Here is a 54,272-nt window from a genome sequence, read left to right on the forward strand (position 1 = left end):
GCCACGGGGATCGTCTCGGTGCGAGGGTCGACGAGCCGCCCCCGGTCGGGGTCGAACGGCGCGAGGCCACGGCGCGAGCCGCGCACCGGGCGGCCGACTCGAGCGGGCCACCACCGCCCGGGAGGGCCAGCTGCAGCTCGTGGCCGGTCTGGATGTCGATCGCCCTTCCCGGGGGACGGGCCGCGGCGGCGAGCGACGGAGCGACCCCGGCGAGGGTGAGGTCGAGCGGGTCCGGCATGTGCAGCACCAGTCGCCGTTCCAGCAACCCGGGCAGCCGCCCGGAGAGGACCGCCCGTCCGCCGGTCACGGCGAACCTGACGCCCGCTGCAGGCCCGTCCCGAAGGAGCCGGTGGAGGTCGTCGACAGGTGCACCGTGATCGATGCCGGACAGGGACTCCTCGAGGGACTCCCAGCCGTCCACGAGCACGACGGTTCCTGGAGGCCCTACCTCGTCTCCGTCGACCAGGCGGAGCAGACGGAGCACCAGCCGACGGCTCAGCGCCGGGTTGCCGGAGTCGGTCACCGTGCCGACGTGGGGAAGCTGTGCGAGCGCCGCGCACGGTCCCGGCGCGCCTTGGAGCACGTGGACGTGCACGTCCCGGGCCGCTGCGATCTCGGCCAGTCCGACCGCCAGGGTCACGAGTGCCATGGAGCGACCCGAGCGAGGACCCCCGGCGATGCCGAGGTGCCCGCGCTCCTCGAGGCGCCAGCAGAACGTCTCGCGGCGCTGCTCTGTGGGCACGTCGACCAGGCCCAGCGGTATCCCTCCCGTCCCCGCCGTTGCCTCGATCCCTGACGTGACCCCCGTCGTGATCGCGCCCAGATCGCGCGCGGTCACGACCCCCGGGAGCGGAGGCAGCCAGGGCGGCGTCGACGACTCGAGCCCGAGATGGCGAGCGGCGGCGTTCGCGGCGTCGACCACGACGTGCAGCTCCGTCGGAGGGTCCGAGGCGTCCGTCCGCGGCTCGACCTCTCGCCGGGGGAGGGGCGCCACCAGCTCCCGGACCATGACGCAGGCCGAGGCACCAGCCCCGGGGATCTCCGCCAGCTGGCGACCGAGATAGGCCGTCTGCACGGTGATCAGCCCCCGGTCACCGACGCGCAGGCAGGCTCGCCCGGGAGCCCGCGGGTCCAGAGACGCCGCGTCGGCGGCATCGACGACATCGTCGCTGTCGGCGCGGTCGCGAACCCTCAGAGCGATGCGACAGGCCACGTTGGCGCGCATGTCAGCGGACACGATGCCCGCAGGGCGTTGCGTCGCCAGGACGAGATGGAGGCCCAGGGACCGCCCGAGGGCGGCCACACGAACGAGTCCGTCGATGAACTCGGGGAACTCGTCGGCGAGAGCCTTGAACTCGTCCACGACGATGACGAGCCGTGCCAGGGCTGGGAGCTCACGGCATACGGAAGCAGCGCGGCGGTAGTCGTCGAGGTCTCGTGCGGACGCCTGGGCGAGGAGCCGTTCGCGACGTTTCATCTCGGCGTCGAGAGACGCCAGGGCGCGGGCGGTGAGATGGGCGTCGAGATCGGTGACGAGCCCCACCGTGTGCGGCAGCCGGGCGCACTCGCTGAAGGCCGAACCGCCCTTGTAGTCGACGAGCACGAAGCCGAGCTCATCCGGCCGGTTGGTCACGGCGAGGCCGGTCACCAGGGACTGGAGCAGCTCGGACTTGCCGGAACCCGTGGTGCCGCCCACGAGCACGTGCGGGCCGTCGACGCTCAGGTCGACCGTGACCGGCCCGTCGGACGTGCGTCCCAACAGCGCGACCGGACGCCCGGTGCTGCGCGTCCACGACTCCAYCAGCCCGTCGGGCGTGCCGGGGTCGAGGCCTGCTCCGCGGTGCAGTTCGACGAATGACACCTCCCGAGGCAGGGCGGCGTGCCCGGACTCGGGGGTCGCGTCGACGAACGGTGCCATCGCGCGGCTCACCCCCTCGAGCCAGCCCCGCGAAGGCAGGTCGGGCACGATCCCGGAGAGCGTCCGACCGTCCTCGCGCAGGATCGCCTCCTCTCCCGTGTGGGCGATGTCCAGGGACACCCGCGTCTCGGCGGGCAGCGAGGTGATGTCACGGTCGATGCAGACGAAGACGACTCCTGCGGGTGGGCCGTCCCGGAGCAGGTCTGCCACGCCGGGCAGAGCCCGCATGGTGCTGGCCCCGTCCAGGACGACCAGGAGGTCTGGGGAGGGGCGGCCCGAGACCCTGGCCGCGCCGCCTCGTGCAGCGAGGCGGCCGTCGACGAGCCCCCGCAGAGCAGTGACGTGTCGCAGAACCTCCGCGGCGCCATCGGCTACCCGGGCACCCCCGCATCGTCGTCACGCAGGTGCGGCAGGTGAACGGCCCACTCCCAGTCGACGAGGTGGCGTGCGGTGTCAGCCAGCACGTGGAGCCCCAGCCGGCGGGGCGTGTGCCAGGTCGCAGCCTGGACCACGAGGGCGCCCACGAGCGACAGCGTGTGGTCGCGGCGGCCCGCGATCCCGACGACGCCCGAGGTGGCGAGGTCCACCACCGCAGGGAGCCCCTCGATGGACGGGAACCCTTCAGGCACAAGGCCGCCGACCATGACCGCGGCAGGTTGCGCCGCGGTGCCGACCCGGAGGACGAGGTGGTCATCGTCGTCCGGCCGTCGCTCCCACAGCCGGGTGCCACACCTGCGCACGACAGCTTCGAGCAGGCCCAGGTCCGGGTGCCGCGCGTGTCGAGTCGAGGCATCCGCCACGGTGGCACGGGCAAGATCGGCCCGTGCCTGCTCGAGCTGGGCGGCATGCTCACGCACCAGTCGGCGGTACGACTTCCGGCCCGCACGCCGGTCGCTCCACCACTGTCCGAGGAGCATCACGGGTGACAGCAGGGCGAAGAGGAGGAGCGCCGGCGAGGCCAGGGCTACGGCGAGTCCGGCCGACACCACCAGCGGCGCGAGCGACCCGAGCAGGGGCATCCGGTGGTGGTCCGGGCGTCTCGGGGCCTCTGGGAAGGTCACCTCCGGCGGAGTGCCACCGTCACGGAAGCGCGGCTGCCGGTGGATGTGGACCTCGCCGTCGATGACCTCGTGGTGGCCGCCTCGGACCTCCGGATGTCCCAGGACGACTGTCGTCGACCCCACCGTGAGGTGCCGGCCGGGCTCGAGCCGCGTGCCTTCCTCCGGCAGCGGCAGGCCGTCGAGCCGAGACCGGTTCGTCGGCTCGAGGTCGCGAACGGTGACCCCCTCAGTGGTGACGACCACGACGGCGTGCGAGCGGGAGATGCCCGGGTCGTCGAGGCGCACGTCGGCGGAGGCTGCGCGGCCGACCACGTGCTGGCCCCGGCCGAGGGGGATGACGCGACCCGCGCCGACCCCGCCGACCACACGCAGCTGTACCGCCCCACGATCCGGGCCGGCCGGGGGCGGGTCGTCGGGGCGCGCGATGGTCAGCAGGGCACCACGCAGCAGCGGGGGAGCCCCGAGGACGTCCGAGTCGGCCAGCAGCCGCCGCTCGACCCGGAACCCACACCCGGGGACGCCGGCGATGTCCGCCAGCCGCGACCGGACAGCACCGAAGGGCGTGCCCGAGTCTGCGTCGACGAGCACATGACGGGGGGCGGCGGCCGCGCGCTGCGTGTCGATGACGGTCATGGTCATTTGCACCTGGGTCTCCTTGTCGTGATGTGCCCATGAGACGGCTCACGGCTTCGGCGCCGCGGGCTCTGTGCACACGTGTGGACGGCTTGGCCCGGGGGAGCGGCGAACCGGCTACGGTGCACGGGTCCCGGCCGTGGGGACACGTCGGACACGGCGTGCAGTGCCGCTCGACCCCGGAGCCTGTGGATGACCACAGCGCGGTGATTCGCAGCCCGCCTAGCGTTAGCGAGCCAAGATCGCCGCCCACCGAGCAGGATGTCGGGCGAAGCAACTCACAGGGGTCAGGGGAGACGCATGTCCACTCAGGAAGCGGTGCGCCATGTCGAGGGTGAGGTCCGCGAGCTGATCCGCCGCTCGGGTCTCGACCCGGCGAGCGACACCAAGGCCGTGCGACGTCTGGTGCAGGACGCCGTTCAGGACTACGACGAGCGATCGCTCCACGGCGGCCTGCCGTCACTCGGGGACCAGCGACTCGCGGTCCACTCGATCCTGGCCGTCGTGGCCGGCCACGGCCCGCTCCAGCAGTACTTCGACGACTCCAAGCACCCTATCGGGATATGGAGCGGCCCTGATGTTGCCGGCCCGGCTGGCTTGGGCTTGCGGTCTTTCCTACACCGCGACGGTCCTGGCTCACCCAGTACCTGGCGCCGAGCTGCGGGGGGAGTGGGGAGCGTCCGCGCTGGTGGCCCCGTCGAAGGCGAACCTTCAAGCTCCCTCGAGGACACGCAGACCTCGGGTGGGGGCCGGACGGTTGTGCGTTCGACTCGCCTCCTTGCCCATGGGGCTTCCGGCACGTTTTGTGAAGCGTAGGCCGTGCCGCCCCTGGTTCGGGGGGTCGGTCCGCGGTTCCGGTACGTCGCCGCGACGGTGCCCTGACGTCGGCTCCGCCCCCCGCCGCTGGTCGAGCTGGCCGAGCAAGACGTGTAGCTATTCCGGTTGACCTTTCCCTAGGCAGTCGGCGACAAGTCGGGCTGCCAGCCTTTTTGGCGGATGCGCTCCACCATTTCGCTAACACCTCTTGGAGCGAGCGACGGGAATCGAACCCGTTCCACTAGGGCCGATCCTGAGCGCGGAATCACGTTCCCGCAGGTCAGAGGCCCTTTGGTGCTGCGTCCGGCTGCCAGGATCCGAGCCCGCCTGCGAGTAGACGTGTATAGGTGCGCAGGGAGCGACCTCGACTCTGTCCGTTTCAGACGTATCAGCCACCTCTCGGCGCACTCTGAGGTAGCGTCCAGACGCTCACCCCTCCAGCCTCACAACCCCAGGGAATCACCCATGCCCACACACAAGCGCACGCACGTCGTCGCCGCCTCACTCCTCGGCCTCGGCCTTCTCGCCGGCTGCTCCTCGACGCCGGCCCAGACCGCCTCCGCGCCGCGCTCGCAGACGCCCTCGACAACGACGGCGGCGTCCACGCCTGAGGTGTCGTACTCGCCCACCGAGGAGCCGACCGAGACGCCGACGCCCGAGCCGACCTTCGACGCGAAGCCTGCTGACTTCAAGATCGGCATCAAGATCATGCGCAAGAAGTGCTTCGGCTCGGCTGGCTGCAACGTGACGTATCGGATCGACCCCACCTACATCGGCGACCAGGAGATCCCGGACAGCGGCACGGTCGAGGTGACCTACGCGGTCAAGGGCCTCAGCGACGGAGAGGCGGTGAACAGCTTCACGATCGAGGGCGGTCAGGCCTCCTTCGACAGCGAGGAGGACGGCGAGACCACGACGTCGAGCTCGAAGCTGTCAGCGCGCGCGACCGACGTGTCGTTCCAGCCCTGAGCCAGACCACTGTCGGTGCCGAGGCGTAGCCTCGTCGGCGCCGGCGGGCTCGGACGCCCCACGTCCACCAGAGCCCGCAGGCGATGACAATAGCGTTCCACCCTCCGACGACTGGAGGGTGGGGCGCTTCAGTGTGGCTGGCAGCCGAGCTGGCTGACGCGAGGTCGGGATCTAGCCGAAAGATTGCCTGCAACAGGAGGTGTCCGGGCAAGGGGCGGCGCACACTGACGAGGGTGCGGCCCCGCACACCAGCCCGACACTGGGACGCCCACCATGAAGCTCGCACTCCCGCTCGTCGCCATCGCCGCAGCCACCGCCCTCGGCGCATGCGGCGCCGCATCGCCGCAGAACACGCCGGCCGCCTCGAGCGCGCCCGCCACGCCCGCCACGACCACCACGACGCCAGCCCCGACGCCGACGGTCTGGTCGAAGGCCGAGGAAGGCCAGCGGTATCTCGCGATGATCGCCGAACCGAACAAGGCCGGCGACCGGATCGGCAAGGCCCTGAAGGAAGGAAGCCTCGCCAATGTCCAGGCGCAGTGCAAAGCCATGGCGGACGCCGACGACACCTTCACGCGCCAGCTCGACGCCGGGCTGTGGGACGCCAGCACACGCCGGATCATCGATCAGCTGATCGATGAGCGATCGGCAGACCGTGCGCCACTGCTGGACTGCGCGCACGCTCAGAGCCTCGCTGACGCTCGTATCGCCTTGGCCCAGGCGTTCGTACTCGCGCACGCCGCGCAGCGCCTCCGGGTGCATCTCGGCCTGCCTGGGACGCCTGCGTCCGTTACCACTTGACGCGGTATGCCGCAAGAGTCACGCTCGCCGGATGGGGATTCTTGGCACGCTCCACGTCATCGGTGTGCTCCTTTCTGGCGCGGTGGGGCTGGCAGCTCTGTGCATGTTCGTTCTCGGCGTCGCCATGGTCAGCTTCGCGCTGACGGCGATGATCTTCCAGCCCCTCGGCATCGCGATGCTCGCTCTGGGTGTGGACACGATCCGCAGCGGGCTGCACCCGCGGCCGATGTGGCGTCCCAGCCTGCGCCACCACTGATGGCATAGCGAAAGCCACCCCCCACCCGAAGGTGGGGGCGGCACTCGGAAAGGGGTGGCTCCTATGAGCTCCTACTCGCAGGCGATCCCGTCGCCGTCACGGTCGAGCTTGCGGGAGTACCCCGGCTGGCCAACGTGGAGCGGAGCTGCTCCAGCGGCGCGCACCGCGCTGCAGTTCTTGTAGTAGACCCCGCCGACCGGCTTCGGCGTCGGGACGACGGCCAGGGCCGGAGCCGGCTGACGGGAGGGCGCCGGGGCGGACGTCTTGACCGGCGCAGGGCTTGCGGCCTGTTTCGGCATCACGGCTGTGGACGTGTCAGTGGGGAGCGGCAGTCCAGGGCAGGTGGCCAGCACGCGGGCGATCGCGTCGCGTTCCGGTGCGGTGATCCACAGGTGGTACTTGGCCTTGATGGCGACCTGGCGGGCCACATACGTGCAGCGGAACGACTTGTTCGGCGGGAGCCAGGAGGCGGCGTTGGCGGCGCCCTTCTGCTGATTCAGGTGTCCGTCAGCCGCGAGGAGGACCAGCGGGTCGTTGGCGTAGTCGCGGCGGGTGTCGGCGCTCCACTGCTGCGCGCCGGACTGCCAGGCGTCGGCGAGGGCGACCACGTGGTCGATCTGGACTAGAGAGGAGGTGCCGGCGCCGCGGGCGAAGGAAAGGGCCTGTCCCGAGTAGGGCTCAATGAAGGATCCCGTCAGCACTACGCACCCGTTCGTGCCCGGCTTGAGCGTGGTGTTGCGCAGGTCGCGGCGCAGGATGTCGTTGCGGGTGTCGCACCCGTTGTGGCCGAAGGCGACCGTGACGTCGTCGCTCCACGCCTGGCCGAACTGGTTGCGGGTGTACCCGGTCATCGGGGCGCGGCCCTTGACCGGCAGTGCCGAAAGGACTGCTGCCGCCGTCCCGTTCGCCGGTGCCGGGGCAGCGGTGGCGCTCGATGCGTCGGTCGCCGATTCGGTGGGCGACGCGATCGACGAGTCGCCGGTTGTGTCCGTCGGGGGGACGCTGCTGGCCTCGGCGGCTGGTTCATCCGTGGAGGCGTCAGATGTGGGACCGGTTGCGTCGCTGAGGGTCTCGGCCGCAACCTGCGGCGGTGCAGTCGACCCGCGCTCGTCTCCGGTGGCGGCGCTGGCACCCCATGCGATCAGGCCCACGGCGGAAAGGGCGATAACGCGCTTCGGTGGCCACTTCATGTTCTGGCTCTGCTGCCGTTCCCCTGTCGGGCAGCGGAACCCGTCCCCGCTGCTGCGCCGACAGTGTGCCACCTGACGCCGATTTCGTGTGCGCTACGGCCAGAATCGCCGGGCGTTACAGGGGGAGAGCCCCGCTGCCTCCCCGGGCGATGTGCTCTGACGACGAGAGCCCGAGAAGTCCGATGGGGACGGTGCCGGTTAAGGCCGGACAGCTGTGAATATCAAAGCGGCCGCTCCTGAAGCCGGTGAGGACTCAGTCGCAACGATCGGCGGCCACCGTCACATCGCCACCACGCGAGCGCCCACTGGAGGGAGCAACAAGCGCCCGCGAACATCGACCGCCATGGCATCTCGCCAAGCCAAGCAGAAGCCAGTGGCGCAATGGTCGCCGACGCGGCGCCCCAGCGCGCACGTCGTGGCGCGTTCCCCCAACCGCAAGACACCGCCCCAGCAGCAGCCGGTCTCCAAGCCACGGTGACCTCGTCGGCGACGCGCCCGAGTCGATCCAGCAGGGGTCGGCCCACGGCTCCACGCGGCAGGCCCCGGTCGTGTAGGCGGACGCTCCGGCCCAAGAGCTGTGCGACTACGCGCGCACGGGCCCCGCCGCCCGGAAAGGGAAGCGCTCTCGGCGGCAGTGCGTCGTCAAGGCCCGCAGCTAGCCAGTCCTTAACATCCGCGCGGGCGCGCACACCTCGCCGGCGGCGGGTGTTAGCCGAGACCCTTCTTAAGGCAGTTCCCGCACACGTCCGTCTTGGGATAGCCGCCGTGCCAGCCTCCGCAGACCTTGCACTTGAAGTTCGCGCCCTTTTCGGTGTCTTGGCTTCCCATGCACGGCTCCATTTCTAGTTCGGCCAACCAGCAGGCGGCCGCTGTGGGAAGAACCCTCCACCCTCGCCCACAAAAGGTCAATGAAGCGGCTCGCAAGAGGCTCCTTCTGGTAGCCATCCCAAGCTTCAGGTGCGGCTACGCGGATCGTCTCTAGGAATCAGCCTCGAAACTTAGGCACGGATCATCCGCTTTCCGTCCCTTTGGGATCCAGGCTCGCATAACCTGCAACCTCAGACACGGGGCAAGGCTAGGGCGGCGCGTCCAAAGCCATTGAGATAGTAGCGAGAGGCACATGTCGGGATCGTGGGACGGGGGGACCAGTAGCGGGTCGCCCGGCGGGGGATGGGACACCACCGATCACGCAGTCGCCGGGACAGCGCCCCCTTCTATCAGAGTGTCCGGCGCTCCACTTCACTGGCTGCTCCTAGGAATCGCGGCCGCAACTGCAGGTATCGCCATACCGCTGGCCACAAGGTCCCACCCCTTGGCGATCCTTGGATGGGCGCTCGGAGGAATCACCTCCATTCTCCTCCTAGCAGCCTTCTCCCACTACGACCTCAAACGCCGCAGTGAGGGACTGTCGCGAGACAGCGCTCTCGCCCCATGGCTGCGCCGACTCCTGCTGCTCCTGGCTGCCATCGCGGTCGGCCTCAACGCATGGACAATCTCCGACGCCGTCGCTCGGAGCAGCTGGTGAGCCATCCCACCCGCGGAACAGTATTCGCCGCCCTGCTCGGCATGGTGCTCGCCATCCTCCCGGCAGCGCTGAGCGCCCCAGCAGTGGCCGCGTCAACAAGCTCGGACTCGATTCAGCGGTTTGGTTCCTGCCTGACAGCGGGAGGACAAGGGCACCTCCTCCTCATGCTCGACACCACCCCTTCGCTGCAAACGAGCGACCCCAACGACCAGCGCGTGGCAGCGGCCACGTACCTGGTCCAAGAACTGTCCTCGTTCGTCTCCAACTCGCAAGCCCACCTGGACGTGGCCGTGGGCGGCTTCGCCGACAAGTACCGCCAAAGCCTCGACTGGACCGCCCTGACCGACCGCACCACAGGGCAGGTGCTGGACGCCGTCGCCGAATACCGCAGCCAGAAATCTGGCTTCGAAACCGACTACTGGTCAGCGGTCGACGGCGCCCGCCGAGCACTTGCCGCCCACGCGCATGACGGCGACTGCACCGCCCTGGTGTGGCTTAGCGACGGCATGTACGACCTAACCCACCGCGATACCCCAGCCGAAGAGAACACCTACGGGCTGACCAAGCCGTACGGTCCCAACGTCGAACTGACGAATGACGCCGCTGCAAAAGCAGTGCAGCAAGCCGGCACCACCGACCTCTGCCGCCCAGGCGGCGTAGCCGACGCGCTACGAACCCAAGGAGTCACCACCCTTGCCATCGGGCTCCAAGGCAATCAGCCCCCAGCAGCCTTCGAACTCATGAAAGGCATCGCAACCGGCACAAGAGTTCACGGTTCGCCTTGCGGGGCCCGCGACGGAAGCCACACCGGCGACTTCGTCCTAGCCCAGAACATCGGAGCCCTCTTCTTCGCCTTCGACGAACTCGCCGACCCCGGCCACGCACCAACGAAACAGACCACCCCGATGTGCCAGGGAACGATCTGCCCGCAGGGGACCCACCAGTTCGTCCTCGACCCGTCCATCTCGTCCGTGCGCATCCTCGGCGGCACCGACCTCGCCACCTTCTACGCGGTCCTTCAAGCCCCCGACGGCACCCGCACCCGCATCACACCAGGCCAACCCCCACGCGGCTCCTCAAGCGCCTACGACCTGCGAGGAAGCTGGGCCAGCGGCTCCGTCTTCTCCCTCACCCTGACCCGCAAACGCGACCAAGGCTGGACAGGCGCGTGGCAACTGGCCTTCGTCGACCCCGCCTCCACAGGCAGAGGCACCGCCCGCTCAAACATCAGACTCTACGGAGACCTGCGACCCGCCTGGCTCAACCAAGCCAGCGCCGCACTCACCTCCGGCAACCCGACATCCCTACAGCTGGGATTGACACGCGTCGACAACACGCCCGTCGCGCCCGCAGCGCTCAAGGGCACCATCACCGTCGGGGCAGAACTGGACTACGCCGACGGGACCGTGGTCCCCATCGCCGCGGGACTTCACGCCCCCCAACTGGCGAAGGCCGTCGTGCTCAACCTCAGCGGCGCCCCAGCCGGCAAGGCCAAAGTCCACCTGGCACTCACCCTCACAACCGCGTCCGCCGGGAACGTCCCAGGAACCACGCTAGAGCCTCAAGTCGTCGACTACCCCGTCACAGTGATGCCGCCGCCCAACTACCCGCGGCTCCCCGCAACCGTCGACTTCGGCTCCGGCGAAACCGTCGAGCCAGTCACGGTGGAACTACCGCTGGCCGGACCTGGGTGCGCCTGGCTGCAGAGCAGCGAGACGTCGACCCTGCCCAACGGGGTTGCTGCAGCCCCCGTCACAGCCGAGGCGTCCACTGCCCGCACGTGTCAAACCGGAAAGATCACCCTCACCCTGACCCCCGACCACGTCGGCTCGGGACTAGCCAGCGGGCTCCTACACGTCATGGCGCGGTCTGACCAGACGGCGGCCAAGCCGATGCCGGTGACCGTGCGCTACTCCTACGAAATGCAACGGCCACTGAACCAGAGAGTGCTCTGGCTCATGCTTGTCGGGCTCATGATCCTCGGCCTCACGATCCCGCTGCTCATCCTCCTCTTCGTAAAGTGGATCAGCTCCAAGATCCCTGGCGCCACCCTCACCACCCTTAGCCACTCAGGACAGGTGAGCGGCGGATCATCTTTCCTCAACGGCTGGCGCCCCGATAGCGGACAGCTGCAGCCGCGAGCCCTCGAAACCACCGACCGTCGACGCGTCCAGATGACGTCCCGGACCGTCCTGCGAGCGAAAGTCAACTGGCTCAAGTTGACCGAGCCCGGCTACGTGATCGTCGATAACGCTCCGTTTGTCGCGTCCACGGGATCCAAGCTGCCCTTGGCGGTTCAAGACCAGTGGCTCGCTGTGATCGACCCGGCAGACCCGCACCACGGCCCGGTCGAGGTCATCTTCCTTCTGTCATCAGGAGCCAGACGCCTCGACGATCTCGTGTCGGACGCTCGCGCAAAAGTCCCTGCAGCCATAGCGGAACTGAGGCATGGTCTCGGGGCAGCGCCTCCACCACCCTCAGCCGGTTACGACGAATGGGGAGCCGCAGTCTCACCCAGCCCCAGCCCATCTACCAGCCAGACCGGACCCGACACGTGGTGACCCAGAAGAGGAGACCTCGAAAGTGAAGAAGTACCTGATCGTCGGTGTCGGCGGCTCCGGTGGCGCCACCCTTCGCTATTTAATGGACCAGTTGCGCGAAGACCTGCGCGCCCACGGCATCAAGGACCTTCCGGAGGCGTGGCAGTTCCTGCAAATCGACGTCAACCCCACCCCGGAACGGACACCCGGGCTTGGCAGCATTACCGAGCTCGGCGGCCGGTACGTCTCCGTCAGCTCCGCAGGCAACACCTTCGGCGACGTTCGTCGCACCGTCGAAGCCCGGCTTGCCGAAAGAGGAGCCACTAGCGGGCTCGCCACATGGGAGCCGGGCAGCGAAGCCGACAACGTGCCGGTCACGACCGGTGCCGGACAGTTCCGAGCCATTGGACGAATGCTCACACTCACCCGAGTCAAGGAGATCGAGGCGGCGCTGCAACAGGCCTGGGAGGCGCTCCAGCGCCCCACGGCGTGGGGGAACCTGCCGTCATCCCTGCCCGACCAAGGACCCTTCGACCAAGCCGGCGTCGTCGTACCCATCGTCGTCGGGTCGATCGCCGGCGGATCCGGCGCGTCGATGTTCCTCGACGTCTGCCGGATCCTCGGTCGCGTAGGCTCCATCAACCGCACCTACCTCGGAGCCTTCCTCTTCAGCCCGGACGTCTTCCAATCCCTCGACGCTGGCAAGCGAAAAGGCATCGACGGCAACGCCATCGGCGCCCTCGGTGAACTCATCGCTGCGCAGACAGGAGCCGCGGACAACGCCGACGGCGACCTGCTCCAAGCCCTGGGCCTCCCCGTCGACCGCACCGGGGAACCGCCGTTCGGTCGCGTCTTTCCCATTGGCTCTTTCATCGGCGGAGACGGAGCCCGGTTCGGAGACACCCCCGACGACATCTACCGCGGGCTCGGTCGTGCACTCGCCGCGATCTTGCTGTCAGAGGCGGCCACCTCGCAGTACCTCCAAACCCGGTTCGAGAACCCCCAGCCCCTCGACAACTCCCAGTCGCGCTTCGGCTGGGGAGCCAAGAGCGCTGACATCGCCTGGGCCTCATTCGGCTACGCGAGCCTGAGCCTGGGTCGCGACAGGTATGCAGAGTACGTCGCCCAAAGGCTCGCCCACACCGCCGTGGACAAGCTCGTCGAGGGCTTCCATAACCCGACCAACCCCCTGCCGCCGACGGACCAGCTCGAGCAGCTTGTGGACAGCCAGTGGAGCGTGATCACCGAGCAATTGGGCCTCGCCGTACCGAACGGCTCGGCGCTCGACTGGCTCACGAGGAGCGCGCTGACAGAGAACGACAGAAGGTCCATCGTCACGGCGGCCACCACACCACTCATCCAGTGGACCGACCGCATAGGCCAGATGCCCGCTTTGGACTGGCTCGGCGAAGTGCGTGCCAACCTCATCCACCACGAGCAGACAGCCAAGATGGTCGTCAGCGAGCACATCTACCGGTGGGCCGACGAGTACGCAACATCGCTGGAGAGGCGCACCCAAGCCGAGCTTGTTCGAATCATCAGTCACCCCGCGCAGGGACTGCCATACGCACGCAAGGTCATCGAGCGGCTCCAATCTGACGTGGGCCTACTCGTGGAACGCGTCCGGAATGCACCGGGCGGGTTGCCAGCCCTCAAGGTCTCCGCGGACACGGATGCGGCGGCTGAGGCCCTCAAGAAGACCGCCAGCGCGAACTCAGAACTCCAACGACGAGTGGCCGACGACGTGCGGCAAAGCGCCGAACGGCACCTGCGCGCCGAAGCGGCCCGGTTTCTTTCAGGCATTCTCGCCTCCTACGGCGAGGACGTCCTCGGCGGCCTTCACGCGGCCGTCACAGGCTCCTTGGAAAGCCTTGACAGCGCTCGAAAGTCGACAGCACGGCAGGCCGGCATAGCTCTGCTGCGCTCGACCGCATACCGCGACTGGCCCGAAGACTCAGACTTCGTCCCGCCACGCTTCGATCACGCCGAGAACGAGGTCCTGCTCACCACCTCGGCAGAGTTCCCGGCCAAGTTCCGCGAGCACGTCACGGCCGACGGGCCCTCCTTCCACGCCAACCTAATGGGGATGGTCGAGCAGATCCTCCGCGGTCACTGGGACAACGTCGGCGCCGAACGGGCCGAGTGGCCCGTGATCTGGAGCGAGCGACCATGGCGTGCTGGCGACCTCAAAAAGGACTCCACGGGGCAGCCGACGCCGCCGAGCAAGCCGGTCTACCGGTTGGCGCTCTCAACAGAGGCGATACTCGATCGGGCACTGGCCTACCAAGCCCGCAAGGACCAGCGGTTCGACAAGTTCAGCTCGCAGACGTTCGAGGGGTACCTCAACGAGCCAGGAATCTCCGATCTCGTTCGTGAACAGCGGCGCGCGGACTTCGTGCGGAAGTTCGAGGAGACCACCAAGCAGGCACGGCCCCTGGTTGGAGTGAGCCGCCCGATGATCTCGGCTCTGCACCATGCCGACCTGAAGGTGGAGCTCACCTTCAGCTCCATCCCGCTCACGCCCGGCTCGACCGTCGCGGAGGCTGTCCGGGAGCTCCTGCAGAACAGCGCAGAGGTAGAGCAGCAAACTGTCACCCGCTACGAGGACGCGCTCGCACCCACGAGCTCGAACCCGCGCATCGCCGTGTTCGGCGGCTACCCGGTCTATAACCCGCTCGTCTTCAACTCGTTCCTGCGTCAGCTGCAGGACCGATGGGCGCGAGAGTCCGAGGACGGCAAGCGGGAGCTGTGGCGGTGGAAGCGAGCCCGCCCACTTCCAGCCGCCCTCGCGATGAGCGCAATCGAACAGGTCACGTTGATCAAGGGTTGGTACATCGGCAGAGCCCTCGGCCTCGTGCACCAACCGGCCGACTACCACTCCGAGGAACTGGTCAGCGTGTGGAGCGGTCCACAGGAGTGGGTGGAGTTCACGCCCCGTCTGCTGACCGCCCGTGACCGCTACCGTGACCCGCACGGATTCGACTGGCTCGCCGGTGTCCTAGAAGGGCACACCCTGGCTGTCATCGGCTCAGTGGACGACCCTGAACTGCGGGCACTGCGCCCCTATCAGGCGCTGCGGCATCTCGCCGATGACGGCCCGCAGCCGGCCACGCACGCCACCCCGGTCAGGGGACAACGGCTTCTGGAGGGCTGGCTGCGCACAGGTGTTTGGCCCTCAGGCCTTCAATCGCCCATCGACGCAATCACGTGCGCCACGCCCGACCCCGAATCGCGAGCCAAGGCCGTCATCACCTGGCTGAACAGCGTCCGGCACTGGATCGCAAACCGATGGCTGGAGCCCACAGGCGGCTTTGGCCCCACAGCACGGTACCGCCCCAAGAGCGCCTCTCCCGAGCAGTTGCAGGCCCAGCCGATGTTCTCCGAGATCGCCCTGTCGACCCACGGGGCACTTGACGACCTCATCGCAATGGTCGAGAAGGCACTGGAAAGCGCTATGGCCGGAGGTTCTAACGGTGACGCTCCCCAAATCTGATCTCGTCATCCTCGTCGCCAAGCGGAGAGAGTCGGCGCTCTTCCTCGACGTGCTCCGGGACTGGTCTGCCCAAGGACTGATCGTCGACCTTCTCCTCGTCGACGCCGACGCGCCGGGCGACAGCGAGGGGTCAGCGTGCCTAGCTGTTGAGCACGGCAACGTCGCCGCCGCGGCGCTGCAGGCCAACCTGGCCCGTCGCGCCTCCACCGCCAACGTGCACGTGGTCTGCCTGAGCCAGGTGGACGAGGCGTTCTCCACCGTGGGTCCCATCCAAGGAGGCGCCGTCTGCAGAGAGGTGCGCGACGCCCTTCCCTCCGTGGACCTCACATGGGTGCACGCCATCAGCGTCGTGAAACCGGCGACCTGGCCGCAGATCGAACCCGAGCTCCTCGGGTGGTACGGCTGTCACAACGTGGTACTCGTCCCGGAGAACTCGCGCGCACCGCATGCTGGCGTCGAGACGGTGACGGCCTCGCCCATCAGTCCCGTGCGGCTCACCCAACAAGCCGCAGCGCTCTGCTCCGCCCTCGGGCTGTGGACCGTCGAGCGACGAACCCCGTTCGGTGGGGCACCGCCCTCAGGCGGCCGCCAACTGGTGGCCTTAAGGACCTTCACGCGCCATCTCGACGCTGACGCCGTGACCTCACGCCTCCTGGCGCGGGTCATTGACGTGCAACGGGAGTACCCGGTGCCAACCCTGCAGGGGCGTCCAACGCGTCGCTTCGATGATGAGCCACGAGCCGCCGAGGACATGGCCAAGCGACTGCTGAACAAACACGAGACGAGGGTGCTCGCGCGGCCGCGCCCCCAGACCGCCCAAAGCCCGCAGACAAGGATTCGGCTCACCGCGTTGACCCGGATGTTCCTCCGGTTCTTCTGGATGGCGCTGCGTCGTGCGCCTCAGGACTTCGTCCACTCAGTCATGCACCGAGCGTCCGCCAAGATCGCCGTGGCCGCTCAAAGCGCCTTCCTAGGCCGCGACGGAGCGGCGTACGTCGTGACCGTGAACGGGATCCGCGGCATCAAGGAGAACGGTGAGCTCGCGACGTTCGAGGAGTACGACGGTGCCCTCGAGGCACTGATCAGTCACATCCGAGACGAAGACGTCCCAGGCCCACCGGAACAGCATGACTATGCCGAGTTCTGGAAGGACTTCGTCTCAGGCGCGCTAACGCTGCTCGATGCTGGGGCGCGCAGCGAGGAACTCCGCGCGAAGCAGGTGGGCACCAGCGAGGGCGTGATCACCGACCCACGCCACGTGGCCTACAGGCCATCCGACGTCTTCGCAGTCGCACCGGAAGTGCGAGCTGTGGCGAAGATCGAGCGTGTTTCGCCGTACGACGTCGATGCTGGCCGGCGAGCGCACGACCTTCTAGGGGAGAAAGCCCGAGAGCAGCCGGAGCGTGCCGCGCCACTGATGCTCGCGCAGAACCAGTTACGCGAATGGTTCGAGGTGCGTCGACAGTCATACGTTGGGAAGGTCGGCGAGAGGCTGGCGGACGAGCTGGCCACCGTCCGAGAGGAGGTCCGTGGGTACGTCGCCGCGCTCCAGAGCCTGCGCGAACGCACCGACGTCCCACCCCAGCTCGCCTCACTGCAGAGCTCCTTGGCGAAGGTGCTCATCGTCCACGCCGCCGTCTTTGGCGTTCTGGTCGTGATGACCGTCGCGGCCGCGGCCAGCGACGCGCTGCGTTGGCGTTACGCCAGCCTCATCCTCCTCCTGCTAGTTCTGGCATGGCTCGTCTCCGCTACCGCGATCTTCACGCAGCGCCAACAGGCCCTGTTCCGACTGCGACACCGAATGGAGAGTGATTCCGACCAAGCAGCCGTCCAGAAGGCCCAACTGGCGGAGGCGCTCGAAGATCTTCGGCGCCTGCAACGGCTCTACCGCCAGTACACGGACTGGGGGAGGGCCCTCGGCAGCTTTGTCGAAGCCCCGTGGGGTCACAGCGCCGTCGCTGACGAGGCTGAGATCCTGGTCGGAGAGGGGTACCCGTACAACCACCGTTTCGGTGTCGCCATGCCAGACGAAGCCGTCATCGACGACGTCGTGAACCGCCTACGCCCGCAGGTCTACCCGGTGGGATGGCTGAGCAAAGCATGGGCCGCGTTCCGAACCGACCTGCCCACAATGGGTGCCGACCGACACTGGCTCGAAGAGGACGCCGACCTCATCTTCAGCGACCGTGCGGTGTCACAGACATCCGTGCTTACGCAGTGGAGCCACGCTGTCGCGGAGCGAATCTGGACCGGTGGCGCAGCCGAAGTGCGCCCAGACATCGACGAGGCCCTCAGTCATGGAAGGCAGCTACAAGATCGGCTTCTCAGCCGCGTTCGCTCGCAAGACGGTGGGGGCGCCTCAAAGGTGGAGAGTTATCAAGACTTCGTCCGAGGTCTACAGGAAGTCACCACCGGCCCGGTCGACGGCCGTCGATTCTCGCCAGCCATCTTCTCCGATGTGCCACACAGCTCAAGTCCGTGGAACGTGTCCACCGTCGTGAGCAATCACGCAGGACAAGCCATCCCCTCCACTTTGGTAGTCACCGAAATCTCCCAGAGTTTCGTCGCCGAAGACCTTCGGTTCTCGAACCGAACGCCGACCGGCACGGTGCCGCCAAAAGACTCGACACCATCGCCACAGAACGCCCCGCAGGTCTGAGATGTCGAACGTCTTGTGGTACGAACTAACCTCCGCATGGTCTCAGCCCTCTGGCGGAGCTGCTTTGCGCGACCGCCCCGACACCGTGGAACCCATGACCGCAAAGAACGCGCCGCTCGCCCTCCCAGCAGGAGACCACCCGTGACGTCATCGCAAAAGCGAGTCGACCGTGCCCTGGCGTGGCGGGAAACGCTGCCAGAAGGCCGCCGACCCAGCCGACAAGATGTGGAGATCGCGGCCCGCCTCCACGTCACCCAACTGCCGGTCATGACCCGGATCCTCTGGGAAGACCAACGAGCCCTTGGCCGATGCTTCTCCGAGCTTGCCGCTGTGCTTGACCGCGAGGAAGACTCCCAGCCTTCCCCATCCGAGCGAGCGCCGGCGCAGGCACCGCCCGCTACGCGCTCGACTCGCGCTCCACAACCGGCCGCGGCTCTCATGTCCTGGATCGAGTCGCTGCGTGCGAACGGCGACGATGTGCCGATCGATGAGAAGCTCACCCTAAGACTCACTGGCATCCGCACCGAGGACGAACTGTACCGAATCACAGTCGAGAGCGCCGATCGGCGTCGATGGCGTGAATTCCTCCGACACAACGGCGCAGCGCTGGCCTCTGTGTTGGGGTTAGAGCCAAGCGACTCACCGGGGGCGCYGGCTCCAGCAGCACAGACACAGCGGCGAACCGGCGCGACGTCACCCGACGGGTTCACCGGTGGAAACCAGCCGACAAACCAAATGGCTCCGAACCAGATCACTTTTCCCACCTCCGAAACCGACGGCATTGCCCTCGCGTGGAAGAGCCCCGCTGACGACGCCGAGGTCCTTATCTACCGTGTCGTGGCTCGCCTAGACACCTTCGCGTGGGATCTTGACCTCAGCGACAAGAGCCGCATGGTTGCCACCACCTTCGACACCACCGCCGTCGACCCTCAACCCTTCACCGGCGCAAAGCGCTACTACTCGGTCTTCATGAATACCGGCCCAACAGAGGCAGCCGCCCGGGCTAGCCAACCCGTCCTCTGGGCCGAGGGCGTCGCCATTCAGCCCGTACACGACGCTCAAATTGGAACAACGGGACGTCGCGTATCCGGCCGCTGGACCGTTTCCGCGCAAATCGACCGGGTAGAAGTCCTACGAGTCCCGGTCCAAGACCCGCCTCTTCAAGCCGACGTCTACGACACCGAGTACGTCATCAGCGGCACCCAGCACGGCCAGAACCTCGACGGTTTCACCGACGAGGACGTGCCCTCCGGCCGCTGGGAATACCGGATCTACGCCTGCGCCAGCGCCAACGGCACCATGCAACGTTCGCCGCTCGTGCGCTCCTTCCAGACGATCGCGACCGAACTGCCCGTAGCGAAGGACCTCACGGTCGACGTAGCCGACGAAGACCGCTTCCTCATCTCGTGGCTGCCGCTCACCGACCCAGGGCTGACGGTGCGTATCCACAAGCGCCTAGAGCAGCCACCCGCCGGGGTAAGCGACCGCACCCTGGACGCCGCGGGACTGGAAAGAATCGGTTTTAGCGGCACCGCCATCACAGACCCGGAACGTCTCGTCAACGGTCGTGCCCAAGTTGAATCTCCCTGGCTCCCAGGTGAGGACCGCGTCTACTTCACCGCCGTGACAGCCGCGAAGGGACTCGACCAGTACCGCGTCGGTCAGACAGTCGTGCGCAACCGAGTAGGGGAAGTCCGACACCTTGAGCTAGTCGAGCGCGTCGACGAGCAGTTCCTCACCTTCGCATGGCCCGACGGCGCCGGCGTCGTCAAGGTCTTCCGAAGCAGCCCAGACCTTGCCAGCGATTCAACCGACCTCTCCAAGCTTGTCGAACTGGCCGAACTGACTCCGACTACCCACGCGCAATTCGGAGGCGTCCACCTCAATCTGCTGCCATCCGATGGCGCAGTACTGCACGTCGTCGGGCTCTCATACAACGAAAGTAGGCCGACGCAGGGGCCGCCGGCGAGAGTGCGCTACCACGGCCTTGTCCGTATTCACTATGCGTTCGAGTCCGTGACAAAGCCGGTTCGACAAGGCTGGTTCCGGAAAGTTGACCAAGTGACCGGCAAAAAGCTCGTCGCAACCGCACGAGACAACATCACCGGTTCGCTTCCCTTGGTGCTCGTGCACAACCAAGAGCGACTGCCGCTGCACCAAGATGACGGCCAACGAGTGCCATACGCCCAAACGACTCTTCAACCGGAGGCCCCCCAGGTGCGCATTGAGCTGCCGACCGAGGCGCTGCCTGGTTACCTCCGCCTGTTCCTCGATCTACCCGAACAGGAACAGGAGAAGTACGCCGTTATAGACCCTCCCCTCACCCAGTTGTGGCACGGCTGAGATGACCTGGTTCCAACTCACCTACGCCTCCGCAGAGACCGGCCGTGGCCGTTCCGGCGGATGGGACGTGCAACAAGTGACGCGAGGAACGCCCGCCATGCTCGAGGCACAGATGCGGGCCGGTGTCAGCACGCGACTCGAAACACTCGAGCGGCTAGACGAGTTCCCCACGACCCCGGAGCTCGCCTCGCGAACCAGGCGACTGTCTTTTCGATACGACGATGACGGGGGCAGCGTCTGGTGGCATGCCGTAGAAGCAGGCAAAGACGCCACGGGACGCCCCGGAAATGTCTTCACCCATGCCGTCGCGATGGCCGGCCTGCCGGAGAGGCTCCGTCCGATCGACCTCTGGCGCTCACCCTCGTGGCTGACGCCGTTCGGGCAGACCGAAGTTGCCGCTGCGACACTGCCCGACTCCATGGCCGATGGCCTGCTCCACCGTGACGCCGCCATCGAGCGAGCCTTCGCCCTCCAGGTGGAAACTGAAGCACTGCTGTCGGCAGTGGCCGCATGCCTCGACAGAGGCTGGGCTCTCGTTTTGGCCTCCGGGTCTCAAGACGAGTTCGCGACGTGGCTCTCGGTCGTCTCCCACCTGACGGCCGCTCGTGTGGCCGCCGGCACCTTGGCGTTCAGCACATTCGAACGCGCCTCAAAGCTCCCTCAGGCCTTGGAACACGCCAGAGTCGTCGGCATCCCGGCAGCCGACCTACGCCGAGCGCAAGACTTACTCGCGAGCCCATCGGCGCAGCGGATGCTGATCCTCGACCTCGACAACCTGCCGAGCACCGCGCCGGACGGCGAATGGGAATACGCAGGCCAGCGCTGGCCCTCAGGCAGCCTGTGGCAAGAGTCCTTCTTCGAACTGACCGATCCCGGGCGCCACACGACCGAGACTGTCCAAGCCGTCATTGCCCACATGGACGAACTCGCCGCCGATGGGGACAACTACAGCGACCCTGGGGCGCCCCTCGCCGCCGCACTGGTCGCCAACTGCCCCGACGACAGCTCACGGCGTCGACTGCTCCACCAGTGGGGCGAGCGGTTGGGCCTCGGGGTCCAGGCCCTGGCGAAACTACTGGGCCTCGGGTCCCAATCAGTACCGAACTTCACGGCGAAGTCGCCGGAAGAGCCGAAGCTGGCACAGACCAGATCGCACAACTCTCCAATTATCGGCCCAGATGCAGACCCAAAACCGGCACTGCCAAGGAGCCCAGTCGACGACGTCGACCTAGACGTCCACCTGAGCCTTAGCCTGCCGCCACCCGCCGAGGCAACGACCGACCACTATCGCCTGGCCCGCTGCCTGCTCAAGTGCGCGAGCGTCCTAACGGAACCCGAGATGAGCAGCGTCAGTCTCTGGCTCCAGGAGTATCACCGCCGCAATGCCATCGGGCGTCGAGGCACCCCCGCCTTGCACCAAGGAGTCCACCATGGCCCAGATGCGTGAACTGGCCGCGGGCCAGTCAACGAGCCTCCCCGAGGTGGTCCTGCGTGCCCACCTCACCGGCACGACGGACGACGCGTCGCTGACGGCCCGCAACGCGGACGGAGACGACGTGACGTTCCGTAAGGTCGACTCCAGAACAGTGCTTGTGGGCCCCGCCTCCGGCAGTGTTCGCCTAGTCGCGACGCCCTGCTCCGGAGGCAAGTTTGCGCCCAGAACCCGCATCGGAGTCGATCTGCGCATCGAGAGTTCCGCGATCGAAGCCCAGCAGGTGATCACCCAGTCCGCCGACGTAGGGGCCCTTCGCCAGTATGAACTCGCGCGACTCGAGCTCACCCCTGGCGCCGGCTGGACCATGGTCGCCTCAAACGCGCGTCCAGCTCAACGCGTCGACGACACGCAAGGCCTCCAGCCAGAGACCGATAGGAATTCCTGGTCTGTGGACGAACGTCAGTATCCCTGGGTGGCCCCGGGTCGCTACGCGTTTCGTGAATCGCGCAATGGAGCCCCCACTACTGCAGCGACTGCCGCCTCCTGGGCCCTGGTCCTCGATGCGTCGCTTTCCATGCGCGCCATCTACAGCGGAGAACAGCTCGCCGCCCTCGTAGAACTGGTGGCCGGCATCCTCACTGAATGGACCGGGCGGATGCCGACCGTCGCCATCACGCCGGGCTTGACACACCCACTCCCAGTCGAAGGCGCCACCCACGAGCCGGTCGCGCTCGTCCACACCGTCCTCACGCAACCTCAGGCGCCCTCGTGGAACATCGTCACGCCGGCCGTCTCCGACGCCGTGCACCGAGGCGCCCGCATCGTCGCGATCGTGACCGATGGTGCCCCCGCGGATACCCGGGATCTCGCCGCGTATGCCGCACTGAGAACTGACATCCACGTCATTGTCGTCGCGGCCGGGCGCTCGGCGTACTCCCTGCCCAGCCGTCGCGTACCGGGGATCGAGGAGCTCGGAGCGCTGGCCGACCTAGGATCCGCACCGAACCTGACCGTCATCGCAGTCGACCCGTCAGCAGCCGACGATGAGCACACGAGCGTCGAACTGGCGCAGGCGCTGACGGAGGTGCCGTGATGGCAAGGCTGAAGTGCCCAACCTGCTTCCGGCAAATCCCTGACACCGTCTTGTTCCTGTCGTGCGTGGGACCCTGTCTCACGGAGAGCCCCACCGTGGCCAACGTCAACCGCGGGTGGGACGCCTACGTTCGCCGGTCCTTCTCCGTGGATGACGGCGAACGCGCCGGCGTGTGCGACAAGTGCCGGACGCCCACCACACAGGAGGCGTGCCCATCTTGTCGAGGACCAATCCCTGCGCTCTGGCGTGATGCCGAGCCCGTCGTCACGTGCATCGCAATGGCTGGCGCCCGCACGACCGGAAAAAGCCTGTACCTCGGCGTGCTTAAGGGGCAGCTCGAACTGTGGGTGACTACGCAGCACCACTCGACGCTTACCGCAATCGGGGATACGGAGCGAGTCTACGAGGAGCGGTACCTCGGTCCGCTCTACCGAGAGCGACGGCTGCTCGAGCCGACAGCGACCATTCAGGACGACGAGACGGCGCAAATGCCCCTGATCTTCACCTACCGGGAAATCGGTGGCCGCACACGTGCTGTGGTCCTGCGTGACGTCGCCGGCGAGGACCTTCAGAAGCTCGCCCAGCGCCGCGACAAGCTCCCGTTTCTCGGTCGGGCCGACGGCGTGATCGCCTTGCTCGATCCCTACAAGGTCGACCGGATCCGCAACGTCCTTATGGGATATGCCGACCCCGGTGGAGAACTCGGCGGAGACGGGATCAAGGTGATAGAGCAGCTGCTTTCGCTGCTCACCGGCGACCGGCACACCGCCCAGACCCAAGTTCCCTTCGCTGTCACCCTGTCCAAATTCGATGTCCTCCAGAAGCTACGGAACGTAGAGGGGAGTGCGCTGCGCAAGGTGATGGTGAGGTCCGGTTCACCCCTGCGGCGCGACCCCTCCATGGGGTCCCCAGGCGTGAACCGAGTGGACCTCGAGCTGCTCGATGCCGAAATGCGCTCCCTGCTTTGGACCCTGGACATGACGACTCTGTCGAACACGCTTCGGGAGCGGGCTGCGCGACATCAGTACTTTGCGGTCTCAGCGCTCGGCGCGCCGCCGGAGGGAAACGCGGTGCCCGCCGCCGGCATAGCCCCCTTCCGGGTGCTGGACCCGCTCAAATGGATCCTCGAGGAAACCGCATGACTGAACTGGTACGTGGCGGCCGCGTCGTCGTCGGAGACGGCGCACCGACTGCCCTTGTCATGGAAGCGACCTGGAGCCCCGGCTCGATTCAGGTAGAGGTGGCGGTCTTCATCTGTACCTCAGAAGGGACCGTCGTCGCGGATGAGGACCTCCTCAGCCAAATGAGCTCGAACACGGTCTCGCCCGACCGCTCCGTCTTCTTGGTGCAGGACTACACCGGCGGCATCAACCACCGGGCACAAGTCCTGGTCGACATCACCACGCTACCCGCAGCTGCCGAAGGGATAGACGTCGTCTTAGTTACACCCGAAGACGGCCAGACGCTTCAACCTGTCCGAGAGGTCAACATGAACCTGTGGGACCCCGCCGATGGACAGAGCCTCGCTTCGTTCACGCTGGCCCAAGGCGTCTTGTGCAGTTGCCTAGTGCTCGGGCGACTGTACAAGCACAACGGACAGTGGAAATTCTTGGCGGTAGCGGAGGCCTACCCCAAGGACTTCCCGTCTCAGGTGCAGGAATACGGGATCACCGTGAAGACGCCCTAGCCTGCGCCCGTCGAAGTACCCGGACCGTTACCTCGTTGGCATGATCACGCACTGACCACGTCGCACATACCGACGCGCAAACGCATGAAGCGTGCCAAGGCGTTGATCGTTTCGCCATGCCAGCGCTTTGAGTAACTTAGTGTGTTCCCGTCCGTCTCGAGAGGAGCGCGCGTGAATGAAGCACGGGCCGCAAGTGCAACCCGCATCGGTGAGCTGGGGGTAGACCCGCGGTTCAGGGGGCGCGAAAGCGATTTCAGCTCTCTAGCGCATGCCCTTAGTGACGACTCAGACACTTCTTGGACAGGTATCGACCTGATCTCGGCCTTCCCGCCGGAAGCAACGATCTCGATTCATCATCGACAGGTGCTCGAGCGAGTGCTTGGCGTTCTCGCCGGCGTGTCGGTCTTCCTCCCTGTCGCATGGACATGGTTCAGTCTTCACAGCGCGACACAGGCATACGACGGCCTCCTCGCGTCCGGGCAGGAGAAGGGACGCACGTTTCTCGCGATGTGGACCCAGGGCTTCGACGGCCGTCTCGAGGGCGCGCATCGCTTTGTACCGATGGCCTTGGTGTCCTTCACGCTGGTGCTGTTCGCTGTCGCCTGCATCGTCTTGCACCGGCTCGCCGCCGAGGTCAACGTCCATAGGGAGGACAGGGCGTCCAGTCGAGCCCACCGCGAACTTGTCACCGCTCTACTCACCGCTCAACGATTGCTCAACGAGCGTCGTTCTGATGACCCACGCTTCCTCGAGGCAGCAGTCGAGCGCTCGGTCAAGGAACTCAACAAGGCACACCTCGCCACGCGGAAGGGCATCGAAGCTCTCCAGGCCTCCACCAAAACAGGCATCGACAAGATCAACGAGGCCAACGGTCAACTGACCGCCGCCATGGCCCCACTGCTAGCCTCGGCAACCACCGCCGGGACGAAGCTGGCTGCATCCGCGGCGTCCGCGGCGGATGCCGAACACCGCCTCACGTCTTCGGTCGCGGACGTCAAGACGACCTTGGCCGCCGCTCTTGAGCAGTTCCACACCGCGGTGACCGGAAGCACCTCGGAACTTGCAAGGCAAACGGCGACCGGGCTCGCCGGCCTCACCGAGAAGGTCGGGCAGGTCGCTGCTGCTCAAGACGAACTCGCCCGTCAAATCACCACCGCAGCGGAAGCGAACCGTGTGTCCGTCCTCGAGGCGGCCGAGATCGGCCGAGGGGCCACTGCCGAGCTTTCCGATAAGAGTTCCGCCTCCGTCTCCCGCCTAGCCGACATCAGTGAAACGTCGATGAGGGACCTCACCAACGTAATCAGGGAGTTGCAGTCCGTGCTCCAAAGGCATGAGAGCTCTATGCAGGGGCAGACCACCGAACTGAGCCGAGCCGCCGACCTCTCGAGCCAGATCCTCGCAGAGCTCTCTGAAACGGTGAGGCCGCTGTGACGCCGGGCGAAATTTGGCATGCCGACGGCGCGGCCGGTAACACATGACCCCTCGCGAACATCGCAGCGACGGCCGCCGCGGCCGCCTCCGCGCCATGGAGTCAGTCGCCGGCTGGGTCTTCGCCGACCTGCTGCTGGTTCTTTTCATCGTGGGCCTGGGCACCGCGATCCCGCAGAAGATGGACCCCCCAAAGCCGCCGCCACCCACGACCAAGCCGACGGTCAAACCGAAGCCGCAAATCATCGGCATGAAGACCACTGCAAGCCGGGTCGCGATCAGCCTGAACGCGGATGCCATCCTCGCCTCTGGAGCCCAAGCCGCGACCGCTCGCCGTGACACCTGTCTAGCGCTACGCCGCGCCACCGCCCGGCTCACGGCCACCAAGGCCGAAGCCGCGCTCGTTCTGATCTTCGGCGGTCACCCCGACCAGGCCACCCGGGGGCAGCAAGTCGCGGCTGCCGTCGGGCAGCAACTGAACTGCGCCTCTCCGGCGCTCTTTCCAAACAAGTCCTTCAGCCACGCCAACGTGCCAAGTCCCGCCGACGTAACCAATCGGCGCGAGTTCACAGGCGTCGTGCGGCCCTTTTGGAACGGGCAGCTGGCCTACGGGAAGGCTGAACTCGAGATCTACGTCTTCACGACTCAAGTGCAGGGCGGCGCTAAGAAGTGACCGTCTCTCTGCTGGTCGCTCTCGGATCCGTGCTTCTCGCGGCTGCGGTTGCGCTTGTACTTGTGCTCCGTCGGCGCAACCCAGGTCGGTCACCAAAGTCCGAGCCGAGCCAGCACAGATCCTCCGACATCGACCGAACCAGCCAGGCTAGCCAGGGACCGCACCTGTCTCTGGCGGACCCCGCGGAGGACACCGCGGCTACTGCAGAACCGGATAAGAGCGAACGCGGACAGGCGCTCAGCCCGCCGAGATCCGGTATCTCGTTCCACGCTCTGAGACACGCGTCCGCCGGCGCGGAACGTCCACGCATGGACCCACGAGAGCTTCGAGCCGCTGACCAGCAAACGCGGGTTGCGCGCGCAACGGAGCAGCCGTGGCGACAGACCAGTCGCGCCTCCGTGCGCGTGTCCTCATACGGCGACGACGTCTTGGTATTGGAGCGGCCCATTCTGCAAGGATCAAAGGAAAGTGCGTTCGCGCGCTTGGTCTCCCGCGGAAGCGACGTGATTTTGCGTCTGGGCCCAGCGGTCGACCGGATTGATGTTGCATGGCCGAAAGAGGCCCTCCTCGCATATGACGGTGGGGTTCGTGGCTATTTCATGCCCCCGCTGGAGCAGTACTATGTCGTTGATTTCCCGGGACATGGTCAAGCCGTACGCACTCTCGGTGCAGCAAACGGAATTGTCGACGTGGAGCACAAGCGACTGGATGATGCCGATCTCCTCCAGCTGGTCGAGACCGTGGCAGTGTGGCTGCGCGCGATGCACGCTGCGGGAGTCGTGTTCGGTGACCTCGGCCTTCGGTCCATCGCGTACGACACGGCACCTTTGCGGATACGAGTGCTTGACTACGACACTGCCCGCGTCGCAGGGAGAGCCGCGCTGCTGGGCTCCGATCGGGGGGGCGACCACGACCCGTTCGCGCTCGCGGGGCAGAGCTCCTACGACAGTGACCGTTTCCTCTTCGCCGAACTGGCCTTCAGGCTCCTTGTGACGAGAACCAACCACGGGAAAATCGACTCCCACGCCGTGCCGAACCATCTGCTGGGCTTGGACGAGTCGCGCACATCGAGGTTGAAGGCCCTTTGGGAGCGTGCAGCCGGGCCGCGCGGCACACGCCCGACGATGGACGAGTGGGCCGACGCGTTGGCCGCCTACTGACAGGCCCGATGACCTCTCGCCCTGCATGCTTGCGTATCGGCCTGCGTCCCGTACCGGTCCTTGTCCACACTCAGGCAACTTCTCGGTGGAGCTATGGCTGCGACTGCACCTTGCCTTGAACGGGCGTGCTCGCCACGACGTGTCCCCGGCGGCGGTGGTACCAACGCCGTGGTCGACGACCTCGTAAGGGGTGCCGACCAGGCACGCGCCCGCAGATTCAACTCGTGAACGCGCGCGCGTCCAGAGGCCCATTCAGGTTTTGGCCGCGACAACGATGGACAAAGGGTGCGGATGGCCACCGCGGCGTAGACACCTTACATAGAAGCGCTACCGCCGGGGTCAAGTCCGGATGCGTGGTGTACGACGGTGATCCGTTGAGGTTGTTCTTTTAGGTGCTGATGGCGCCGGCGATCAGGTCGGTGGCCACCTCCTCGGTGGGGGTGTCGGACTCGCGGTCAGTCAGGACGGCGCGGGCGCTCTTGAGGGCCTCCAGGCCGAGGTAGCGGCGTTGCTCGGCCCACTCGTCGTGCTGCTCGGCCAGGACCGCTCCGACGAGCCGGATCACGGCGTCGCGGTTGGGGAAGATCCCGACGACGTCGGTGCGGCGGCGGATCTCCCGGTTGAGGCGCTCGTTCGGGTTGTTGGACCAGATCTGGCGCCAGATCTCCTTCGGGAAGACGGTGAACGCGAGGATGTCCGCGCGAGCGAGCTCGAGGTGTTCGGCGACGGTCGGGAGCTTCTCGTACAGGCCCTCCAGGACCCGATCGAACTGGCCGTTCACGCTGTCGGCATCGGGCTGGTCGTACACGCTGTGCAGCAGCGCCCGCACCCAGCCCCACTGCGACTTCGGGGTGACGGACATGAGGTTCGCCGCGTAGTGGGTGCGGCAGCGCTGCCACGAGGCCGCGGGCAGGGTCGCCCCGATCGCCTCGACCAGGCCGGCGTGCGCGTCGGAGGTCACCAGCGCGACATCGGACAGGCCACGAGCCGTCAGGTCCCGGAAGAAGCTAAGCCATCCCGAGGCGGATTCGGTTGTCGCGGTGTGGATCCCGAGGACTTCCCGGTAGCCGTCGGCGTTGACGCCGGTGGCGACCATCACCGCGACCTTCACCACCCGGCCGGCCTCGCGGACCTTCATCGTGAGCGCATCGGCGGCCACGAACGTGTACGGCCCCTCGGACAGCGGACGGGTCCGGAATGCGGCGACCTGCTCGTCGAGGTCCCGGGCCATCACCGACACCTGGGACTTGGACAGGCCGGTGATCCCGAGCGTCCGTACGAGCTTGTCCATCCGTCGGGTGGACACGCCAAGTAAGTAGCAGGTCGCGACGACCGTCGTCAGGGCCGCCTCCGCGCGGCGGTGCCGCTCGAGGAGCCAGTCGGGGAAGAAGGAGCCYTCCCGCAGCTTCGGGATGGCCACCTCGAGGGTCCCGGCCCTGGTGTCGAGGTCACGGCGGCGGTAGCCGTTGCGGGAGTTGACSCGMTCCGCCGAGCGGACGCCGTACTCGGCGCCGCACACGCTGTCGGCCTGCGCGCTCAGCAGTGCGTTGATGAAGGTGCCGAGGAGCTCCCGCATCAGGTCGGGACTGGCTTGGGCCAGCTGCTCGTGAAGGAAGACGGCAGGGTCGATACTGGTGTTCGCGGTCATCGCGATGCTCCATTCGAGGGTGCTGTGAGAGGTTCACTCGAAGGATCACGCGGTGACCGCACCTGCATCCAGCAGGGACACGCTCACCGGTGTCGTCGTACACCAACGCTATGGACTCAACTACCGCCGGAGCGGCCAGCTACGGCTTTGACCAGTAGCGAGCAGTTGCGGTGTGCCCACCATCTCGCAACCTGCCACGGGCAACAGCGTTCGATGGACACAGTGCCACCGCAGGAACCGACGCAAAGGGCACGTGGAGGCGGGGGAGGACCGACCACCTCGTGGTCCAGGACGCCCTTCAGTGCAAACAGGGATGGCGGGATGCGCTGGAGGGGAGTGCCCGTGGGAGGTCAATCCGAGCTGTTGTCCTGGGTCCTTGCCAACGCTTGCCTGCACGCATCCGACCCGCACAAGCGCCAACAGATTCACATCGCTGCGGGCCGAGAGCCGGAGCATCCCCGCCGGGACAAGCGCAGGTCGGGCGCTGGGAGCGGGCCGGTGGCTCGGTTCTTATGCACGCCCTCTTCCGCCGATACGAGGACCTGCTCGAGTACCCACAGGGTTTCCTGCAGTGCACGGCGGACCTTCTCAACCGGCAGCGCGTCCTCGTCCGTTCCGAGCCCGTCGTGCCAAGAGACCGAGACGACACCCCGGACGTCGACCCGGCCCAACAACTTCTCGAGCGGGCACTCAGCACCCAACCCATGACGGGCCTGGACTGGTACACCCTGTCAGGATCGCTAGGCCGCAACTCCAACGCGATCCTTGTGGCACGCGACTGGCAAGCGCTGCTCGACCGCTGCACCCAAGAGATGGCCGTGAGCCTCAACCTCGAGTTCGCCCTCCGCGACGAAGCAGCCGATTCAGGTTCTGGCCGGACCTCGAGTTCGGCGTGCGTTCAGCAAGATCGACGTGGCGCTTGGTCCCGCGTCGTCACGTGACGGCCCAATGAGTTAGAGATGTCACGGCGTCTCCTGCTGGACTCGCGGCATAATCGAACGTCTGGAGTGCCGGCCGCGGTTTCAGGGCGGCTCCGCTGCATTGGGAAGCCGCTTGCCCGTGATGGGGCGGTTAAGTGTGAGCGCCGATACGTTGGGGTTGTTCTTGGCGCCTTGGTGCTATGTCGCGTCAGCTCGCTGCCGCCAAGGTGACCGCGAGTCCGTCGGGGTCTCCGAGGATGTGGGTCTGCTGCACGAACGGGTGACAGTTTCGGTTAGGCCGCCTGGGTGGCGGTTGTCGTCATGATCAACTCGTATTCGACCGGGGTCAACCGCCCGAGGCGGGCTTGTCTGCGGCGGCGGTGGTAGGTGCGTTCGATCCAGGTGACGATCGCGATCCGCAGCTCCTCTCGGGTGGCCCAGGCGCGACGGTTCAGGACGTTCTTCTGCAGCAGCGCGAAGAACGACTCCATCGCCGCGTTGTCGCCCGCCGCGCCGACCCGCCCCATCGAGCCGACCATGCCGTGACGGTGGAGCTGGTGGACCAGTTTCCTGGACCGGAACTGCGACCCGCGGTCGGTGTGCAGGACGCAGCCGGTCACGTCGGCGCCGTCAGCGTGGCGCCGGGCGACGGCGTTGTTCAGGGCCGCGACGGCGAGTGAGGACTTCATCCGTGAGTCGATCGAGTAGCCGACGATCCGGTTGGAGTACACGTCCTTGACCGCGCACAAGTAGAGCTTGCCCTCGCCAGTCCAGTGCTCGGTGATGTCGCTGAGCCACAAGCGGTTCGGGGCCGGAGCGGTGAACTCCCGCTCAACCAGGTCATCGTGCACCGGCGGCCCTGGCGTCTTGCCGTTGCGGCCGCGCTTCTTCCCGAACGCTGACCACCAGCCCAGCTGCGAGCAGAGCTTCCACGCGGTCCGCTCCGCCATCGCCTGCCCCCCCTCGCGTGCTTCGTCGACCAGGAACCGGTACCCGAACTCCGGGTCCTCGCGGTGGGCGTCGAACAAGGCATTGGCCCGGTACGCAGCGGTCAGCTCGGCGGCGGTGACCGGGTTGGCGAGCCAGCGGTAGTACGGCTGGCGGGCGATCTTCAGCACCCGGCACGTCACCGTGACGGGAATCCTGTCGCCGGCCAACTCGCGGACGAGCGGGTACATCATTTTCCCGGCAGGTGCGCCTGCGAAAGATAGGCGGCCGCGCGACGCAGGACCTCGTTCTCCTGCTCGAGCAGCTTGATCCGCTTGTTCGCCTCCCGCAGCGCCTCGGACTCACTCGCGGTCCGCGCCGGGCCGGACGCGCTGGTAGACCTGCGCTCATCGATCGTCAGCCATCGCTTCAGACACGACGGCGAGATGCCGAAGTCCTTCGCGACCTGGGCGACCGAGGCATCCGACTCCTTGAAGACCCGGATCACGTCCTCGCGGAACTCGTTGGGGAACGCCTTGGGCATGGTGGACATCCTTCCAGCGCCGACACACATCGACGCAGATCAGATGTCACCTATCCGTGCAGCAGACCCGAGTCGGCCTGAGGACACGATGGTCCGCAGTCGAGCGGGGCGCCATGGTTGTTCCCAGTAGGGGAGGTAGAACCACTCCTGGCGTGGCCGCCCAAGGTGTCCACTGCTGATGGTCACGGCGCGTCTTCCCACTCGGGGCGTGCTGGGTAGCTGGCTGATTCCCCAGAGGGCGCACCAGGCCACGGCGTTGTCCACTGGACCGGGGTTGCAGAAGCCTGTGCCCGTGCGGCTAGTTACCTGGTCCCTGCCGATCTCATCACGGACGAGTGTCCCGCGCAGGCCGGCCAGCACGTCGGGGGGCTTACGGGCAGAGACGCTTTCGGCGAGCTTGCGCAACCGCGACCCCACAATTTCTGACCCTTGGTTGCGGGGCTGCATGTCGAACCGGCTAGCACCGTCGTCCTGCATAAGGCCGCCCTTGTCGTCGCGGCTCCAGTATGCCGGCTGTCCGAGGGCGGCCAGCAGCCGTAGATCGAGCCACTGCTGAGTCGCAGTGAGCTCCTGCTGCGCGCCCGACTGCCAGGCGTCAGCGAGGGCGACCACGTGGTCGATTTGGACGAGGGAGGAGGTGCCGGCGCCGCGGGTGAACGAGAGGGCGCGTCCGGAGTAGGGCTCGGTGAAGGACCCGGTGAGCACGAGGCATCCGTTCGTGCCGGCCTTGAGCGTGGTGTTACGCAGGTCGCGGCGCAGGACGTCGTTGCGGGTGTCACACCCGTTGTGGCCGAACGCGACCGTGACGTCGTCGCTCCACGCCTGCCCGAACTGCTCGCGGGCGTACCCGGTCATCGGGGCGCGGCCTTTGACGGGCAGCGTGGCCAAGACTGCCGCGGCCTTTCCGGTTGCACCCGCTCGCGCAGCGGACGTGCCGGCCGAGGAGGGACTGCGCGGCGCTGGAGCCGTGTTGGTCTGCGGGTCGAGGCTCGTGGCTGCTGGATGGGTGGTGGCCGCGACAGGCCCCGATCCGGTGGCATCGCCCCGCGTCTCGGCCGCAACCTGCGGCGGTGCGGTAGGCCCGCGCTCGTCCCCGGTCGCCGAGCTCGCACCCCAGGCGATGAGGCCCACGGCGGCGAGGGCGATGACGCGGTTCGGTGTCCACTTCATGATCAGGCTGTGCTGCCGTTCCCCTGTCGGGCAGCGGAACCCATTCCCGCTGCTGCAGCGACAGTGTGGCATCTGCCGCCGACATCGGCGTCGACACGACCAGTTTTCCGTAGGCGCCACCCGTCGTGCCCGTTGTGTGCGGCTACGGGTCCCTCGGCACTCAGAAGGGGCAGAGGGCTAAGTCCTTCCGGCGCATGAGTCTTCACCGAGAGCCGGCGACTGTGTTCGCTCTGACCCGATCAGGTCAACGCAGACCGTCTCGAGCCCGGTTGGGTCGACATGGTCGGTGGACACGATCGGGTGGGTTCGTAGGTGGCACCCGACGCGGTCATGACATGGCATCGCAGTCTGGCGACCCGCCGAGACGGCGCGTCCAGGTGTGGCCCTCGGAGGGGGTGACGGTCACCCGCCTTGGGTCAGCCGAGTCATGGCTCACGGTTGCGCTCGCAACCGAGAGTATCTGCTGGCCCAGGACGACTTGGTGGCCGGCAACGTCGGCAACAAGATCGCCTGAGATGGCAAACTGGCAGACGCCGTCGACCGGATGCTCGGGCGCCTCTTCTAGGTTTGTGGTTAGGACGCCAAGACGCTCGTCGTTCACGGTCTCACCTCGAAGGAGACGCGCTATGATCTGCCACTCTCGTAGCTGGCCCTTCGTCACCTGGTTAAAGTCGGGTACGAGCACCGTTGCGGGCGTGTGCTGCTGAATCTCGTGCAGCGCACGTAGCGCCGCGACCTCCAGGTCCTCGTTCGGGTCCTTCACACCGGACGCGCTTCGTGGGCCCTCCCCGAGCGGAATGAAGGGTCCGTGCTCCGCACCGATCTCAAGGGCGCTCGCGGGCAGTGCCAAGAGGAATTCGACGCCCTCAAGAACACCTGCCACGGGTCTGCCGGTCGGGTCGAGCCCGGCGAAACTGACGTGCATGTTGGGTGGCTCGAAGTCGTTGAGGGCTTGGAAGGAGAAGGCGCCGCCGTCGTGTTCACCGGACAGGCGCACGCCACGGCTGCCGACGGTGGGAGTTTGCATGTTCACCCGGACGACCAAGGGCGGTTCGCCGAGTCGTGTGGCGCGAAGTCGTAGGAGGTACGGACCTGCGGACGGCTGAGTGGCTGGCCCGAACCTCACTGCGCCGGGGGCATTCTCGACCCCGAGACCGCCCGGCAGGTCAACCGTGACGGTTGCGCTGCCGTCAGGCGCGGCGAAGGGGGCGCCGTACTCGGAGAATCTTCGCAGGGCGTCTTGCAGGTCGGGGTCTCGGGCGTCGAAGGAGACACCTATGGGGATGGGCCTTTCGCGCAGCGACTCTGCACATCGGGCGTGAATGTCCCAGGTCACGCTGACGCCCTCGTAGGTCAACCGCGCGGTGGATACCAGCGTCTCCGGCGGGTCGGTCCGCAGCACGGTGTCCTCGCCGGAGCCCTGGTCTTTGTGGACGGCGAAGTCGTACCAGTAGAGCGGGTCGTGCTCGTTCAGTGCGTGATGCAAGGCGACCAGGCCCTGACCGACCACCTTGGTGTCGGCTTCCACCTGGGCCGAGTCGCGGGCCCTGAGGACCGTCAGGAGGTCTCGGTGAAGCTGCCCTAGTCGTTGTTTGCCGTCGCCGAGGTAGTAGTCGACAACTTCGGGGTACTGCGCGGCGAGGGCGTCCAGCCAGGCCAGTCCTTTCCACTCGCAGTGCTCGAACGGTCCGTCCGCGACGAGCGCGGTGAACTTGGATTCGTCCGCTTCGGACGGGTCCAACGGCAGCACGAGGTACCAGTTGCGGACCTGCAGTCCCTGCCGGACCGCGTCGACGAGGGTGTCGTAGGACTCCCGAACCCTGCGCCACTGGGTCGGCGTCAGGGACCGGTCGTACCGCTTCACTTGGTAGACGTCGATGCGTCCGTCGTCGAGCGGCACGAAGACGTCGATGCCGCGGTCACCTTGGCCGGGGCGTCGCCGGGCAGCGCGGTCATGCTGTCGGCACAGGAGCATCGAGACGACTGCTTCGACGTCTTCGCCTGGACGGCCGACTAGCGCGCTGGGCATGGGCCAACCTCAGCCGATGGCCGCCGACATGTCCAGCTAGCAACAGGGGCAAGAGGCGCAATAGGGTGTCTGTCAGGCGACGAGTTCTTGAAGGGGGCGACTTTGGCCTACCGCGTGATGCGCTGGCTCGGCTGGGGCGTGATCCTGTCTCTCGTACCTTTTGGGGCCCTTTTTGTGGCCATCTTGGTCATTCGTCGGCAGGTACCTGGCCTCGATCCGATCATTGGGTCAGGCCAACTATTGGTGACTTGCGTTGCTTTGTTGGGTGGCGGCATTCGCGAGTTGAGCGGTATGAACACTCTCAACCGCGCTCGGGCGCGAGATGCCCTTCACCTGGCTAGTCTCATTTTCGTCGTGCTGCTGTCCATGACTTATGGCTCCCTTGTGGGCCAACTCGTCTCGGGGCAATCTCTTCCTGACGAGTGGAGAGCGTCCATTGTGACCGGCTCGCTGATCAGTCTCACCATCAGCGTCATCATAGGAGGCATCAGCATGGCCATTAGTCACCCCGGCAAGGCCCCCTGACATGCTCGAGTCGATTGTGCCGTTGACTATCGGGGCCGGAGCGACGGCTCTCGTTACGGCGGCTTATGCGGCGTACGGCGCTTGGAAGGACGCACGCGCGGCTCGCACCGCGGCCGCACGGTCGGGCACCGACCTGATGCTTTTGAGAGAGCAACTGCGTGAAGCGCAGCAGGCAATCATGGAGGCTCAGGAGCTACTCATGCACAGGGGACCGTCGCCGGAGTCGCTTGATGAAGTGTCGGCCCAGGAGGCTTATATAAGGGCCGTCTCGGGAGGCGCCATGCCCGCTGACCAGATCGCCGCGGCAAAGCGACTGCTGGACTCCGGGACCATCACGTCGGAAGAGTTCGCGAGGCTCAAGGTGAGGGCGCTCGAATAAGCCCGTTAGCCCTCAAGGCGCGCGTGCCCCCGGCGGGCGCGCCACTCTTGAACTGACGCCCGGGGTTCACAGCCCCGACAGTTCTCGTCCCTCCCCTACGAGGACCCGGGGGGTGCCCGCCTTGGGTGGGTGCTGCGCCGCGTTCTGCGGAACTTTCGCGGCGTTCCGGGACTACGAACACCCGGGGCGCTTGGCTGGCCTCGTGTCGTTCGTCGTCGAGCTTGAAGCCGACGCCTCAGCTCCCGTAGGTGTGCTCCGCACCCTATTGCGGCTGCATCGTGCCCGACCAGACCTCGAGCCCCGCGGAAGCCAGTTGACGAGAATTCTCAAAGACCCGTGCTGGCTTGCTTGGCGCTCCACATCTTCTCCGGTGTGCTTTCCCGGCCGGTCGCAGACGAGGATCAAAGAGTGCCGCCGTGGTGAGAGCAGGCGCCCTGTCTTCCGCCCGCCTTCGACATGTAGCCATCCACGCAAGTGACGATGTACCCCGCACCAGCGGGAAGAGGCGTCGGCAGGTCAGGGTAGGGCGGTGGCTGGGGCGGCTCGGACGTCTCCACGATCGGTGTAGCGCTGCTTACAGGGTCCCGCCACTCGCAGGCTGACACGGCTCCTCGGGCGCGCGACAGGTCGATTTCCATGTGCATGCCGATGGAGTCATCCGATGTGCATGGAACGAGAACCGGGGCAGGTGTCTCGGTGGGCGCGTCATTGGGCGCAGCCGGTAGTACTTGGGTTGGGACCGGGTCCGCAGAAGGCTCAACGAGCTGTACCTCAAACCGCGAACTGGGTGAAGGTGTGCTCCGTTGCGCGACCGGCACGAAGACGAACATGAGTAGCCCGACCCCGGCAACCAGCCCGCCCCAGGCCGTGATGGAGCCCCGGCCATCTCCGTTCATTGCTTCCTCCCGGAGACGGACGTTACCGCCTCAGCGTGGGCGAATGCGGACAAACCGCGATCTCACAGCTCGCCCACGACGGTGGCCGCAGCGTGGGGATCACCCGGAGCACCAAACCAGCCCGACTTCCCGAGGGGCCTAGTGACCCACCCGCCTCAAGACGGGCGGCCGCCACCTGGGCGTGACCAGCCGGCGACGAACCGGGACAGCTCATTGCATCGCGCCGTCGCCGCTGAGACGACATCGCAACACCCCCGGGCCAGGCGCCCCACGCCATTGACATGGCCGGCACGGCCCTCGCTCACCTTGCCGGTGGGCGAGGGCCCGCACTTGTCTTCTCTGTCCTCGGCGGCAGATCAGGGCGTCGGCTGCTCCTGCGCCGAAGAAGGGCCCTGTCAGCCCTCGGCAGCGGGAGGGGGTGGAACGGATGGCAGCCGGCAAGCTAGGGCTTGACGAGGTCCGTGTGTTGAGGGCAGCCCGACGCCACTGCCGTCGCGTTGATGGTCCCAGCCTGCTCTGACGACAGGCCTCCCTTGAGCGCCATCCCCAAGGTTAGAAGGTACGTGGACCTCGTCGGCTTCTCGTCAAGAACGGCGCAGAGATTCTTGCGCAGGTCCATCAGGTGCTCGTCGGTGACTTCGGGAGCAACGTCGTGCGCCATCTGGAGATAGACCGCGTCTCGCTCAGCCTGGGGATCCTGGCTGGGCTGGTTCACGGTGCTGGGCTGGTCGCTTCCACAGCCCGCGAGAGTGAGCGTTGCTGCGGCGAGCAGGACGCCCCACACGGACCGTGTGCATCGACCTCGGGCTTCGGTCAGCATTGGCCTGCCTTCAGCAGGCTGTCGTACTCGGACGCGTACGAGTCTGCGTACCCGTCCGACGACAGGCGGCTGTTGACGTCCTTCTGTGCCTGAAGCATGTCGCATAGCTGAGCGTCGCGAGTCATGATCGGCGCCGGCTCGACCACCGGGTTGTAGGGCGCTGGCGCGGGCTGCTGCGGGGTGACTGTCGCCGACGGATCCGGGCCACACGCTCCCAGCGTGAGCAGCGCGGCGGCGACCACGAGTGCCCCTGTCCTTCTCATCATGGGCTGAATGATGTCAGAGAGACTGCTGGGCATACGCCGAGGGTTGGAGATGGCCGCGCAGCCCGTTGGCGGCAGGAAACAGGACGGAGCCCCGCTCGAGTCGGCGTCGGCCGGAGCCCTAAGGTGGCGGCACTCACACCTGCCTCCGGGCAGCACCATCACGTCATCAGGGGACCACTGACCTATGGGCCGAACTCTCGTCCTGCTCGCCGTCGCCGCCGCGACCATCTTGCCCATCGCCGGCTGCTCGGACAGCCCACCGATCACCATGCCCAACGTCGTGGGCAAGCACCTGGATGTCGCACTCAGCGATGTCCAGCGCGCCGGGGTGCACCGGGACGTCGACGTCGTCGGCGGCGGCCTCTTCGGCATCGTCGACAAGTCCAACTGGACCGTCTGCACGCAGGATCCCGCCTCCGGAGCTGCCGTGTCCGGGACCCCTCGCGTCACCGTCGAACGTACCTGCGAGAGTTCACCCGGCCCCAGGCCCTCGAGCGAGGCTGCGCCTCAACCGTCAGCCTCGAGCGCCCCGGAGGCCACCGAGGAGGACTCTGCGGACATGTTCGAGCCGACAGCGAAGTACGGGCAGACCCTGAAGTTCAAGGCGTACCAGACCTGCTGCCCTGGTGATCCGATGAAGCTGGACATCACGGTGTCCGCCCCGAAGCCCTTCAAGCCGGCCGACCCGGCCGACGCGAAGCAGGCCGTGAACGTCTACTTCACCGTGACGATGAAGAACACCGGCACCACCGAGGCATCACCCTCGGGTCTGGTGGAGGTGTACTCGGGTCGGCGCTCCGCGGAGGACGGCATCGGTACGGAGGGGGACCAGTTCTTCAACACGGACGACGGGTTCAGCGGTCCTGGTGACCTTCCCGTCGGGAAGTCTTCGGCCTATCGGGTCGGGTTTAGCGTGGCCGACGCGAAGGACCTCATCTTGCAGATGAGTCCCTACGGGCTAGGTGGCGCCACACTCACCTGGGAGCCGTAGCAGCTCGAGCTGAGCCATCCGCGCGACTGTCACCCACATGTGGGGCAATGGCGGAGTGATAGGCGCAAGCTGGTGATTGCTCCTACTCAAAGAGGCTCAGGCCCCCGACCCCGACGTAGTGCTCCGCCGGCGGCAGCACATCAGGTCGTGACCCGACACGCCGAGCCGGACCTGCGTCGGCTGAGAGCCTCCCAATCCGTCAAGCCCAGATGAGGAGTACTACAGCGACGGCAGCCAGCCAGCCTGTGGTGATCGAATGGACAGCACAAGCGGCCTGTCCCGATTCAAGGTGGCGGACGCCAATGGGAGGTCTTGGTCCGGTCGAAGTCCTCGTTGCCCAGTAGTTGAGCCGACGAATCGCTCGTGAACGCAAGAAAGGGCCGCCTGGCCGGCCCCGCCCGCCCCGAGGACGAGAGGAGCCGGCCAAGCCAGGTCACGGGCTGGGTTCGTCTGGGTTGCTTTGCCTCAGGGCGCGATACACCGACGCCCGGCTGACGCCGACCACCCGAGCGATGGCGGYGATGTCGTGCTCACGGCTGTCGTACATGCTCCGGGCAACCTTCAGCTTCTCCGGCGTCCAGACGGTCGGTCGGCCACCGCTCCGTCCCCGCGCCCGTGCAGCCGCAAGGCCGGCCGAGGTGCGCTCGCGAATAAGGTCACGCTCGAACTCGGCCAACGCTCCGAAGACGTGAAAGATGAGTTTGCCGCCGGGCGTGGAGGTGTCGATGCTCTCAGAGAGGCTGCGAAACGCGACGCCACAGGCCTCGAGTGCCTGGACGGTGTCGATGAGATGGCGCAGGCTACGGCCGAGCCGGTCGAGCCTCCAAACGACGACGGTGTCACCCGAGCGCAACTGGTCGAGCATGGCGTCGAGGGCTGGTCGGTGCTCGAGCTTGCCGGATGCCTTGTCAGTGAAGATGCGCTGGCAGCCAGCGGCTTCGAGGGCGTCGCGCTGCAGGGCCGCGTTCTGTTCGAGAGTAGAGACGCGGGCGTACCCGACGAGGTAACCGGCGCTCGGTGTCTCACTACTCATTGGTGAGCCTCCTTCTGAGACGTTGATTTCGGACATGGGAAAAGGACAGACGCCCCCGCCTCACAGGAGGCAGGAGCGTCTGGCTGTTCAGAAACGCTCGTTTGCGGACGGCTCGGGCAACAGACGCGCGGGTGAACCCTCGCTTGAGCGCGATGCCGGCAACCGCCGAACGAAGGATGCGGCGTGACGGAGTCGACGGCACCGGGAGTCCCCCAAGAGAACTGCGGGGGCCAAGATCGAGAGCCATCTTTCCGTGTGGCGGACTGATTCACACGGTCCCGCGCTCAGTATCGTTCGAGACTGTGTTCACAACCAGGTATCTCGCTATGGGAACAGTCCTCGCATCCCTTGCGGCACTCACCGCGTGTTCTAGTGCATCGCCTTCGAAKTCGTCGGTGAATGCGTCGCCGCCTTCGGCAAGCAGGGACCAAGTCGCTGCGGCAGTGTGCTCAACGATGAGCATCCAGTGGCATGGCACGTCGGCAGCTTGCGACGGGGGGACCCGAGCCGGACACCCCGGGGTTGAGTTCTACGACGATCAGGCGAAGATGCAGGCTTGGCTTGACCAAGACCTTTGTCAACGGCCGACCAGCGATCGTATCTACCGCGGTGATGACTGGATCGCCTACAACCTCAATGTTGATCGAGCAGCGGCCGTCATTTCACTCGGTGGTCGGAAACTGTGCTCAGGCGGTTCGGGGGACGGTCAGAGCTGACGCGTCTCCTGGCCAAAATCACAAGCGTTAGTCCTCGAGGTCGTAGTCGGGCTCGTCGGACCAGCTGTTGCTGGCGGTGGATGCCACACGAGCGGGGCGGGAGAGCACGTCGACGACGCCTTCGACGGCTTTGACGCAGACCAGGATGACGTCGGCGAGGTCGCGGACGGCGCGCAGGCTGGCTGTTGCGGTCTCGGGCTCGTGTTCTCTGAGCCTGGTGTACGCAACGACGACGAGGGCCGCGGCGGCGGCCACGGATAGAACGATGAGCATGGGTTTCTCCTTTGGGCTTGGGATGGCAGGAGGCCCGCCGACGTTCGACGGGCCCCCTGCGACCTGGGTGGTCAGTGCCGGGCGCGGTCTCGTCTGGCGTGCGCTCGGGCCTGCTGCTGGGCGCGTCGCTCTGCTCGGTTGCGGGGCTCGAAGGACCTAGCCCAGTCCTCGGTCCCCGCTGGACTTTCACCCTCGCCGGCTTCGTCGCCGACGACTGTGCCGGGCGCGGGCACGAAGGCCGAGGCACCCCCCGCCGGGCGGGACGACGAACTGGCCGGTGGCGTTGTTGCAGTCCGAGAGCCGCGGCTGAGGTCCGTCGCCAGGTTGGGTGCCATGACGAACGGGAGGATGAGCAGTTCAAGCGCCCACCGCAGCCAGGAGGCGCCGACGAGCCGGCCTAGGAGCCGGTGGACGACGGTGCTGTGGCTGACCGGACGCACCAGCGCTGCCAGGGAGCGGACGCCGTCCACGAGAGCCTGGGTCACCGGGTGAGCGGCTACAGCGACGAGCAGGCGGCGGCATGCCGTACCGGCGCTGGCCAGTCCTGTCGCGATGCGAGTGCCGGCCGGTCCACACTTGCCGAGGAGCGAACGGGTCTGCTGCCACACGGCCTTCGCTCCAGCGGCGATCCTCGAGCCGAGGAACCGGCCGACACGGACCGTCGCTCGCCACACCGCCGGGATGCTGAAGACTGCAGCGGCTGCCGTCACTGGACCGACGGACCGGATCAGGTTGCCGATACGGGCCAGCCCTGTCGCCATCCGTGCCCAGACGGGGCTGCTGCCGATCGCGGACAGGACGGTCCGCGCTCGCGCGAGGACCCAGCCAGCCGCACCGCGAGGCATGGCGAGAAGGGTGTCGAACGCCTGTCGAGCCGCCCTGCGAAGCCGGAGCAGGAGCGCGAACCGCTCCTTCTGGGGTGGTGCCGGGACGGCGTAGAGGCCGGGGTTGATGGGTGCTGCAGTGGACATGGTGGATCTCCTTCTCGGTGAAGCCCAGCGCTCCGTGCGTCCGGGCATGAGAAAGGCCCGCCGCGTGTTGCGGCAGGCCCCGGTTCTTCGGTGGTGGAGGGTCAGGGGTGCTCGGGACGAATGCCCTCGTCGAGCATCAACACGAGCAGGCGGGCGAGCCGGTAGGTGGGGTCGCAGCGCAGGGCCCGGTCTAGGGCGACGCGGGCCAGGGCTCCGTCGCCGTGCCACCAGCTGTATGTGGCCAGGAGGGTCAGGCTCGGAGCCGCGTGCTCGTCGCTGGCGTGACGGCACAAGGTGATGAGTCGGGCCTTGACCCCGCCGACAACGGAGTCGGTGACGACGTCCTCATGCGCTTGCAGGGCCTGCGTGATGTCACTGAGGAGCGCCCTTGTCTCGTGGGGCAGCTCTTGGCGGGCGAGGGTGTTGGTCAGCAGGGCGGCGAGCCCGTCGTGGGTGGCGACGTCGGTCAGGGACTGCAGCGCGACGGCAGCATCGGCCACGGTGATGGGGTCCCCGTCGACCTCCAGTACTCGCGCCCAGACTCCGGCGAGGCGGTGCCGGGCCTCCTCCTCGGTCAGGGTGACGTGGGGTACCCCTTCTCCGCCCATGAGATCGGCGACCTCAGACGCGGTTGAGCCCGCTTCCACCTGCCCCGCCAAGGCGTTCCGGTCGGGCAGCGGCGCGCTGCCGCGGCCGATGAACTCGGCGACGGCGGAGGCGGCCTCGTCCGGCGCCGGTAGCGGTCGGCCGTCGGGCGGGCAGCACGCCGGGTTGTGACAGTCGAGGGAGCGCCACCTGCGCTCGTGGACCACGATCCGGTCACGGACAGACACCCGGCCCTCGCGCAGTCGTTCGGTGAGTGCGGCGACGAGGGCGTGGCTCTCCCCGGCTGTCGCTTCGTAGCCAACAAGCAGGACCGCCTGGGCTGAGTCCTTGAGGACGTGACGGACCAGGGCGTCGGCGACCTCCTCAACCCGGTCGGGGTCAGGCAGGTCCATCCGCTGAGTCAGGCCGATCTTTTTGTCCCTCAACGCCACGACCACGATGGCGCGGTCGGGCTCGAAGCCGAGCAGGTGGGGGATTACGACGAGTAGCTCAGCGGGGCTGCGAAGGGTGACAGGTGGTGCGGTCATGGTCTTCCTTTCGTTGGAGTACGGACAGAGCCCGGGCATGCGAAAAGGCCCGCCACCGATGTGACGGGCCCTTCCTGAACTCCGTGTGAGGGGGGTTTCTCCAGTCCGTGATCGGACGTGGTTATCCCAATGCCTCGGGGTTCCATTTTACCACCGAATACGGCAGGGGAATAAGGGTTTCCGGCTCTCCATTCCAGCGCGCGGCGCGCAGGGCCGCCGCAGCTGTGGCACCTGGGGGAGCGTTCGAGAAACGGCCGCTGCCGAAGCGATCAGGAAGTCCTGGGCCAGTCGGGGAAGAGTCCAACGGTGCCCCCCCACGCTTCTGCCTCCAGGCAAGGCCAAGGCCGAACCGATGGCTGGTGCCTTCACGTCCGCACCTCTCCGCCGCGCTGGAACAGCGTCGTGCAAGCAGGTACCAACCGAAAGACACGCGGACTACTACTACGGCGATCCTTGCGGTTGGCATCGTCTTGCACGGACGCCCATCACCCGGATCGAGCGCACGGGCGCCGGTCCCCCGCAGCGCGGCACGGGGACCGGCGCCTGACTGTCAAAGCCAGTGGCATACGTCGGGCGCAGAGCCGTAGAACGCCCCTCCTTTGTAGTATTTGAAGGAGTCGACAGCGTTCCAAGTGGCTCCCAGCTTTGTGGAGCCGTTCCACCACTGGATTTCCATCCGAAGCCGGTAGGTACCTCTGGCGTACAAGTTGTTGAAGACCTGCTCACCGTAGAAGGACGCGGGCTTGTTGTCGTACGCGAGCGAGAAGTCACTCCAACCGTTCGAGGCTTGGTTGCCGTCCTGGTCAAAGAGTACAGTTCGGAAGCGCACCCACGCCGCGTCGTTGCCAGCACCAGATGTGTAGTTTCGCGCATAGATGGCTGGGGCAACCTCTCTGATCATCACCGTGCCGAACGCGTCTTGGGAATAGCAGCCCCCGCTTAGTACGGTCGCGGTGCCTGGGGCTCCCGTGTACGACAACATCGATGCCTGCGCCGAACTTGGTGTCAGGCTCAGGACGGCAACCGTCGACACGATGATGACGGTTGCCGAGCCGCCGAGCCTTCTGAGTCGAATAGGCCAGTTTCCAATGTGCATTTGAATCAGCTCCTTTTAGTTGAGAGTCTTTTGAGGTGCCCGTGGCTACAGCATGTGCGAGCGCGCTTAAGGATCGCTTAGCGACAGTTGGTGAGTCTGTTGATGTACTGGCTGGAACTCAGGGGTAGTAGCACCCGTAGTCGGCGTCCGTGCGGACCGAGTTGGCGTCGATGGGCACAGCATGGGTCATGTACCCCTCATTCGCCGTCCAGGCCTCGACGTACGGCTTGACCCAAAGCCCGGAAAAGACGAACGCCGTCACCGGGACGGTCGACACTCCCGGCGCGGTTGTCCCACCCAGCAGTACCACGGGCGTTCCGTCGGCGTTCCACTGAATCAAGCCGCTGCTCGAGGCCCCGTTTTGCCTCAGTGTGTAGTGCGACCATTGGGAGGCCTGCCGCCAGTACATTGCGCCGGAGCGTGAGTCGTAGATGTGCAGCCAGGCCCGCCAGTAGACTTCTTCGCCCAATTGGGAGGCATTGAGCCAGCTGTGTTCCGTGACGCCGATGGTCATCGCAAATCCCGTCTGAGCGCCGCTACCGACGCACACCGACGACGCGTCGGGCCATGAGACCACTTCCGCGCTTGCAGACGCTGTCAGCGCGGGGCTCAAGGCAAGCGCGGCGGTGGCTGCGGCGACTGTCGTGGACGCGACGAGCGCCCGCTTGATTCGACCGATGTTGAGGTTCATCCTTGATCTCCTGTTGGGGGCCGCGAGGCCCGAGTCGCCGTTGTGCTGGATCTGGCTGTGCTGCTCCGTGACCGTCTGCCTGGCGGTGGCCGAAGCGGGGGAGTAGAGGTGAGACATACGTTTCTCCTTGCGGATCGGATCGGGTCTGGTGCCCGATGCCCCGTGCGGGGCGATAGGACGAGGTTGAACCGGACCGCTTTGTGGTCGCTTTGCTGTCGCTGAACGCGGTGCGCCCTAGACTCAGAGGCACCGAAGCGGGGACGTCGCAACCTCCGGCGCATCCCTCTCGGAGGGATCTCCGTGCTAGAAGCGAGGTAGGGGCCTGACCAGTGGTGGCCGCCGGCGAAGACGTCACTGTCGATCTGCTCGGTCCCCTCCGGGTGACCACGAGGGGCCAGGTGGTGTCGTTCTCGGCGCCGATGCAGCGAGCCCTGCTGGCGTTTCTGGCACTGGACCCGGGACGCGCGGCGCAGGTGGACGCGATCGTGGATGCGCTTTGGGAACGCCCGCCGAGGCAGGCGGTCAACATGGTGCAGCAGCTGGTCTCTGCTGTCCGCCACCGCCTCTCCAGCGAGATCGTCGTGACGCGAGGACGCGCCTACCAGCTGCAGGTGGCGCCGGCAGCCGTTGACTACGTCCGCTTCACCGAGCTGGTCCGGACCGCTGCTGAGAGCAAGAAGACCGGGCGATACGACCGGGCGGCACGCGAGCTGGAGACCGCCCTTGCACTGTGGCGTGGCGGGGCGCTAGTCGACCTGCCTGACTGCCCGTTCCTGGATCCAGCCCGCGTCGCACTGCACCATGAGCACGAGCAAGCTCGGCTGGCGTACCTGGCCGCGCTGCTCAGCGACGGTCGACCCGCGGAGGCGCTGGCTGGCCTCGAGAGGGTCCTACACGAGCACCCGTTGGACGAACGAGCCGCCGAACTACTGATCCGTGCCCTCGGACAACTCGGCCGGCAAGCCGATGCGCTCGACGTGTACGAGACAACGCGCCGCGGTTTGGTCGACGAGCTCGGTTTGGACCCGGGGCCAGGGCTTGCGGCTGCCCAGCAGGCCGTCCTGCACCATGAACTCGCGGTCGCTCCCGAGGTGCCCAGCGTGCTGCCGCAACGCCGGCTGCCGCGTCCCCGCACGTCCCTGATCGGCCGCGAAAGTCTCCTCGAGCAGATGCACCGGCTGTTCGCCGCGGGAGCGCCGTTGGTCACGGTCACCGGGCCGGGCGGAGTGGGCAAGACCCGGGTCGCTCTCGCGCACGCGGCCTCGTTACTTGACCAGGGACCGGCGTTCTTCGTAGACCTTGCCCCGCTGTCCGACCCGCAACACGTCCTTGCCGAGGTCGCGGCAGCAATAGGCCTCCGTGACTACGATCGCGAGACGCTGCCGGATCAGATCGCCCGGATGGTGGCCGGCACGTCCACGCTGCTCGTCCTGGACAACTTCGAGCACCTCCTCGGGGCCGCCGATGACCTGGCCCGCCTCTTGGAAACGCTCGATCCTGACACGCGGGTGCTGGTCACCTCCCGCGGCCCGCTGCAGGTGACCGGCGAACACGTCCTCGTCGTGGAGCCGCTCTCCGCCACGGGCCAAACCAGCGGCGCCGGCCCTCACGCGGCTGCGACGGCGCCGGCGGTGGCCCTGTACCGGGAACGGGCCGATGCCGCTCACCCCGGCTTCCTGGACCACACCAGTGACGCCGCCATCGCCGAGCTGTGCCAGCGCCTGGACGGGTTGCCGCTGGCCATCGAGCTGGCTGCGGCCCGCGCCGACCTCGCCCCACCAGAGGTGCTGCTAAGCAACCTCAACAAACGCCTCGCGCTGCTCGGAACCGGCCCCCGGGACGCCCCACGCCGGCACCACACCCTGCAGGCCTGCATCGACTGGAGCGTCGAGCAGCTCAGCGAACCCGCCCGCGCGTTGTTCGGCGTCCTGGCGGTCTTCGCCGGCGGCGCGACGCTACCAGCGGTGCACGACGTGGCCCGCGCGGTGCGGGCCGATCTTGACGTGACTGCGGCCCTGGACGAACTGGCGGCACATAGTCTCGTCCGGGTAGACGCTACTGAGGCGGGGCCCCGAATCGCCATGCTCGACACCATCCACGACCGAGCGTGGGACCAACTCGAGAGAGCGGGGTTGCACCGTCCCGCGGAGGCGGCGCATGCCCGGCACTACCTCGGCATGTTCACCAGCCGACCCACCAACCTGGTCTGGCCACCGACCACGAGCGCCGAGGCTGGGCTCTGGGTCAACGACCTGCCCAATGCACGAGCGACACTGCAAACCCTGCACCAGCACGGCGAGCCCCGCGACACGGCGCGGTTGGCGCTGGCGCTGCATCCCCTGTGGTTCTTTCGTGGTGAATGGGACGAAGCGGCCACGTGGCTAAGCCGCGTCGCGTCGGCCGAAGAGGTTCCCGCGGCCGAGCGCACCCACGCGCTCCTGTGTCAGGCATTCATTGTGGATCAGCGCGATGGTGCTCAGGCAGGTTCGGCGCTGCTGCGGCAGGCCGCCGCATGCGGGGGTGATCTACCCGACGCCTCGGTTCAGGTTCACTTGGCTTTCATCGGGTGTCTGATTGCGTACATGGCCGGTGATATGGCGACTGTGGCACTCACTCGGCTTCGCGGCCTCGAGGCGGCAGCCGCGTCCCAAGATCCTGAACTTCTGGCGCTGATGGGGTCCTTCCCGTCGACAACCACCGACGCCGGCAGGCTGATCGAGGAGGCGGAGGAGCTGCTGCACTATGCCAAGGACACCTACAACGAGGTCTTGGAGGTGGTCGTAGGGATCAACTACAGCGAGATAGCCGCGCGGTCGTCAGACCCTCGGCTGTGGCGCATGGGGCAGCGGTGGGGTACGCGAGCTGCCGCACTTGGAGCCGCCATGGGGGTTGGCGCCTGGCCAGCCGCGAGCACGAATGCGGCGGCCTGCGCGTTGCTGCTGGGAAACGAACCCATAACGGTGGCGCAACAACTCGGAGTCGGCCTGGACGCCGTCGCCCGGGCAGGTGACGTCTCTGCCGTCCTCGACATCCTGGTTCGCATCGCGGCGGCACTGTCAGCGGGCGGGGCTCACTGGGAAGCTGCCGGTCTAGCAGCCGCCGCCGAGCGCCTGGGTGCGGCGCGCGGCGTGTCGTGCCTGTCAACCAACGCTGCACTGGCGGCCCGGTTTCTCGAGCCGCTTGCGGCACTCCTCGGGTCCGAGGCCTACCGTGAGGCGGTCGCAGAATGGGAAATGTTCACCTGGGATGAGGCGGCCCAAGAAGCCCTGCTGCTGCTGCGTCGGCCTGACTGCGTCGGGCATCTGAACGCCTTGAATAGTCGTAATGCGTGAGTCATGAGCGACCAGCCCGTGGGAGAGATCACTTCGGCTCGCCTCATTATGAGGCCCGTGACAACCGACGTTGTCGTGGCGATATCGAAGGCCGTCGCCTGCAAAACTGGGCAAGTGATTTCCTTCGACCGGAGATCGGGAAATCGCAGGCCTACTGGCCCCGTACCGGGATCTCACTGACCGAACCCCGTGGGCTGCTGACGCCACGAGGGATAGTTTCAAACTTTGACGAGAATTGACTGATGCTTTCTACGGACATCGTTCTATACCCGAGCGCGAWACGGGCGAGATCGTAGGTGGTGTCGGCTTCTTCGGACCACCAAGCAGTGGAAGCGTAGAGATAGGTTATGGCATTGTCGAGTCACATGGCCTTCGGGGGGTATGCGACCGAAGCGGTAATCAGTGATCGCGAAGACCACACCCGACAATCTGGCCTCCATACGTGTAATGGAGAAGGCTGGCATGACGTCAAACTGTCACGTCGTGGCCTGTGTCACCCCAGGTGACGGTATCCAAGGGGACGTATCGACGTCCGGAAAGGCCGCGTTCCCCGTTCACCGTCGCCACCCAGGCGCGGCGGGTGTCGTTCACGGAGTCGACGCCCGTCTCACCCCTGTTGAGGGCGTCGACGTCCATCTCCGGCGGGCTGCGCCCCTACGACCGCGGCGGCCTGGTTCAGCCCACGCCRCACCGCCCGTGCCTTGAGCCTCAACGGGCTGAGAATGATTCCCATGAGCGTCTCCGCCGCCATCCCTCTTGTCACGGGCAGGCACCGAAACAAGGCCCTGGCCACCGCACGGCACGCCCGCGCCGTCCAGCTGGCGACGGAGGGTCGCACCTACCAGCAGATCGCCGACGAACTGGGCTACGCCAACCGCGGCACGGTGCACCACATCGTCCACGACGCGCTGGCACGGGATCGCAAGGCCGCCGTAGAGGACCACCAGCAGCTGGAGCTGGCCAGGCTGGACGCACTACAGGCCGCCCTCTGGGACAAGGCGATGGCGGGTGACGTGAAGGCCGCCCGCGAGGTGCGCGCGGTGATCGTGGCCCGGTGCCGCCTGCTGGGGTTGGCTGAGCAGTCGAAGGGTCGGGACGCCCGGAGTGGGAAACCGCCTCATTGGCCGTTTCAAAGGACGCCGTCGGGGCGGCGGAAAATCGGACCGAAACCCGGACGGTCGACAACAGAGCGGAGGACATCAGATAGATGGCAAAGGCTACGAGAAACGCCGTGGAGAATGGGTTAGCTACAGATCTACGCCTGGTTTGACGAAGCCGTTCGTTTCTGGACACGGAGATCATCCTGGTTGGAACTCGAGCCATCGTGGCCCGAGCGTGCCACTAGGACGCTCGAGGGCTCGCCAACCGTGGCTGGGTCCGCGGTGGCCGGGATGCCCCCGGCCCTCACCCCGGCATGGTGCTCGAGTGGCAGCAGCGTGACGGCGTCTGGTTAGCCAGCGTGGGTCGTAGACCAGGTCGTCGCCGCGTCCGGGGAGCCCGAGGCCAAGGTCCGGAAGATTCTTTCGGCGGCGCACCACGCGGTCGACCGCCTGGTTACCGACGACGTTTTGGTCATCGCTTACCCGTTGCTCGTTGTCCGCGTGGGCTGTCCGGTCTGGGAGCGCTTCCGCTACCTCGTGAAGGGGGACTGGGACGGCTCCTTGGACGTCTTCGACGGGCCGAGCGACGAAGTGGCGCATGCGCTGACGTTGCCCGTCAGTCTGGTCGAGCAGTACCCGACCGCGGGATACGGAACCGTCCTCGTAAGAACCGCAAATGTGCTGGGGTTCTCGTCAAGGGGCGAACAGCGAGCTCTCGACCGTGTGCTGACGGCCTGGGTCGAGACCTACCAGTGGCCCAACCTTGAGGTGCGCAGCTACAAGGTTCAACCGGCTGGACGTGAGAGCCGCTTCGAGGAGTGGTTGATCCAGGAGCTGGGGGTGTTGGGCGAGCACGGGTACCCGGTTCGCTTGGCGGAGCGCAACCGCGACGGCATGGTCGGGCGCCAGGTCGCCGTGGATGGACGACGCTCCATCGCCGACCTCATCTGTGTGGTGGAGCAGGACACCCCCGAGATGCATGCAGGCGACCTGCTCGTCATCGAGAACAAGGCCACCGCGGTCGACTCGCGGGCGGTCGACCAACTGGCCCGCTACGTGGACCTCCTCGGTGCCTCGTCGCACACTGCGGTGCACGGCTTGCTCATTGCAGACGGGCTGACCGTTGATGCCGGACGGGCCCTGTCGGAGCGTGGGTTCGGCTACCTGTCCTTGTCATCCCTTGGGTACCGCGACTTCCTCCGCACCGCCGCGGTGGGCCGCGAGTGGGACCGGGACACGACCTCGGTGGCCTACCCGGGGGTGTTGTCCCTCGCCGAGATTCAGGACGTCGACTGACGGCGCGGACGAGCTTCGCCGGGGCGTTGGCCGATCAGGCGTCGGGCCCCACTCGCTCCCAGTCGATCCCGGCTCGACCGAGCCTTTCCAGTTCCTTGTTGGCGTCCGAGAACGGGGTGCTGGTCGAGAATCCCCGCCGTGCCGACAGGGGAGATGGATGCGAGGACTTGACCACCGCATGTCGGCTGCGGTCGATCAGCTTCTCTTTCCTGTGGGCGTCGTTGCCCCAAAGGATGAAGACGACACCCTCCGGCTTGTCGTTGACGGCCCTGATGACGGCGTCGGTGAACGTGGCCCACCCGTTGCCTTCCCACCTCCACCGCCGGTGCAGTTCGCGGTCCCTCTTCGTCCCGGCGCGCACCGTCAGAGCGGTGTTCAGCAGCAGCACCCCCTGTCGCGCCCACCCCTCGAGACTGCCGGTGTCGGGTTCGGTCACCGGCCGACCCAACGCGGTGGAAAGGTCTGACGCGAGGACTTTGTGGATGTTCTTGAGCGATCCAGGCTTCCGCGACACGTCACTGGGGACCGAGAACGCCAACCCGTGCGCTTCTCCGGGGGTGGGGTACGGATCCTGACCGAGGATGACGACCTTGACCTGGTCATAGGGCGTCAGCCCGAACGCCCGGAAGATCTGCGCCCGTGGTGGATAGACCTCCTGGCTCTCGTACTCGTTGTCGATGAACTCGAGCAACTTGAACCAGTACGGCTTGCTTAGGTCGTCGCGAAGTACCTCGTCCCAGCCGCCACCGAGAACCACGTCGTTGGCGCCGACGGTGGCGAGGTCAACGTCGCGGCCGGTCGGCGGGGCCTTGGTGAGGAGGTACTCGTTGATGTCCTGGGAACCGATGTTCTGACCTTCGGGAGGCAAGAGGCCACGGTCACGGAGGTCCGCGTATGCAGCTCTGTTCTTCTCCAGGAACTGCCGCTCGAGTTCGGCATCTTCGGCGGGATCCGGCGAAACCCTCCGCATCGAGGCCGGAGTTGCGATCGGTTCTGTCCTGCCATCCGGGAAGTAGCGCAGCGCCTGCATGCCCGGGTGCCGGTGCTCGGACAAGAAGTCGAGGTAGGGACGCCGGCGCTCATCCTCACCCCACGCCCAACCGATGTGCATGCCCCGATGGAAACTGTGGCCGCGTTGGCGAGCAGCGACTTGAGCCGCGTCCAATGTCCGGTAGCCCTCAGGCATCTGCCGAAGAGCCGTCTCCGCACACCGCAGCCGTTCTTCCTCCATTCCCAGAGAGTAGGCCCCCTACGAAAATTTGATGGCGGAGGCCGACACGAGATCTCTTGGAGTGGTCTTGACTGCCTGCGCTGGCCGATACGACGCCGGAAGAGGTTCCCAGGAGTAGGCGACGCCTTCTATCTTGAGGCCCGGCTGAACACAGGATGGCTCTCGCCTTCACGTCCTCACCACTAACGCCACGGCTCAGGCAGCGCTGCTGAGCACCCGTGCAGACAGATACCAACCGAAACGCACGCGGTAGTAGTACTCCGCGATTCTTGCGGTTGGCATCTTCCTGCACAGCGCTTGCCTCGGCGGACCTGCCCGGCGAGGCGGGGGGTGCTCGCCCCGACTGCTCAAGCGGCCGGTGTCAGTTGCAGGTGCCCTTCTCGCCGCCCTCTTGAAGGATGATGGCTCGGATGTCGGGGCGGGACCGCGGCAGCGTGTTGAGGATCGACGTGATGGACCCGCACATGGCGGTGTCGTAGTAGTAGTCGATGCGGGTCTTCCACCATTTCGGCGCCCCTGCTGACCAATCCGGTGCGGTGTAGCTCATCCATGGCTCGACACCGGAACCTCCCGTGCCGGGGGTCTCGGGCTCGTAGAGGCTGTCGTACTTCTCCGGAGTGTTGGAGGTGTCCAGCGGGATTTGCCCTGGGGCGGGCTTCTTTGCCGCGGACGTGGTCGGAGCGTTCGCGCTGACTGTGGCCTTGATGGTTTTGGTCACGGCGGGTAGGGGAGCGGCCTGGACGGTCTTGGTCACCGCCGGACCCGGCTTCTCGACAGTCTGAGTGACGGTCCGAGTTACGGTCGGGATGCCCTGGCTGCTGCTGGGCTCTCCTGCAGTCGAGCAACCAGCGATGAGGCCAACAGCGGCGACGGCAGAGAGTGTGGCGGCGAAGGCGCGTGGCCGGCCCAGCGGGCTCAACGTGGAGTGTTGCGCTGCGCCGTGCAGAGCGGCGTGATGAGACATTCGGACCCCTGTCAGTGGACTTCCCCATGGCGAAAGGCAAAGGCGCCCACGCACGTCGCGATTGCCACGGCAAACGCGCATGATCCTAACGTTCTCCCATGCCTTGTGGATTCCGCATGACCTGGCAACTTGAGTCCGCTCAATGCGGCGCAGAGCACGGCAGCCGGCGTGCCTTTAGCCAAGCGCGGCGCGAGTAGCGAGAATGGTTCTCATGAGCGTCCCCGCAGCCATCCCTCTCGTCTCCGGCAAGCACCGCAACCGTGCCCTTGCGGCCGCTCGGCAAGCTCGCGCTGTCCAGCTGGCGACACAGGGGCGCACCTACCAGGAGATCGCGGACGAGCTCGGCTACGCCAACCGCGGCACGGTGCACCACATCGTCCAGGACGCGCTGGCCCGGGACCGCAAGGATGCCGTCGAGAACCACCAGCAACTCGAACTGGCACGGCTGGACGCCCTACAGGCCGCCATCTGGGACAAGGCTATGTCCGGCGACGTGGAAGCCGCACGTGAGGTTCGCGCCGTCATCGTGGCTCGCTGCCGGCTGCTTGGGCTAGGGGAGAGGTGGAAGCAGCCAGCCGCATGGGCACCGCGGACCGTGGTCTTGTCTGCTGAGGACCGTGAGGCACTCGGGGTCTGAAAGGGGCCTCCACCCTTCCTTTTGCTGAACGCGATCGCTTCTCGGGTGTCGTCAAGATGCCGGAGCCCCCTCGAGCAGTGCCCGCGCGGTGACGGCCGCGGACCTGTCGGAGCCCAGCGACGCGATCCAGACGCAGGGTCGCGTGCCTGGAGTTGCACAAGGGCACCTCCGCTAGACGCTCTTCGTTCGGGACGGATGCTCCCGGCACAGCCTTCGTCACACGGAACCGGCAACCCTCGGCGCGATAGGCCATATGTTGGAACACGCTTGTCGAACGCCGACATCTTTCAGGAGGACTCGCTATGAAGATCGCAATCAATCCAGACGGCCGGCCTCGATTGCTGGACGCGATCGACAAGGCAGGGCGCCTCGCCGAGTCGATGGACTTCGACGTGATCTACAGCCTCGCCGACAGGCCCTGTGACGCCTGCGCCAAGGGGCGCTCTGACGAGCCAAAACCATCAGTGGCACTCGTGAAGCTGCGGCATGCCGGCTACGGCTCGATGCTCTTCACCTTGTGCGCTGAGCACGCCAAGCGGCGGGAGGACCGCAGCGCCAGCGCGGGAGCTCTCGAATCAGAGCAACATTAAGTCCCGCCCGGTGGGTCAAGGCCTGGCCGGCGACGTGGAGGCGGCCCGCGAGGTCCGCGCCGTCATCCTGGCGGTGCCGGCTGCTCGGATTGGGGAGAGGTGAAGCGGCCGAGCACGTGGGCACCGCGGACGGTGGTGCTGTCGGCCGAGGATCGCGAGGWGCTGGGGCTCTGAGCATCCTTGGTGCCACTTCTGGCGTTGCTCTAGCTGCCAACTCTCAAGACAGCCGCACCTTGCCAAGTGATTGGTTCCCTCCGAGGTTGGATTCATCTGAGCCTGGTGGGGGCCATTCGACAGTCACGAGCAGCGGACGGCGAGGTCTGCAAGCAGGTCGCGCTCGAGGGGGTTCACCTTGCCATCCACTTCAGCGGCGGCCACACCGATCCGATGGAGAACCGAGCGGCGGTGTTGGAC

40 protein-coding genes are annotated in these 54,272 nt (G+C 66.7%); 23 read left to right on the forward strand and 17 right to left on the reverse strand.

The genetic code is table 11. From position 1 onward, the window contains the following. Nucleotides 1-2,146, reverse strand: a 2,146-nt coding sequence (locus tag AC1DP0_RS00275) for an FtsK/SpoIIIE domain-containing protein (protein ID WP_478081673.1), incomplete at its 3' end; no start/stop codon positions are given. 143 nt (nt 2,147-2,289) lie between these two features. Then, nucleotides 2,290-3,618 (reverse strand): FHA domain-containing protein, encoded by a 1,329-nt coding sequence (locus AC1DP0_RS00280; protein ID WP_478081750.1) that lies wholly within the window; start codon nt 3,616-3,618, stop codon nt 2,290-2,292. A gap of 1,275 nt (nt 3,619-4,893) precedes the next feature. On the opposite strand from AC1DP0_RS00280, the gene AC1DP0_RS00285 reads away from it, so the two are divergent. The 3 genes from AC1DP0_RS00285 to AC1DP0_RS00295 all read left to right on the forward strand — a co-directional run bounded on the left by AC1DP0_RS00285 (nt 4,894) and on the right by AC1DP0_RS00295 (nt 6,454). Continuing rightward, a complete protein-coding gene (locus tag AC1DP0_RS00285) occupies nt 4,894-5,397 on the forward strand; it encodes a hypothetical protein (protein WP_478081675.1) in 504 nt (167 codons plus the stop codon). Nucleotides 5,398-5,670: 273 nt separating this feature from the next. Further along, the gene (locus AC1DP0_RS00290; protein WP_478081677.1) at nt 5,671-6,198 is read left to right on the forward strand and encodes a hypothetical protein; all 528 of its coding nucleotides are present in this window, start codon (nt 5,671-5,673) and stop codon (nt 6,196-6,198) included. Nucleotides 6,199-6,229: 31 nt separating this feature from the next. Then, the gene (locus tag AC1DP0_RS00295) at nt 6,230-6,454 is read left to right on the forward strand and encodes a hypothetical protein (RefSeq protein WP_478081679.1); all 225 of its coding nucleotides are present in this window, start codon (nt 6,230-6,232) and stop codon (nt 6,452-6,454) included. A gap of 71 nt (nt 6,455-6,525) precedes the next feature. Here the strand turns inward: AC1DP0_RS00295 and AC1DP0_RS00300 are convergent, their stop codons facing one another. Further along, the gene (locus AC1DP0_RS00300) at nt 6,526-7,305 is read right to left on the reverse strand and encodes a GmrSD restriction endonuclease domain-containing protein (RefSeq protein WP_478081681.1); all 780 of its coding nucleotides are present in this window, start codon (nt 7,303-7,305) and stop codon (nt 6,526-6,528) included. Nucleotides 7,306-8,956: 1,651 nt separating this feature from the next. Between AC1DP0_RS00300 and AC1DP0_RS00305 the strand changes: the two genes are divergently transcribed. The 12 genes from AC1DP0_RS00305 to AC1DP0_RS00360 all read left to right on the forward strand — a co-directional run bounded on the left by AC1DP0_RS00305 (nt 8,957) and on the right by AC1DP0_RS00360 (nt 27,680). Continuing rightward, a complete protein-coding gene (locus AC1DP0_RS00305) occupies nt 8,957-9,169 on the forward strand; it encodes a hypothetical protein (RefSeq protein WP_478081683.1) in 213 nt (70 codons plus the stop codon). A gap of 164 nt (nt 9,170-9,333) precedes the next feature. Next, a complete protein-coding gene (locus AC1DP0_RS00310; protein WP_478081685.1) occupies nt 9,334-11,730 on the forward strand; it encodes a hypothetical protein in 2,397 nt (798 codons plus the stop codon). Nucleotides 11,731-11,752: 22 nt separating this feature from the next. After that, the gene (locus tag AC1DP0_RS00315; protein WP_478081687.1) at nt 11,753-15,202 is read left to right on the forward strand and encodes a tubulin-like doman-containing protein; all 3,450 of its coding nucleotides are present in this window, start codon (nt 11,753-11,755) and stop codon (nt 15,200-15,202) included. After that, on the forward strand, nt 15,183-17,861 hold the full coding sequence (locus AC1DP0_RS00320) for a hypothetical protein (RefSeq protein WP_478081689.1): 2,679 nt from the start codon (nt 15,183-15,185) through the stop codon (nt 17,859-17,861). Before AC1DP0_RS00315 ends, AC1DP0_RS00320 begins: the two co-directional genes overlap by 20 nt. Before the next feature lie 438 nt (nt 17,862-18,299). After that, nucleotides 18,300-20,204: a SaeA-related protein gene (locus AC1DP0_RS00325; protein ID WP_478081691.1), complete on the forward strand. Its 1,905-nt coding sequence runs from the start codon at nt 18,300-18,302 to the stop codon at nt 20,202-20,204. A gap of 1 nt (nt 20,205) precedes the next feature. Then, nucleotides 20,206-21,651 carry a GAP1-N2 domain-containing protein gene (locus tag AC1DP0_RS00330; protein ID WP_478081693.1) on the forward strand — a complete coding sequence of 482 codons (1,446 nt, stop codon included), beginning with the start codon at nt 20,206-20,208 and terminating at the stop codon, nt 21,649-21,651. Beyond that, nucleotides 21,635-22,732, forward strand: coding sequence for a hypothetical protein (locus tag AC1DP0_RS00335; protein ID WP_478081695.1), 1,098 nt, complete (start codon nt 21,635-21,637; stop codon nt 22,730-22,732). The genes AC1DP0_RS00330 and AC1DP0_RS00335 overlap by 17 nt, the downstream gene beginning before the upstream one ends. A gap of 95 nt (nt 22,733-22,827) precedes the next feature. After that, the gene (locus AC1DP0_RS00340) at nt 22,828-23,874 is read left to right on the forward strand and encodes a hypothetical protein (RefSeq protein ID WP_478081697.1); all 1,047 of its coding nucleotides are present in this window, start codon (nt 22,828-22,830) and stop codon (nt 23,872-23,874) included. After that, nucleotides 23,871-24,419 (forward strand): TerD family protein, encoded by a 549-nt coding sequence (locus AC1DP0_RS00345; RefSeq protein ID WP_478081699.1) that lies wholly within the window; start codon nt 23,871-23,873, stop codon nt 24,417-24,419. The genes AC1DP0_RS00340 and AC1DP0_RS00345 overlap by 4 nt, the downstream gene beginning before the upstream one ends. Nucleotides 24,420-24,590: 171 nt before the next feature. After that, nucleotides 24,591-25,850 (forward strand): hypothetical protein, encoded by a 1,260-nt coding sequence (locus tag AC1DP0_RS00350; RefSeq protein ID WP_478081701.1) that lies wholly within the window; start codon nt 24,591-24,593, stop codon nt 25,848-25,850. Nucleotides 25,851-25,944: 94 nt separating this feature from the next. Beyond that, the gene (locus tag AC1DP0_RS00355) at nt 25,945-26,520 is read left to right on the forward strand and encodes a hypothetical protein (protein ID WP_478081703.1); all 576 of its coding nucleotides are present in this window, start codon (nt 25,945-25,947) and stop codon (nt 26,518-26,520) included. Nucleotides 26,521-27,023: 503 nt separating this feature from the next. Next, nucleotides 27,024-27,680, forward strand: a complete 657-nt coding sequence (locus AC1DP0_RS00360; RefSeq protein ID WP_478081705.1) for a hypothetical protein — start codon at nt 27,024-27,026, stop codon at nt 27,678-27,680. A gap of 388 nt (nt 27,681-28,068) precedes the next feature. On the opposite strand, the gene AC1DP0_RS00365 is transcribed toward AC1DP0_RS00360, so the two are convergent. The 4 genes from AC1DP0_RS00365 to AC1DP0_RS00380 form a co-directional block, all read right to left on the reverse strand. Further along, a complete protein-coding gene (locus AC1DP0_RS00365; RefSeq protein ID WP_478081707.1) occupies nt 28,069-29,328 on the reverse strand; it encodes an IS256 family transposase in 1,260 nt (419 codons plus the stop codon). A 1,213-nt stretch (nt 29,329-30,541) separates the two neighbouring features. Next, nucleotides 30,542-31,719, reverse strand: a protein-coding gene (locus AC1DP0_RS00370; protein WP_478081709.1) for an IS3 family transposase whose coding sequence is annotated in 2 segments (ribosomal slippage) — nt 30,542-31,432 and nt 31,435-31,719 — 1,176 coding nt in all. Because the reading frame shifts where the segments join, the coding sequence is not laid out codon by codon here. Nucleotides 31,720-31,758: 39 nt separating this feature from the next. Continuing rightward, the gene (locus AC1DP0_RS00375) at nt 31,759-32,889 is read right to left on the reverse strand and encodes a hypothetical protein (RefSeq protein WP_478081711.1); all 1,131 of its coding nucleotides are present in this window, start codon (nt 32,887-32,889) and stop codon (nt 31,759-31,761) included. Between the two features lie 328 nt (nt 32,890-33,217). Then, nucleotides 33,218-34,918 carry a hypothetical protein gene (locus tag AC1DP0_RS00380; protein ID WP_478081713.1) on the reverse strand — a complete coding sequence of 567 codons (1,701 nt, stop codon included), beginning with the start codon at nt 34,916-34,918 and terminating at the stop codon, nt 33,218-33,220. A gap of 102 nt (nt 34,919-35,020) precedes the next feature. Between AC1DP0_RS00380 and AC1DP0_RS00385 the strand changes: the two genes are divergently transcribed. Both AC1DP0_RS00385 and AC1DP0_RS00390 read left to right on the forward strand, forming a co-directional pair. Beyond that, nucleotides 35,021-35,443 (forward strand): hypothetical protein, encoded by a 423-nt coding sequence (locus tag AC1DP0_RS00385; RefSeq protein ID WP_478081715.1) that lies wholly within the window; start codon nt 35,021-35,023, stop codon nt 35,441-35,443. Nucleotide 35,444: 1 nt separating this feature from the next. Continuing rightward, nucleotides 35,445-35,822 (forward strand): hypothetical protein, encoded by a 378-nt coding sequence (locus AC1DP0_RS00390; RefSeq protein WP_478081717.1) that lies wholly within the window; start codon nt 35,445-35,447, stop codon nt 35,820-35,822. A gap of 1,338 nt (nt 35,823-37,160) precedes the next feature. Here the strand turns inward: AC1DP0_RS00390 and AC1DP0_RS00395 are convergent. Continuing rightward, nucleotides 37,161-37,433, reverse strand: coding sequence for a hypothetical protein (locus AC1DP0_RS00395; protein WP_478081719.1), 273 nt, complete (start codon nt 37,431-37,433; stop codon nt 37,161-37,163). Nucleotides 37,434-37,531: 98 nt separating this feature from the next. Beyond that, nucleotides 37,532-37,780, reverse strand: coding sequence for a hypothetical protein (locus AC1DP0_RS00400; RefSeq protein WP_478081721.1), 249 nt, complete (start codon nt 37,778-37,780; stop codon nt 37,532-37,534). A gap of 208 nt (nt 37,781-37,988) precedes the next feature. Between AC1DP0_RS00400 and AC1DP0_RS00405 the strand changes: the two genes are divergently transcribed. Next, nucleotides 37,989-38,795 (forward strand): PASTA domain-containing protein, encoded by an 807-nt coding sequence (locus AC1DP0_RS00405; protein ID WP_478081724.1) that lies wholly within the window; start codon nt 37,989-37,991, stop codon nt 38,793-38,795. Nucleotides 38,796-39,228: 433 nt separating this feature from the next. On the opposite strand, the gene AC1DP0_RS00410 is transcribed toward AC1DP0_RS00405, so the two are convergent. The 6 genes from AC1DP0_RS00410 to AC1DP0_RS00435 form a co-directional block, all read right to left on the reverse strand. Then, the gene (locus AC1DP0_RS00410; RefSeq protein ID WP_478081726.1) at nt 39,229-39,864 is read right to left on the reverse strand and encodes a recombinase family protein; all 636 of its coding nucleotides are present in this window, start codon (nt 39,862-39,864) and stop codon (nt 39,229-39,231) included. Nucleotides 39,865-40,571: 707 nt separating this feature from the next. Beyond that, complete coding sequence (locus AC1DP0_RS00415) at nt 40,572-40,817, reverse strand: hypothetical protein (RefSeq protein WP_478081728.1); 246 nt, start codon at nt 40,815-40,817, stop codon at nt 40,572-40,574. 71 nt (nt 40,818-40,888) lie between these two features. Then, the gene (locus AC1DP0_RS00420) at nt 40,889-41,788 is read right to left on the reverse strand and encodes a hypothetical protein (protein WP_478081730.1); all 900 of its coding nucleotides are present in this window, start codon (nt 41,786-41,788) and stop codon (nt 40,889-40,891) included. A gap of 101 nt (nt 41,789-41,889) precedes the next feature. Beyond that, nucleotides 41,890-42,921: a DUF4192 domain-containing protein gene (locus AC1DP0_RS00425; RefSeq protein WP_478081732.1), complete on the reverse strand. Its 1,032-nt coding sequence runs from the start codon at nt 42,919-42,921 to the stop codon at nt 41,890-41,892. A gap of 550 nt (nt 42,922-43,471) precedes the next feature. Then, nucleotides 43,472-44,017, reverse strand: a complete 546-nt coding sequence (locus tag AC1DP0_RS00430) for a hypothetical protein (protein WP_478081734.1) — start codon at nt 44,015-44,017, stop codon at nt 43,472-43,474. A 118-nt stretch (nt 44,018-44,135) separates the two neighbouring features. Next, complete coding sequence (locus AC1DP0_RS00435; protein ID WP_478081736.1) at nt 44,136-44,708, reverse strand: hypothetical protein; 573 nt, start codon at nt 44,706-44,708, stop codon at nt 44,136-44,138. A 329-nt stretch (nt 44,709-45,037) separates the two neighbouring features. Between AC1DP0_RS00435 and AC1DP0_RS00440 the strand changes: the two genes are divergently transcribed. The 3 genes from AC1DP0_RS00440 to AC1DP0_RS00450 all read left to right on the forward strand — a co-directional run bounded on the left by AC1DP0_RS00440 (nt 45,038) and on the right by AC1DP0_RS00450 (nt 50,436). Next, the gene (locus AC1DP0_RS00440; protein ID WP_478081738.1) at nt 45,038-48,040 is read left to right on the forward strand and encodes an AfsR/SARP family transcriptional regulator; all 3,003 of its coding nucleotides are present in this window, start codon (nt 45,038-45,040) and stop codon (nt 48,038-48,040) included. A gap of 731 nt (nt 48,041-48,771) precedes the next feature. Next, nucleotides 48,772-49,287, forward strand: coding sequence for a hypothetical protein (locus AC1DP0_RS00445; RefSeq protein ID WP_478081740.1), 516 nt, complete (start codon nt 48,772-48,774; stop codon nt 49,285-49,287). Between the two features lie 414 nt (nt 49,288-49,701). Continuing rightward, complete coding sequence (locus tag AC1DP0_RS00450; protein WP_478081742.1) at nt 49,702-50,436, forward strand: endonuclease NucS domain-containing protein; 735 nt, start codon at nt 49,702-49,704, stop codon at nt 50,434-50,436. 34 nt (nt 50,437-50,470) lie between these two features. Here AC1DP0_RS00450 and AC1DP0_RS00455 read toward each other — a convergent pair whose 3' ends face one another. Together AC1DP0_RS00455 and AC1DP0_RS00460 are read right to left on the reverse strand one after the other, a co-directional pair. Beyond that, nucleotides 50,471-51,547: a uracil-DNA glycosylase gene (locus AC1DP0_RS00455; RefSeq protein WP_478081744.1), complete on the reverse strand. Its 1,077-nt coding sequence runs from the start codon at nt 51,545-51,547 to the stop codon at nt 50,471-50,473. Between the two features lie 481 nt (nt 51,548-52,028). Next, entirely contained in the window at nt 52,029-52,421 is a 393-nt protein-coding gene (locus AC1DP0_RS00460; protein ID WP_478081746.1) for a hypothetical protein, read from the reverse strand. A gap of 421 nt (nt 52,422-52,842) precedes the next feature. Here AC1DP0_RS00460 and AC1DP0_RS00465 point away from each other — a divergent pair, with 421 nt between their 5' ends. Together AC1DP0_RS00465 and AC1DP0_RS00470 are read left to right on the forward strand one after the other, a co-directional pair. Further along, nucleotides 52,843-53,268, forward strand: coding sequence for a hypothetical protein (locus AC1DP0_RS00465; RefSeq protein ID WP_478081747.1), 426 nt, complete (start codon nt 52,843-52,845; stop codon nt 53,266-53,268). 302 nt (nt 53,269-53,570) lie between these two features. Then, the gene (locus AC1DP0_RS00470) at nt 53,571-53,858 is read left to right on the forward strand and encodes a hypothetical protein (protein ID WP_478081748.1); all 288 of its coding nucleotides are present in this window, start codon (nt 53,571-53,573) and stop codon (nt 53,856-53,858) included. Nucleotides 53,859-54,272: the final 414 nt, after the last annotated feature.

Source organism: Terrabacter sp. P5_B1 (assembly GCF_056400505.1).

Coding starts and splice junctions, on each gene's coding strand:
- AC1DP0_RS00280 (WP_478081750.1), bottom strand. CDS start 3,618: ATGACCATGACCGTCATCGACACGCAGCGCGCGGCCGCCGCCCCCCGT.
- AC1DP0_RS00285 (WP_478081675.1), top strand. CDS start 4,894: ATGCCCACACACAAGCGCACGCACGTCGTCGCCGCCTCACTCCTCGGC.
- AC1DP0_RS00290 (WP_478081677.1), top strand. CDS start 5,671: ATGAAGCTCGCACTCCCGCTCGTCGCCATCGCCGCAGCCACCGCCCTC.
- AC1DP0_RS00295 (WP_478081679.1), top strand. CDS start 6,230: ATGGGGATTCTTGGCACGCTCCACGTCATCGGTGTGCTCCTTTCTGGC.
- AC1DP0_RS00300 (WP_478081681.1), bottom strand. CDS start 7,305: ATGACCGGGTACACCCGCAACCAGTTCGGCCAGGCGTGGAGCGACGAC.
- AC1DP0_RS00310 (WP_478081685.1), top strand. CDS start 9,334: ATGCTCGACACCACCCCTTCGCTGCAAACGAGCGACCCCAACGACCAG.
- AC1DP0_RS00330 (WP_478081693.1), top strand. CDS start 20,206: ATGACCTGGTTCCAACTCACCTACGCCTCCGCAGAGACCGGCCGTGGC.
- AC1DP0_RS00335 (WP_478081695.1), top strand. CDS start 21,635: ATGGCCCAGATGCGTGAACTGGCCGCGGGCCAGTCAACGAGCCTCCCC.
- AC1DP0_RS00345 (WP_478081699.1), top strand. CDS start 23,871: ATGACTGAACTGGTACGTGGCGGCCGCGTCGTCGTCGGAGACGGCGCA.
- AC1DP0_RS00355 (WP_478081703.1), top strand. CDS start 25,945: ATGGAGTCAGTCGCCGGCTGGGTCTTCGCCGACCTGCTGCTGGTTCTT.
- AC1DP0_RS00375 (WP_478081711.1), bottom strand. CDS start 32,889: ATGAAGTGGACACCGAACCGCGTCATCGCCCTCGCCGCCGTGGGCCTC.
- AC1DP0_RS00380 (WP_478081713.1), bottom strand. CDS start 34,918: ATGCCCAGCGCGCTAGTCGGCCGTCCAGGCGAAGACGTCGAAGCAGTC.
- AC1DP0_RS00390 (WP_478081717.1), top strand. CDS start 35,445: ATGCTCGAGTCGATTGTGCCGTTGACTATCGGGGCCGGAGCGACGGCT.
- AC1DP0_RS00405 (WP_478081724.1), top strand. CDS start 37,989: ATGGGCCGAACTCTCGTCCTGCTCGCCGTCGCCGCCGCGACCATCTTG.
- AC1DP0_RS00415 (WP_478081728.1), bottom strand. CDS start 40,817: ATGCTCATCGTTCTATCCGTGGCCGCCGCCGCGGCCCTCGTCGTCGTT.
- AC1DP0_RS00420 (WP_478081730.1), bottom strand. CDS start 41,788: ATGTCCACTGCAGCACCCATCAACCCCGGCCTCTACGCCGTCCCGGCA.
- AC1DP0_RS00425 (WP_478081732.1), bottom strand. CDS start 42,921: ATGACCGCACCACCTGTCACCCTTCGCAGCCCCGCTGAGCTACTCGTC.
- AC1DP0_RS00430 (WP_478081734.1), bottom strand. CDS start 44,017: ATGCACATTGGAAACTGGCCTATTCGACTCAGAAGGCTCGGCGGCTCG.
- AC1DP0_RS00435 (WP_478081736.1), bottom strand. CDS start 44,708: ATGAACCTCAACATCGGTCGAATCAAGCGGGCGCTCGTCGCGTCCACG.
- AC1DP0_RS00445 (WP_478081740.1), top strand. CDS start 48,772: ATGAGCGTCTCCGCCGCCATCCCTCTTGTCACGGGCAGGCACCGAAAC.
- AC1DP0_RS00455 (WP_478081744.1), bottom strand. CDS start 51,547: ATGCACATCGGTTGGGCGTGGGGTGAGGATGAGCGCCGGCGTCCCTAC.
- AC1DP0_RS00465 (WP_478081747.1), top strand. CDS start 52,843: ATGAGCGTCCCCGCAGCCATCCCTCTCGTCTCCGGCAAGCACCGCAAC.
- AC1DP0_RS00470 (WP_478081748.1), top strand. CDS start 53,571: ATGAAGATCGCAATCAATCCAGACGGCCGGCCTCGATTGCTGGACGCG.